At 71.7% G+C, this 57,094-nt stretch carries 49 protein-coding genes (2 of these 49 only partly in view); 33 read left to right on the top strand and 16 right to left on the bottom strand.

Translation table 11 applies throughout. From position 1 onward, the window contains the following. Positions 1 to 148: the beginning of an RNA polymerase sigma factor gene (locus WME76_RS43945; RefSeq protein WP_437958112.1), read on the bottom strand. Its footprint begins 494 nt before the window's first position; the window shows 148 of its 642 coding nt (coding positions 1–148); the start codon lies at positions 146 to 148; its stop codon lies beyond the left edge, outside the window. An 862-nt stretch (positions 149 to 1,010) separates the two neighbouring features. On the opposite strand from WME76_RS43945, the gene WME76_RS43940 reads away from it, so the two are divergent. The 3 genes from WME76_RS43940 (at position 1,011) to WME76_RS43930 (ending at position 3,680) form a co-directional block, all read left to right on the top strand. Next, the gene (locus WME76_RS43940) at positions 1,011 to 1,523 is read left to right on the top strand and encodes a ClpX C4-type zinc finger protein (RefSeq protein ID WP_437958111.1); all 513 of its coding nucleotides are present in this window, start codon (positions 1,011 to 1,013) and stop codon (positions 1,521 to 1,523) included. Positions 1,524 to 2,601: 1,078 nt separating this feature from the next. Further along, positions 2,602 to 3,252, top strand: a complete 651-nt coding sequence (locus WME76_RS43935) for a hypothetical protein (RefSeq protein ID WP_437958110.1) — start codon at positions 2,602 to 2,604, stop codon at positions 3,250 to 3,252. After that, positions 3,249 to 3,680 (top strand): hypothetical protein, encoded by a 432-nt coding sequence (locus tag WME76_RS43930; protein ID WP_437958109.1) that lies wholly within the window; start codon positions 3,249 to 3,251, stop codon positions 3,678 to 3,680. The genes WME76_RS43935 and WME76_RS43930 overlap by 4 nt, the downstream gene beginning before the upstream one ends. A gap of 162 nt (positions 3,681 to 3,842) precedes the next feature. Here the strand turns inward: WME76_RS43930 and WME76_RS43925 are convergent, their stop codons facing one another. Beyond that, positions 3,843 to 4,919 carry a hypothetical protein gene (locus WME76_RS43925; protein ID WP_437958108.1) on the bottom strand — a complete coding sequence of 359 codons (1,077 nt, stop codon included), beginning with the start codon at positions 4,917 to 4,919 and terminating at the stop codon, positions 3,843 to 3,845. A gap of 245 nt (positions 4,920 to 5,164) precedes the next feature. Further along, complete coding sequence (locus WME76_RS43920; RefSeq protein WP_437958107.1) at positions 5,165 to 5,938, bottom strand: phosphoenolpyruvate--protein phosphotransferase; 774 nt, start codon at positions 5,936 to 5,938, stop codon at positions 5,165 to 5,167. Between the two features lie 352 nt (positions 5,939 to 6,290). On the opposite strand from WME76_RS43920, the gene WME76_RS43915 reads away from it, so the two are divergent. After that, positions 6,291 to 6,905: a transposase gene (locus tag WME76_RS43915; protein ID WP_437962231.1), complete on the top strand. Its 615-nt coding sequence runs from the start codon at positions 6,291 to 6,293 to the stop codon at positions 6,903 to 6,905. Positions 6,906 to 7,170: 265 nt separating this feature from the next. Here the strand turns inward: WME76_RS43915 and WME76_RS43910 are convergent, their stop codons facing one another. Continuing rightward, positions 7,171 to 7,365: a sigma factor gene (locus WME76_RS43910; protein WP_437962230.1), complete on the bottom strand. Its 195-nt coding sequence runs from the start codon at positions 7,363 to 7,365 to the stop codon at positions 7,171 to 7,173. 9 nt (positions 7,366 to 7,374) lie between these two features. After that, complete coding sequence (locus tag WME76_RS43905; RefSeq protein ID WP_437958106.1) at positions 7,375 to 7,833, bottom strand: hypothetical protein; 459 nt, start codon at positions 7,831 to 7,833, stop codon at positions 7,375 to 7,377. 962 nt (positions 7,834 to 8,795) lie between these two features. Between WME76_RS43905 and WME76_RS43900 the strand changes: the two genes are divergently transcribed. The 3 genes from WME76_RS43900 to WME76_RS43890 all read left to right on the top strand — a co-directional run bounded on the left by WME76_RS43900 (position 8,796) and on the right by WME76_RS43890 (position 14,997). Then, positions 8,796 to 12,422: a hypothetical protein gene (locus tag WME76_RS43900; RefSeq protein WP_437958105.1), complete on the top strand. Its 3,627-nt coding sequence runs from the start codon at positions 8,796 to 8,798 to the stop codon at positions 12,420 to 12,422. A gap of 132 nt (positions 12,423 to 12,554) precedes the next feature. Next, complete coding sequence (locus WME76_RS43895) at positions 12,555 to 13,718, top strand: acyl-CoA dehydrogenase family protein (protein WP_437958104.1); 1,164 nt, start codon at positions 12,555 to 12,557, stop codon at positions 13,716 to 13,718. An 88-nt stretch (positions 13,719 to 13,806) separates the two neighbouring features. Continuing rightward, positions 13,807 to 14,997 carry a glycosyltransferase gene (locus WME76_RS43890; RefSeq protein ID WP_437958103.1) on the top strand — a complete coding sequence of 397 codons (1,191 nt, stop codon included), beginning with the start codon at positions 13,807 to 13,809 and terminating at the stop codon, positions 14,995 to 14,997. Positions 14,998 to 15,002: 5 nt separating this feature from the next. On the opposite strand, the gene chrA is transcribed toward WME76_RS43890, so the two are convergent. The 3 genes from chrA to WME76_RS43875 all read right to left on the bottom strand — a co-directional run bounded on the left by chrA (position 15,003) and on the right by WME76_RS43875 (position 18,945). Next, complete coding sequence (gene chrA, locus WME76_RS43885) at positions 15,003 to 16,214, bottom strand: chromate efflux transporter (protein WP_437958102.1); 1,212 nt, start codon at positions 16,212 to 16,214, stop codon at positions 15,003 to 15,005. A gap of 102 nt (positions 16,215 to 16,316) precedes the next feature. Next, positions 16,317 to 18,494: a VWA domain-containing protein gene (locus WME76_RS43880; protein ID WP_437958101.1), complete on the bottom strand. Its 2,178-nt coding sequence runs from the start codon at positions 18,492 to 18,494 to the stop codon at positions 16,317 to 16,319. Between the two features lie 247 nt (positions 18,495 to 18,741). Beyond that, complete coding sequence (locus WME76_RS43875; RefSeq protein WP_437958100.1) at positions 18,742 to 18,945, bottom strand: DUF5522 domain-containing protein; 204 nt, start codon at positions 18,943 to 18,945, stop codon at positions 18,742 to 18,744. A gap of 200 nt (positions 18,946 to 19,145) precedes the next feature. On the opposite strand from WME76_RS43875, the gene WME76_RS43870 reads away from it, so the two are divergent. Beyond that, the gene (locus WME76_RS43870) at positions 19,146 to 21,098 is read left to right on the top strand and encodes a hypothetical protein (RefSeq protein ID WP_437958099.1); all 1,953 of its coding nucleotides are present in this window, start codon (positions 19,146 to 19,148) and stop codon (positions 21,096 to 21,098) included. Positions 21,099 to 21,135: 37 nt separating this feature from the next. Here WME76_RS43870 and efp read toward each other — a convergent pair whose 3' ends face one another. Further along, positions 21,136 to 21,699: an elongation factor P gene (gene efp / locus WME76_RS43865; RefSeq protein WP_437958098.1), complete on the bottom strand. Its 564-nt coding sequence runs from the start codon at positions 21,697 to 21,699 to the stop codon at positions 21,136 to 21,138. Between the two features lie 183 nt (positions 21,700 to 21,882). Between efp and WME76_RS43860 the strand changes: the two genes are divergently transcribed. Continuing rightward, on the top strand, positions 21,883 to 22,743 hold the full coding sequence (locus WME76_RS43860; RefSeq protein WP_061607258.1) for a tetratricopeptide repeat protein: 861 nt from the start codon (positions 21,883 to 21,885) through the stop codon (positions 22,741 to 22,743). An 84-nt stretch (positions 22,744 to 22,827) separates the two neighbouring features. Here WME76_RS43860 and WME76_RS43855 read toward each other — a convergent pair whose 3' ends face one another. After that, on the bottom strand, positions 22,828 to 23,847 hold the full coding sequence (locus WME76_RS43855; protein ID WP_437958097.1) for a hypothetical protein: 1,020 nt from the start codon (positions 23,845 to 23,847) through the stop codon (positions 22,828 to 22,830). A gap of 79 nt (positions 23,848 to 23,926) precedes the next feature. Next, positions 23,927 to 25,924: a molecular chaperone HtpG gene (gene htpG / locus WME76_RS43850; RefSeq protein ID WP_437958096.1), complete on the bottom strand. Its 1,998-nt coding sequence runs from the start codon at positions 25,922 to 25,924 to the stop codon at positions 23,927 to 23,929. A 373-nt stretch (positions 25,925 to 26,297) separates the two neighbouring features. Between htpG and WME76_RS43845 the strand changes: the two genes are divergently transcribed. From WME76_RS43845 to hisN, 3 genes are all read left to right on the top strand, one after another. Beyond that, positions 26,298 to 27,365 carry a hypothetical protein gene (locus WME76_RS43845; RefSeq protein WP_437958095.1) on the top strand — a complete coding sequence of 356 codons (1,068 nt, stop codon included), beginning with the start codon at positions 26,298 to 26,300 and terminating at the stop codon, positions 27,363 to 27,365. A 113-nt stretch (positions 27,366 to 27,478) separates the two neighbouring features. Beyond that, the gene (locus WME76_RS43840) at positions 27,479 to 28,522 is read left to right on the top strand and encodes an alpha/beta hydrolase (protein ID WP_437958094.1); all 1,044 of its coding nucleotides are present in this window, start codon (positions 27,479 to 27,481) and stop codon (positions 28,520 to 28,522) included. A 90-nt stretch (positions 28,523 to 28,612) separates the two neighbouring features. Continuing rightward, entirely contained in the window at positions 28,613 to 29,410 is a 798-nt protein-coding gene (gene hisN, locus WME76_RS43835; protein WP_437958093.1) for a histidinol-phosphatase, read from the top strand. A 63-nt stretch (positions 29,411 to 29,473) separates the two neighbouring features. On the opposite strand, the gene WME76_RS43830 is transcribed toward hisN, so the two are convergent. Then, on the bottom strand, positions 29,474 to 30,163 hold the full coding sequence (locus tag WME76_RS43830; protein ID WP_437958092.1) for a TetR/AcrR family transcriptional regulator: 690 nt from the start codon (positions 30,161 to 30,163) through the stop codon (positions 29,474 to 29,476). Between the two features lie 116 nt (positions 30,164 to 30,279). Here WME76_RS43830 and WME76_RS43825 point away from each other — a divergent pair, with 116 nt between their 5' ends. From WME76_RS43825 to WME76_RS43730, 20 genes are all read left to right on the top strand, one after another. Beyond that, positions 30,280 to 30,888, top strand: coding sequence for a hypothetical protein (locus tag WME76_RS43825; protein WP_437958091.1), 609 nt, complete (start codon positions 30,280 to 30,282; stop codon positions 30,886 to 30,888). Positions 30,889 to 31,014: 126 nt separating this feature from the next. Further along, a complete protein-coding gene (locus WME76_RS43820; protein WP_437958090.1) occupies positions 31,015 to 31,398 on the top strand; it encodes a (2Fe-2S) ferredoxin domain-containing protein in 384 nt (127 codons plus the stop codon). Further along, positions 31,398 to 31,841 carry a hypothetical protein gene (locus WME76_RS43815; RefSeq protein WP_433932443.1) on the top strand — a complete coding sequence of 148 codons (444 nt, stop codon included), beginning with the start codon at positions 31,398 to 31,400 and terminating at the stop codon, positions 31,839 to 31,841. Before WME76_RS43820 ends, WME76_RS43815 begins: the two co-directional genes overlap by 1 nt. A gap of 5 nt (positions 31,842 to 31,846) precedes the next feature. Continuing rightward, the gene (locus tag WME76_RS43810) at positions 31,847 to 32,404 is read left to right on the top strand and encodes an isochorismatase family protein (protein WP_437958089.1); all 558 of its coding nucleotides are present in this window, start codon (positions 31,847 to 31,849) and stop codon (positions 32,402 to 32,404) included. Between the two features lie 164 nt (positions 32,405 to 32,568). Beyond that, complete coding sequence (locus WME76_RS43805; RefSeq protein WP_437288050.1) at positions 32,569 to 33,981, top strand: sigma-54-dependent transcriptional regulator; 1,413 nt, start codon at positions 32,569 to 32,571, stop codon at positions 33,979 to 33,981. A 208-nt stretch (positions 33,982 to 34,189) separates the two neighbouring features. Then, positions 34,190 to 35,176 (top strand): type II secretion system protein GspC, encoded by a 987-nt coding sequence (gene gspC / locus WME76_RS43800; protein ID WP_437958088.1) that lies wholly within the window; start codon positions 34,190 to 34,192, stop codon positions 35,174 to 35,176. A gap of 93 nt (positions 35,177 to 35,269) precedes the next feature. Next, positions 35,270 to 35,560: a hypothetical protein gene (locus WME76_RS43795; protein WP_437958087.1), complete on the top strand. Its 291-nt coding sequence runs from the start codon at positions 35,270 to 35,272 to the stop codon at positions 35,558 to 35,560. A gap of 52 nt (positions 35,561 to 35,612) precedes the next feature. Next, positions 35,613 to 38,246 (top strand): type II secretion system secretin GspD, encoded by a 2,634-nt coding sequence (gene gspD, locus WME76_RS43790; protein WP_437958086.1) that lies wholly within the window; start codon positions 35,613 to 35,615, stop codon positions 38,244 to 38,246. Beyond that, positions 38,243 to 40,015 (top strand): type II secretion system ATPase GspE, encoded by a 1,773-nt coding sequence (gspE, locus tag WME76_RS43785; RefSeq protein WP_437958085.1) that lies wholly within the window; start codon positions 38,243 to 38,245, stop codon positions 40,013 to 40,015. The genes gspD and gspE overlap by 4 nt, the downstream gene beginning before the upstream one ends. Before the next feature lie 8 nt (positions 40,016 to 40,023). Then, positions 40,024 to 41,250, top strand: coding sequence for a type II secretion system inner membrane protein GspF (gene gspF / locus WME76_RS43780; protein ID WP_437958084.1), 1,227 nt, complete (start codon positions 40,024 to 40,026; stop codon positions 41,248 to 41,250). Positions 41,251 to 41,257: 7 nt separating this feature from the next. Continuing rightward, positions 41,258 to 41,671, top strand: a complete 414-nt coding sequence (locus WME76_RS43775) for a type II secretion system protein GspG (protein ID WP_061615412.1) — start codon at positions 41,258 to 41,260, stop codon at positions 41,669 to 41,671. A gap of 3 nt (positions 41,672 to 41,674) precedes the next feature. After that, a complete protein-coding gene (locus WME76_RS43770; RefSeq protein WP_433932435.1) occupies positions 41,675 to 42,127 on the top strand; it encodes a type II secretion system protein in 453 nt (150 codons plus the stop codon). 25 nt (positions 42,128 to 42,152) lie between these two features. Continuing rightward, on the top strand, positions 42,153 to 42,851 hold the full coding sequence (locus WME76_RS43765; protein ID WP_437958083.1) for a pilus assembly FimT family protein: 699 nt from the start codon (positions 42,153 to 42,155) through the stop codon (positions 42,849 to 42,851). Then, entirely contained in the window at positions 42,851 to 43,510 is a 660-nt protein-coding gene (locus WME76_RS43760) for a type IV pilus modification PilV family protein (RefSeq protein ID WP_437958082.1), read from the top strand. The genes WME76_RS43765 and WME76_RS43760 overlap by 1 nt, the downstream gene beginning before the upstream one ends. Continuing rightward, a complete protein-coding gene (locus tag WME76_RS43755; RefSeq protein ID WP_437958081.1) occupies positions 43,507 to 44,232 on the top strand; it encodes a type II secretion system protein GspJ in 726 nt (241 codons plus the stop codon). The genes WME76_RS43760 and WME76_RS43755 overlap by 4 nt, the downstream gene beginning before the upstream one ends. After that, positions 44,229 to 45,707: a general secretion pathway protein GspK gene (locus tag WME76_RS43750; RefSeq protein WP_437958080.1), complete on the top strand. Its 1,479-nt coding sequence runs from the start codon at positions 44,229 to 44,231 to the stop codon at positions 45,705 to 45,707. The genes WME76_RS43755 and WME76_RS43750 overlap by 4 nt, the downstream gene beginning before the upstream one ends. A 27-nt stretch (positions 45,708 to 45,734) precedes the next feature. Beyond that, positions 45,735 to 47,252 (top strand): type IV pilus biogenesis protein PilM, encoded by a 1,518-nt coding sequence (pilM, locus tag WME76_RS43745; RefSeq protein ID WP_437958079.1) that lies wholly within the window; start codon positions 45,735 to 45,737, stop codon positions 47,250 to 47,252. Beyond that, positions 47,249 to 47,848 (top strand): hypothetical protein, encoded by a 600-nt coding sequence (locus WME76_RS43740; RefSeq protein WP_437958078.1) that lies wholly within the window; start codon positions 47,249 to 47,251, stop codon positions 47,846 to 47,848. The genes pilM and WME76_RS43740 overlap by 4 nt, the downstream gene beginning before the upstream one ends. After that, positions 47,845 to 49,143: a type II secretion system protein GspN gene (gspN, locus tag WME76_RS43735; protein ID WP_437958077.1), complete on the top strand. Its 1,299-nt coding sequence runs from the start codon at positions 47,845 to 47,847 to the stop codon at positions 49,141 to 49,143. The genes WME76_RS43740 and gspN overlap by 4 nt, the downstream gene beginning before the upstream one ends. 29 nt (positions 49,144 to 49,172) lie before the next feature. Beyond that, positions 49,173 to 51,014 carry an STAS domain-containing protein gene (locus tag WME76_RS43730; RefSeq protein ID WP_437958076.1) on the top strand — a complete coding sequence of 614 codons (1,842 nt, stop codon included), beginning with the start codon at positions 49,173 to 49,175 and terminating at the stop codon, positions 51,012 to 51,014. 45 nt (positions 51,015 to 51,059) lie between these two features. Here WME76_RS43730 and thrC read toward each other — a convergent pair whose 3' ends face one another. The 3 genes from thrC to WME76_RS43715 all read right to left on the bottom strand — a co-directional run bounded on the left by thrC (position 51,060) and on the right by WME76_RS43715 (position 54,949). Further along, positions 51,060 to 52,421: a threonine synthase gene (thrC, locus tag WME76_RS43725; RefSeq protein ID WP_437958075.1), complete on the bottom strand. Its 1,362-nt coding sequence runs from the start codon at positions 52,419 to 52,421 to the stop codon at positions 51,060 to 51,062. A gap of 52 nt (positions 52,422 to 52,473) precedes the next feature. Further along, entirely contained in the window at positions 52,474 to 53,559 is a 1,086-nt protein-coding gene (locus tag WME76_RS43720) for a serine/threonine-protein kinase (protein ID WP_061615872.1), read from the bottom strand. A gap of 91 nt (positions 53,560 to 53,650) precedes the next feature. Further along, a complete protein-coding gene (locus tag WME76_RS43715) occupies positions 53,651 to 54,949 on the bottom strand; it encodes an NAD(P)/FAD-dependent oxidoreductase (protein ID WP_437962229.1) in 1,299 nt (432 codons plus the stop codon). A 111-nt stretch (positions 54,950 to 55,060) separates the two neighbouring features. Between WME76_RS43715 and WME76_RS43710 the strand changes: the two genes are divergently transcribed. After that, positions 55,061 to 56,494: a hypothetical protein gene (locus WME76_RS43710; protein ID WP_437958074.1), complete on the top strand. Its 1,434-nt coding sequence runs from the start codon at positions 55,061 to 55,063 to the stop codon at positions 56,492 to 56,494. 30 nt (positions 56,495 to 56,524) lie between these two features. On the opposite strand, the gene WME76_RS43705 is transcribed toward WME76_RS43710, so the two are convergent. Next, a protein-coding gene (locus WME76_RS43705; RefSeq protein WP_437958073.1) for a GAF domain-containing protein crosses the window boundary here: on the bottom strand, positions 56,525 to 57,094 show its 3' portion. It continues 549 nt past the right edge of the window; the window shows 570 of its 1,119 coding nt (coding positions 550–1,119); its start codon lies beyond the right edge, outside the window — the gene reads right to left on this strand; the stop codon is at positions 56,525 to 56,527.

The raw sequence follows: 57,094 nt of genomic DNA, 5'->3' as shown, positions 1-57,094 counted from the left end.
ACGGTCGCTCGGTCCAGAGGGCCTCCATCGAGGGCGAGGCTACCGGGTGGAGCGCCTCGTTCGGCCTGATGCGGGCGCGGCGGCGCGCCCGGGAGCCCGGCGCATCGGAGGACAGGCGGCGTCCCTCCCGCCGGGGAGCGACGGGCATCGGGGTCTTCATCGGAGCGGCTTCCGGGACTGCCCCGCTTCTCGCTGCACAATCGACGGGCCCGCGTACCGGTGGGGCGCCAGAGCGCTCGTTCCGGCGGCAGGCCCGGAACGGGCGCGACGCGGGCGCGCACGTGAACGCGCTGCGGGCTGACCTCGACCCTCGCCGTCGTGTCGAGCGGTCGGTGTTAGGCCCGGAGCGCGGCCTCGTCGAGGGCTGTCGGCGTCGAGGTGAGCATGGGCGAACTCGCAATCGCGCCGGCGTCGAGGTCCACCCGGACGAGCGCGGCGCGGCCTGGCCGCTGTCCACAAAGGCGAACGTTGCGCGGCCCGCGTCGAAGCCCTGGGCAGCACGGCGCTCTTCCTGAGCTCGTCGACGTGCGCATCCCGATGCTCGACTACGCCGCGAACTCAATCGCTGAGACCGACCGCTCGCATCACAGTCAACTGCGTGTAGAGGAAACGATGCCGTGCATGGAGCTATGCCATGGGACCAAAAGGATTTCTGCCGACACGCTGGCATTTTGCGCTCGGATTTCTGGGCGCCATGGGAACAACGACAAAATTGATGGCCGAACCAGCGGATCACGCCACCCATCATGTTGACGCGCTCAGCGACAACAATTACAAATTTTTTGCGGACACAGCGATCGCGGAAGAACCGTATTCACCAGACGAGAACGACGCAAGCAACGAACCGATATCACCGAATGGACGAAGGCACAGTGCTACAAGGCATGGAAGCACAACATGAAATTATGTAACACATCGCCACCAAACCTGCGACCGGCGTGCTGGGCGGCCGGCTCAGCACTGCTTGCCGCTTGCCTCAAGACGGCGAAGTAGTTCAGGAAGTACGCGACATGACGCTCGACGACGAGATCACGGCGGTTGAAGATCTAGTCCAGGTTGCACAAACGGCAGTAACCGAGCATCTCGAACGCGCAACAAATGATCTGCATCTCGAACGCAAGACACTGAACCGCTACCAGGATTTCCTGAATTCCACAATTACCAGCGCAGAATCCACAATAAGACACTGTAGAGAGACGGCGTCGGCTCTGACCGCGTCGCCTGGTGCGTCCACAAACATCGGGCAATACATCCTCGCAGTAGCACGCGAGTCCATCAGATTGATGTACGCCGCAATGGCCGTCATCGAGGAACTTGCCGGAACCGGAGGCCACCTCAACGCACGGCGAGGTGGGATTGCACACGTATTGGAAACCGCGGTTCCCAGGTCGTGCTCGTTCTGCGGAAAGACCGACACAGATTCGAAGCTTGTGGCTGGGCCAGAAGCTAACATCTGCGCCTCCTGTACTCGCCTGGCCTGTGGAGTGCTAGGAGTAGAGTTGTCCGCGAGCGAGACCGAGTAGCGTCCGCTGGGAGCGGAACGCCCCCTCGCTTTGGGTGTTCCGTTCCGCGGTCGACCAAGCCGCGGGACCGCTCGCGGGCCTCGCTGGCCACGCGGCCGAACTCGACAACGACCCGCAGCTCGCGGCGCTGAGCACCGCCGCCCGGAGAACGGTCCCACGACCGAAACGGAGGCGATCGGCACGGCCAAGATCATCCGCTGCAAGAGACATGAGCACGGCGCCGACTGCATGACGCGGTGCACCGACGCAGGAATCTCTTGACCGGCCGGACGAAAACACCCGTACCAAGGCAATCTCGCTCGGGATCCCAGCCCCGGGCGCTCTGAACTCGCCGCCGCCTGCGCCGACCGACCCGACGCGGCCATTCGCATCTTGGTCCCACCCGATCCGGACGCGTCCGCGCGGGCGGGAACGTCGAGGGCGCGGAGCAGGTGGGCGATGAACGGCCGCTCGGCACCGAGGGCCTCGATCGAAACGAGACCACCGGGTGGAGCGCCTCTCTCGGCGCGACGCGCGCGGCGGCGCGTCCCGGGGTTCCGGTACATCGGAGGACACGCGGGAGACGGGCGCATGACGACGAGCGATCGGCAACGGGGTCTTCATCGGAGCGGTTTCCGGGACTGCGCCGCTTCTCGTTGCACAATCGACGGGCCCGCCTACGCATAGGGCGCCAGAGCGCTCGTTCTGGCGGCAGGCGGGAGACGGGCGCAGGACGGGGACAGCTCGGGCCCTCATGAACGGCGTCGCGGGCGGTCGCCTGTCGAAAGATGAGAAAAGCATCTAGGTCTTCGCAATACGATCCAACGGGGGTGGGCTACCCCGGGGTTGGTCTGGCGGCGCCCTGGGGTCCCCTGGTAACGTGGCCGCACTTACGGCGGCGCGCCGTCAATGGCGCCGCAGATCATGAGGAGCGGCGATGGCGACGCGGACGCGACGTTGGCAGCGTGGGATCGTGGCGATGTGCTGTGCGAGCACCCTCGGGCTCGGGATTGGGGTCGCTTCCGGCGGATGCGGGACGCCGACGTCGTACTTCTGCCCATGGGATGAGGACGAAGGACCCAAGGGAACGCCTTGTGAGGTGAACGAGCCCCCGGACGCCGGTGGAGCTGGCGGGTGCGGCGGCGGCGATGGCGGCGATGACTGCGCGGCAGAGGACGACATGGACGTCGCCGTCGCGCCCGATTTCGGCGGCCCGATCCCGACAGCAGAGGTCTGCACAGGCCAGTGCGTGCCGAAGGAGCCGCTCGGGTGGTCCGAGCCCGCGCTGCTCTGGATCGGCTCCCCCGACGGTGTACCGAGCTGCCCTGCGACCGCGCCGATCGTCGGCTACGAGGGCTACGCGGATTTCGCGGCTCCGACCCCGCACCAGTGCCCCGCCTGCGCGTGCGACCCGCCAGAGGCTACGTGCGAGGTGCCGACGGAATGGAGGGCCTACGCCAGCTTCCCGTGTGGCGGCCCCGAGGCTCCCGCGACCTCGTTCGCTGCCCCGGATGGATGGGACGGGACCTGCACCTCGGCGAATGCCGTCGAGGCCGGACGGACCTGCGATGGCGCCCCGTGCGTGCAGTCGCTCGCGATCCAGGCGCCTCGCGTCGTCTCCGCGGGTTGCGCGCCGAGGGTCGCGGACGCGCCGGAGAACTCCGACGAGCCCGCGACGGCGGGGATCTTCGCGATCATCGCCCGGGCGTGTACCGGAAACGCGTCCCCCCGTGCGCGGATCCGGGCATGACCTGCACGCCGGCACCGCCGATCGGCGACGCCGCGCCGCCGGAGGGGTTTCTCACCTGCATCCACCACGAGGGAGAACAGGACTGCCCGGCCACGTACCCGGACCGGCATGTCTTCTACGCCGGCGTGGAGGACACACGCCGCTGCGCGCCTTGCGGCTGCACCGAGCCCACCGGAGCGACGTGCAGCGTCCTGGCCTCCGCGTTCAGCGACGAAGGGTGCTCGCAGTTCGTCGCGGGCCAGGTGATCACCTCCGACGCGTCCGACTGCGGGACCGTCGCTTCCGGGACAGCGCTCGGAAGCAAGTCGGTGAGCGTCGTCAGCCTCGATCCCGGACAATGCGAACCGTTCGGCGGCGAGCTGCTCGGCAGCATCGCACCGACCGCGGCGGCGACGTTTTGCTGTCACCGTAGTGCTGTCCCGGCCTGAGTCGGCGGCTCATCCCGCATCGGGCGCAACAGCGGCCTCGCCAAAGGGTGGCGAGGCGCGAGGGACGCCCCCGCGGCGCCCACGCGCTGCACGCGCTCGCAGCCGCCTCATGGGAATAGCTCCCTCGGGCGCGTCCGATGCTTCGCGAAACCGCATGCAGGTTCAGAAAAGAGCGTTCAGGCGGAGCGCCACTGCCTGCGAGATGGGCGCCGTCTTCCACCCTGATCCATGGGGCGATCGATGGACCGGTCGAACCGTGTTGATCGAGAGATCGCCGGTGAGCTGCCCAGCCAGGCGCACCGAAAGCGGCACCTCCAGCCCCGCACGGAGCCCGAGCGCTGCGTAGGGCAGCGCGAACTCCCTGCCGGTGCTCGCCCTGATCTGCCAAAGCCCGCCTGCCGTGGCGAGGGCACAGCCGAAGAACCAATCCATATGGCCGCAGGAAACCAGCGAGCCGCTCAACCCCGACACCTCGACGATCCGACCGCGGTAGGGCTCGGCGTCGATCGGAAGATCCCCGCGGGCCTCCAGCGAGAGCGAGAACCTCTCCCAGCGGGCGCCGGCGAAACCCGAGAACCCGACCGCCACCGACGGCGCCACGCCGGCGCCGAGCAGCACCCCGGCGCCAAGCTGAAGGCGCGGGCGATCCGGCGGCGGCCTCGGGCGCGGAACAGGTCGGGCTGGCGCAGCGACCGGGTGGGGCGGCTTCACGGCCGGCGCCCTGGGCGGCGCGTCCGGCGGGACGGGTGTGGCGGCATGCTCTGGGGTCGACAGGGCCGGCGGCCCTGAGGGCGGCGAGGCTGGCGCGCTCCCCGGTGCGAGCGGTGGTGGCAGCAACGGGCGCATGACGGCGCTCAGGGAGAGGCCGATGTCCCCCACGAGCACGCCGCAGATCGGGCTCGAGAGCTCCTGGCGGCCGAGCTCCCGGCCATCGCGGTCGTGAAGCGCGATCTCTCCCCGGAACGCCGGCCCCCTGCGCTGGACGACCACCTCGACGTGCCACGCGCCGTCGCGCACGAACGGGTCGACCCCGCCGAGCTGGCTCGCGACGATCTCCCGGAGGCTCGGCTCCTCGGGGCACCCCTCGGTGCCAGGGCCCCGCGTGTAGGACAGGCGCGCGCCGCGCGGCGCGACCTGCGCGAGCGCCACGGGCGCTGCCAGGAAGAGCGAGGCGGCGAGCGGCAGCGCGGCGCGTTTCGTCCTCCAGATCCGGTCGCGGGCGAGGAGCGGGCCGGGCATGAGCGGAACTCCCGTCTCCGTCATCCGTACTATTCCGGGAAGGTCCACCGGATTGTTGCAAAATCGTGCGCCCGAGCCGAAAAAGAATGCACGAGGTGTACAGGCAAGGTTTCCCTCGAACCTGAGCGAGATGTCACCTGGGATCGGGACTGGAGCGGTGTCGCGAGGTGATCGGCGAACGGCGTCGTCCTCGCGCGGTGGGTGGGATGGCCGGTCGCCTGCCGGCGGGCATGCGGGGAGCGGCGCTATCCGATCGGCTCAGGCTCGCCCTGGGTCTTCTTCCTGGCGCTGGCGGCGCGGGCCCGCTGTTCGGCGCGCCGCGCTTCTTCCGCCGCGTCCTCGTACGGCGAGAGCAGCCGGTCACGGAGGAGCGCGTGCGTCTCGTCCTTGTCGTCGTCGTACTCGGCATGGACCTGGACCAGGAGCGTGCCATAGGCCTCGTGCCACGCCTCGACCGCCTTGACGGCCGGATCCGCGCCCTTCGCCTCGGTGACACCGAGCTTCTTGCCGTACAGCTCCGTCCAGCGCTGCAGTCGGCCTGCCTCGGCCGAGAGGCCGAGTCGCTCGACCGCCGCCTTCACGTCCTTGCCGCCGAGCGCCTTGACCATCGCGCTCATGCGCACCCACTGCTGGGAGTAGACGAGGCGGATGAAGTCGGTGCCCGACGACAGCACCTCCGAGCGCACCAGCAGCGCATCGCGACGGCGCGCCGCCTCGTCATCCGTCAGCGGCAGGATGTCGTCGTGATCGAACGCGCGCTCGACGGCGGCGAGCAGGCTGCTGAACGCTCCGATGCACCTGTCGGTGCCGCGATCGATCTCCACCATCGTGGCGTCGAGGCTCCCGAGCGCATTGAGTGCCTCGGTGGACGCGATGACGGACTGAACCGCTGCGTCGACCTTGGCAGCGAGCTTGATCTTCTTCGATTTCAGCGCCTCCCGGTGAGCGGCGAGCTTCGTACCTGCAACAATGCACCCGCTCGGCGTGAGCCGGCGGGCGAGTAATGCGGCTTTTCCCATCAGACCCGGCTATCGGGCGCACGATGACCCGGCAAGGCGGCAGCACGCCTTCGACGCACCGCGACATGCCGGCCGGCGTCCCCCCACGCGCCGCTGCACGCCGGCCGGCGTCCCCCCACGCGCCGCCGCACGCCGGCGGGCGTCCCCCCACGCGCCGCTGCACGCCGGCCGGCGTCCCCCCACGCGCCGCCGGGTGGGTGCCCGGCAGCGCTGGTCTCCGGGACACACGAGGCGCGGCCCCGTACCTCACCCGTGGTGGCGCCGCGTCGAGCTCCACCGAGGCTGAGCGCGCGCGCCGCGCTCCAGGGCACCGGGACCGACAGTCCAACTCACGCGTTCGTCAGGCTGATCTCTGGGAACCCGAGCCACTCCCCATCGAGCCACGAGAGCACGCGCCGGTGCGCACCATGCCGCGGCGAGGGAGGCGCTGTTACGCTACGTCCTGCGGCCCCCGATCGCAGAAGAGCGCGTCGCGATGCAACAGGACAGCTTGGCGCGGCTGTCGCTCAAGCGCGCCTTTGCCGACGGGACGCTCGCGGTCGACATGGATCCGCTCTCGCTCTTGTGCCGGCTCGTGACCAGCGTCCCAACGCCGCGCTTTCACACCGTCAAGTACGCGGGGGTGCTCGCATCGACAAGCCCATGGCGCAAGCTGATCGGACCGCGCCCTGCGAAGCCGCAAGAGCCCGCGAAGGCGGACGACGAGCCCGCTCCCAAACGCAAGCCGGGCGGCTATCGGCCGTGGGCCGAACTGCTGCGCCGCACGTTTGCGATCGATGTGCTCGAGTGCCCGACCTGCAAGGGCAGGATGAAGCTCGTCGCCATGCTCACCCAGCCCAGGAGCATCGCCCGCTTCCTCAGCGCGCTCGGTGAGCCCACCGACGTTCCAGCGCGCTCACACAACCGGGGGCCGCCGTACTGGAAGAGCACCGTCCTGCGCCGCAAGGCGCTCGGCGACGCCGCGTAGCCTACCGCAAGAACACCCCGGGCCAGTAGAAAAGCCTGGAGGGCGACTTGTGCCCGCGGCACGCCGATGCGCCGCTTTGCGCGCGCCGCACCGCGTCCGAACCACTCTCTTTCGCCCCATGAACGAGCCGCCGCGACGTTCGCGCTCCCGCCGCTTCGGTTCGCCGCGCCACACTTCATCGCGCAGCGAACCGGCTTCTTTTACCTACACGCTTCAAGGACGCATCCTGCTTCGGCGCCCTCGTCGACCGCTTCGCCCAGCACTGTCACACCAGACACGGCCTCGCCGCCTCACCCCGAGGCGGCGAGGCGGTCGGGTAGGCAGGATCGAACCGATCCAGGCTCTCGTAAGCCGCGAGCAGGACGTCCTGGGACAGATCGTCGAAGGTCGGGCTCGGCGACCCCAGGAGCCGGAGCGCGCGGGGGAGGACCTCCGTCGCGGCGTGGGGTCGCGTCGGCAGCTATGAGGGTTACGTCGGGCCCGTGTAGACCGTCGTGCACTTGAGGATGTCCTTGGCGACCGAATGGCAGGAACTGAGCCCTGGCAACACCGCGCCTGGGACCGCCATCCGCACGCACACCGATGGAGTTTCACTGGACACGTACACGTTACCGAGCTGCGTGCCCCCCGACAGCGTGCACGCCGACGGGCTTCCAGCGGGCGTGTAGACCGTCGTGCACTTGAGGATGTCCTTGGCGACCGAATGGCAGGAATCGAGCCCAGCCACCAGCGCGCCACTGACCTGTTTCCGCACGCACACCTGCGGATCCTCTGGAGTGACATCCACATTTCCGAGCTGTGTCCCCCCCGCCATCGTACATCCCTTCGGAATTGCCGTGGCGGGGTCGCTCGTCAACATCGCCGAGGCCAGCAGCGCAAACCCGAAAGCGCCTGCCAGAGCGGCGCCACCCTTGCGAACGGACGTCATACGCACCCTCCCGGGCTCAGCCAGCGTGCGGCGCATGGACGCCGCGTGCAGGGGCTCGACCGAGTCGCTTGTGTCCCCGCCTACGATCACACATAGGTTCGTTGGCTATCCAGCGCAAGCGACCGCACTGGAAACATCCGAGGCACCTTGACGCGGCCCCGCGTGGCCCCTTGGCGCAGGAGACGCGCTCGGCGCAGTCCACAACGTGCTGCCTTTTCCGGAGCCAACAAATATGAGGGAAACTGCACGATCGGAGCCCGGACGAGCCTCTGAATCCGAAGGACCAGCGGCACTACCGTGAGATCCGAGCGTCGCGTCGAAGCTCCGCCGACCCGGCGGCGGCCGAGCAGGGTCGACGGGACCGACCGCGCTCGCCGCAGGCGTCACGACGCGAGGGGCAGAAATCTGCAGATCGGGGTGGCAATCAACATCCCCCACGCGCCGCTGCACGCCGGCGGGCGTCCCCCCACGCGCCGCCGCACGCCGGCGGGCGTCCCCCCACGCGCCGCTGCACGCCGGCGGGCGTCCCCCCACGCGCCGCTGCACGCCGGCGGGCGTCCCCCCACGCGCCGCCGCACGCCGGCGGGCGTCCCCCCACCCGCCGCCGCACGCCGGCGGGCGTCCCCCACCGCCCGCCAGGAGGCCGGCCAGGGATCCTGGCGAGAGATTTCAACGCAAAGGCGCAAAGGCGCAAAAAGACAATTTTTGTGCATTTTCGCGCCGTTGCGCGCTTCGCGTGCTGGCGTTGACCCACGCTCCGCGCGCAGGGCAGATCCCCGGACGCGAGAACAACCAAAATTCCTTGTATTTTTGCGTCTTTGCGCCTTTGCGCCTTTGCGCCTTTGCGTTGAAATCTCTCTGCGCCCGCGAGGCAGATCGCTGACAGGATTTCTGCCCCGCGGTACTAGGCTCGGCCGCCGCCCCCGCCCGGCCGCGCCGCAAGGGGGCGACGCGTGCGAAGAATGCGACGTCCCCGAACCCCCCTCCCCGTGATCTCCGCGCTGCTCGTGCCGCTCGCCTGCGGCGCGGGCGCGTGCTCCGGCCGCCCGATGACGGCATCCCCCGCGCCCGCCAGCACGGCGGCGCGCGCCGCAGGCCGCGGGCCTGCCGCGGCCGCGACGGCTGCACCCCCGGTCGACGCGCTCACGGCGACGTCCGGCGGCGCGGCGCAGCCCGGGCGCACGCCGCTCGGCGCGCCGCTGGTGGAGCCGCTCCCGTTCGACATCGAGCCGTCGCTCGACGGCCGCTCGGTGATGTTCGTCGCCGGGACGTCGTCGGATCGGGTCGGCTGGGTGCGGCGCCTCGACGCCGCGACGGGCGAGCTCGGGCCGCCGCTCCAGCTCGTCGACGAGCACCTGGCCGGCGCGCTCTCGTCGGCCGGCGGGGGCACCACGCTGATCACCGCGCAGGGCGACGAGCTCTGCGCGACGGCGTTCCTGCCCGGCGAGACCTCGGCCGCGTCGCGCGCGTGCGCGAAGGTCCGCGCGCACGCGATGGCGGCCGTGGGCGAGCGCGTCGCGCTGCTCGAGCTCGAGGCCGTCGGCGGCACCGCGAAGCGCGACAAGGCCGCCGCGGCGAAGCCCGCCCGCAAGACGCCGGCGGCGAAGCGGGACGGGAAGGCCGCGGGGGCGCGCGACAAGGCGGCCGAGAAGAAGCGCGGCAAGGCGCTCGAGAAGAAGCGCGACAAGCGCGGCGCCGACCGCAAGCGCGACGGCCGGCCCCGGAAGAACGCTCGCCCGGCGCCGCGGCCGAAGCGGCCGGATCCGCTGCCCGAGGTCGAGGTGCGGGTCCGGTGGATCTCGCCGGGCGAAGGGATCGCGGCGACGTCGGCGCCCACCGGGCTGCGCTTCCGGCCGCCGCTCGACGGCATGGGGCTGATCGACGCCGGCGGGAGGCCGGGCGCGATCGACCTGCTCCACTACGCGGCGAGCTCGAAGAAGACGAGCACGTCGTGGCTCGGGAGCGCGCAGATCGCCTTCGCCTCCCTCGGGGAGGACGGCAAGCTCGATCCGGGCCGGCGCGCCGTCGTGGTCGAGGGAGATCTCGAGTACGGCGCGCTGCGCGGCCACCTGGATCCGCGCCTCGCGACCGCGAGCGCGGGCTCGGTGGTCGTCGACGTGACCGGCCGCAACGGGGCGTGCCAGGCGACGCGCGTGGCGCCGTCGCTCCAGCGGCTCGGCGCCGGCGGCGGTCCCAGGGCGGTCTGCGCCGTGGATCCGGCGCGCCTCGCGGACGCGACCCCGCTCGCGCCGGCCGAGATCGCCGCGCTCGAGCGCATCGCCGCGAGCGGCGCCCGGCGCGCGCCGGGGCAGCCGGCGTACGATCCGGGCCTCGCCGCGTGGGCGGGAGATCGCGCGTACTTCCAGGCGAGCGCCGGCGCGCTGTTCTCGGCCTCGCGCGCCGACGGGCAGCCGCGCCGCGAGCCGGACCCGTTCCCGGCGCGGCGCGCGCGCATCGCGTGGGGCGCGCTCACGACCGACGGCGAGGGGCTCGCGTTCGCCGCGGGGCAGCTCCACCGGATCGACGCGCGCGGGCAGCTCGCCGCGGCGCCGGCCGGCGCGCCGGAGGGCCTCGGCGCCGCGACGCCGGGAGCCCCCGGCGTCGCAACGTCGGGAGCCCCCGGCGTCGCAACGTCGGGAGCCCCCGGCGCCGCGACGCCGGGAGCCCTCGGCGCCGCGACGTCACGAGGCGCGCCGGGAACGCCGATCGACGCGCCGGACCGCGCCGCGGACAGGCGGCGCGCCGCGCGCATCGGCGCGTCCTGGTGGCTCGCGAGGACCGACGTGGTGCGGCTCCTGCCAGAGCCCCTCGCGGTGCCCGCGCTGCGGGGGCGCGCCCACGAAGGCGGCACGGCGCTCGTCGGCGGCCGCGAGCGGGGGCTCTTCCTCGAGGTGCTCGGCGACCGGCTCCAGATCACCGGGATCGACGCCTCGGGCGCGCTCATCGCGCCGGGCGCGCCGCGCCCGCTCGTCGCGCCGGGCGCGCTCGCGCAGGTCGCGCCCGGCGCCAGCGCCCCGGGCCGCGCGCCGCCCGCCGTCGCGATCGCATCGCCCGTGCGCGCGGGGTTCGACGCGTGCGAGCGCCGGGGCGGCGGGGCCATCGTGGCGGGCGTGAGCGCCGCGGATCCGACCCGGGTCGTGGCGCTGTCGATCGACGCGCTCGGCCGGCCCGGCGCGGCGCGCGCGACCTCGCTGCCGCTCGCCGAGGGCGACGTCGCGGTGCGGCTCGTCGCCCTGCCCGAGGGGGGCGCGCTGCTCAGCGACGCGGCCCGGCGCCACGTGGTGTGGCTCGACGACGACGGCGCGGAGCTCGCGTCGCAGCCGTGGCCGGCGGACGACACCGGCGCGCTCTGCGTCGACGGGCAGCCCGCGCGGCGCGCGGTCCCGGCCCCCTCGCCCGGGGCGTTCGTGACCGTCCCGGAGCTGGCGGCCCCCGGCGCCTGCGTGGTGGGCGACGCCGTCTGGACCGCCGACGGCAGCCTGCGGTGGTTCGGGAGCGCGGTGAGCGGCCTCGACGCGCAGGCCGAGGCGGGCGTCGCGCGCCCCGCGCTGACGGCGACCGCGGGCGGCGCGGGCGCGGCGGTGCGCCCGGCCGCGGCGGAGCCCGGCGAGGCGCCCGCCCCCGCGCCGCCGGGCGCGCCCGCGTGCCCCGCGGACATGGTCGCCGTCGACGGCGGCCGCTTCTGCGTCGATCGCTTCGAGGCGATGCTCGTCGACGGCGCCACCGGACAGGCGCTCTCGCCCGACTACCCGTCGACCCCGAACCTCCTCGAGCTCACGCTCGCCGAGTGGTCGACCGGCCGGCGGAGGCTCGGCGACGTCCACGCGCGCGCCTTCCCGCTGCCGCTGCTCCCCGGATGGCAGCGCGGCCGCGCGACCGCCGCCGTGGCCCGCTCCCGGCCCGGGGCGCGGCCGAGCGGCTACGTGACCGGCCTCGTGGCCGAGAGCGCCTGCGCCGCCGCCGGCAAGCGGCTGTGCTCGGTCGAGGAGTTCGTCACGGCGTGCCGCGGCGAGGACGACACGCTGTACCCGTACGGCGACACGTTCGAGGAGGGCGCGTGCAATGTCTTCCGGGCGGGGCACCCCGCGTCCGCGCTCCACGGCAACGCGTCGATCGGCCACCTGGATCCGCGGCTGAACCGCGTGCGCGTCGGCCGGGAGCCGCTCCTCCGGGAGACGGGCGAGAGCCCCCGGTGCAGGAGCCGCTGGGGCAGCGACGCTGTCTACGACCTCGTGGGCAACCTCGACGAGTGGGTGAACGAGCCGGGCGGCGCGTTCGCCGGCGGCTTCTACTCGCGCTCGACCCGCGCGGGCTGCGAGGCGCTCGTCACGTCCCACCCGCGGAGCTACCTCGACTACTCGACCGGCGTCCGCTGCTGTCAGGACGGGCCCTCGACGGCGGCGACAGGCATGGAGTCGCCGCCGGGCGCTCCCGCGGCGCCCGGCGGCTCAACCCCGCGGCCGCCCGGGGACCTGCCGGAGCATCCCGGCCAGGGCGAACACGGCGGAGATCACCAGGAGCACGTGGATCCAGGTGCTCCCGGGCAGGACACCGAACACGGAGAGCAGCCACATCAGCAGCGACACTAGGGCCACGCTCCAGAGCACCACATCGGTCCAGTGTTTCATTCGGCCCCTCTCGACAGGGTTCGTCCAGGGATGAAGCGAATCGCGTGCCACGCCGTCGCGGGCGCGCGCTTTCACGTGCTAGGTTGGGCGGTGATGAGCGCGTCATCCTCCGCCATGGAAAGCGATCTAGAAAACCCGACGGAAGAGCACCGGATGCTGCGGCAGATGGTGCGCGATTTCGCCCGCGAGGTCGTCGAGCCGCAGGCCGACGAGCACGACCGCACCGCCAGCCTCAACGTCCCCTTGATGCAGCGGCTGGGCGAGCTCGGCCTGCTCGGCGTGACCGTACCCGCGGAATACGGGGGCGCGGGCATGGACGCGCTCGCCGCCGTGATCGTCCACCACGAGCTCGCGAAGAGCGACCCCGGGTTCACGCTCGCGTACCTCGCGCACGCGATGCTGTTCGTGAACAACTTCTTCCACGCCGGCAACGACGAGCAGCGCGCGCGCTACCTGCCCAAGGTGCTCTCCGGCGAGTGGATCGGCGCGATGGGCATGACCGAGCCCTCGAGCGGGACAGACGTGCTCGGCATGAAGACGTTCGCCCGGCGCGACGGGGACCGGTACATCCTGAAAGGGCGCAAGGCGCTCATCACCAATGCCCCGGAGGCCAAGATCTTCCTCGTCTACGCGACGATCGAGGGCAGGATCACCACCTTCGTGGTGGAGCGGGAGTTCCCCGGGTTCTCGACCGACGAGAAGACCCCGAAGATGGGAATGCGGGCGAGCACGATGAGCGAGCTCATCTTCGACGATTGCGTCGTGCCCGCCCGGAACGTCCTTGGCCCGGAGGGCGGCGGGATCCGCAACATGATGAGGAACCTCGAGCTGGAGCGCCTCACCCTGGCCGCCATGAGCCTCGGGATCGCGGATCGCTGTCTGGACATCATGATCCAGTACGCCGGAGAGCGAAGGAGCTTCGGCAAGCCGATCGCGGAGCACGGGCAGATCCAGCGCTACATCGCGGAGAGCTACGCGAAGACCGAGGCGGCGCGCGCGCTCATCTACTCGGTGGCGCGCAACGTCAGCCCCGATCGGCGGAACCGGCTCGGGACGGACGCGGCGAAGCTCTTCGCGGCGCCGGTCGGCAAGGAGGTGGCCGACAACGCCATGCAGGTGCTCGGCGGCTGGGGATACTGCACCGAATACAAGGTGGAGCGGTTCTTCCGGGACGCCAAGCTGCTCGAGATCGGCGGCGGTACGCTCGAGTCCCATCAGAAGAACATCACCCGGGAGCTGATCGGCCGCATGAGCTGACGCTGTCACGCCTCGGTCGCGAAAAGGCAGCGCTGGGTTTGCGGTCCGGCCATCGAGACGCCACGCGTCTCCGTCAGCATCGCCATCCATGGATTGGGGAGATCTGGCGACGGTCGCGCCGACGGCGCTGTCATCCATCATCTATGCGACGCTTCAGGCCTCCTTCCAGTGGAGGCTCACGCGGCATCGCTTCAAGGCGCGCCGCGGCGCGCCGAGGCCGCTCGGCGCGACCCCGCTCGTCAGCATCCTCAAGCCGGTGGCCGGCATGGACGATGAGCTCGCCAGCAATATCGAGTCCTTCGCCCACCTCGATTATCCATGTTACGAGCTCGTCTTCGGCGTCGCCTCGCGCGAGGACCCGGCGGTGCCGGTGATCCAGGCCTTCATCGCGGCGCACCCCGAGGTGCGGGCGCGGCTCTGCCTGACGGACCCGAGCGAGGCGTTGAACCCGAAGGTGGCGCAGCTCCTCGAGCTCGAGCGCAGGGCGGAGGGCAGCGTCCTCGTCATCTCGGACGCCAACGTGCGTGTCCGCCCGGACTACCTCCAGTCGCTGCTGTCGATCTTGATGCGGCCCGGCGTGGGGCTCGTCTCGAGCGTGGTCGTGGGCACGGGGGAGCGCACGCTCGGCGCGGTGGTCGAGAACGCGCAGCTCGGGTCGTTCATCGCGCCCGGGGTCGTCGCGGCGGCCGAGCTCGCGGGGCGGGCGATCAGCGTGGGCAAATCGATGGCGATGCGGCGGGTCGATCTCGATCGGGTGGGAGGGTTCGAGGGCGTGGCCAGCGTGCTGGCGGAGGACGACGTGCTCGGGCAGCGCTTCAGCGCGTGCGGGTTCGTCGTCGAGCTCTGCCTGGATCCGATCGAGAACCGCAACACGAGCTGCTCGCTCATGCGCACGCTGGATCGGCACACCCGCTGGGCGAAGATGCGGCGCGCGCTCGCTCCGCGCTGCTTCGTGATGGAGCCGCTCAACTCGCCGCTGCTGATCGCCTGGCTGACCGTGCTGCTCAGCCCGACGCGCCTCGCGCTGGAGATCTGGCTGTTCGCCTGGATGTTGCAGAGCCTGGGGACGTTCCTGGCGCTGAGATCGCTGCGGCCGACGGGCTCCAACCTGGCGCTGGTGGCCGCGGAGCCGCTGCGGACGCTGTGCTGGTTCTTCTGCTGGCTGAACGCTTACTCGAACCGGCGGGTCGCCTGGCGGGGGAACGCGTTCACCATCGGGGCGGGGTCGGAGCTGGTGGCGGCGGAAGAGCCGGCTTCCTTGCGATCGCCGGCCAGGTAACGGGCTCAGAGGTGGACCGAGGCGATGCCGAGGGCGGCGCCGGCCACGATCAGCCAGAGCGAGCTCACGCGGCAACGGACCAGGAGGAGCGCCGCGAGGAGGGCAAGGGCGGCGGTGAGCCAGTCGACCACCGCGGCCCGGGCGAGGCGGTAGGAGACGACCGCCATCAACGCGAGCGACGCGGCGTTCACGCCGTCGAGGAAGGCCGAGGCCACGGCAGAACGACGCAGGCGGGGGATCAGCGGGCCGCTCAGCGCGACGAAGAAGAACGCCGGAAGGAAGATGCCCGCCGTGGCGACGACAGCGCCCGGAACCCCGCCGAGGAGATAGCCGATGAACGTCGCCGTGGTGAAGACGGGACCGGGCGTCACCTGGCCGACCGCGACCGCGTCGAGGAGCTGCGCCTCCGTCATCCACCGGTACCGCTCGACGAGATCGGCGCGGAGAAACGCGAGGAGCACGTAGCCGCTCCCGAAGAGGACCGAGCCGACCTTGAGAAAGAACAGGAACAGCGGCAGGAGCCCGAACGGCGCGCTCGCCACCGCGGCCGTCGCGGCGACCCCGCCGGCGAGCGGGACGGCGGCGCCGCCGGCGAGCGGGACGGCGGCCGCCGCGCCGGCAGAGGGGCCGGCGGAGCGCCCGGCGGCGAGCCGGTGCGCCACCGCGAGGGCGCCGGCGCCGGCCAGGACCGCGAGCTCGTGGACCCCGAGCAGGATGGCGCCAGCGCAGAGCGCCGCGAGGACGAGCGAGGGCGTCGAGCGCAAGCCGGCGCGGCCGAGACCCCAGAGCGCCTGGACCACCACGGCGATGATCACCGGCTTCACCCCGTAGAGGAGCGCTGACATCTCCGGCACCGCGCCGAACCGGACATAGCCCCACGCAAAGCCGAGCGTGATCAGCGCCGCCGGGATGATGAAGCAGCTCCCGGCCACGAGCAGCCCCGCCCATCCGGCCTGGCGGTGTCCGATGTGGATCGCGAGCTCGGTCGAGCTGGGCCCCGGGATCAGGTTCGTCGCGCCATAGAGATCGAGGAAGTCCTCGCGCGTCATCCAGCCGCGCCGGCGGACCACCTCGTCCTCCATCATCGCGACATGGGCGGCAGGGCCCCCGAAGGCCGTGGTCCCCAGCCGGAGAAAGAGCCACGCGAGCTCCCGGAGCGCCGCGCCGCGCGCCTGCCCGGACGCCCGGGCTCCGTCGCTGGCCAGGCCTTCACCCATGGGCCGTCTTTACCCGAAAACGGGCGCCGCCGCGCCTCCAGCGAGCCGCCGAGGGCGCGCCCTGGCGGCCTCCGGGCGCGGCCAGCGGCCGCCGCAGGCGCGTCAGTTGACCGGCGGCGGCGGGATCTCCGGCGGGACGAGGAAGAACACCTTGCGGGTGCTGAGCGTGGTCACGCCGTCGCCGGTGACGACGATGTTCGCCGTGAACATCTGCGGCTCCTCCGTGGGAGGCACCGAGACGTTGATCTTCGGGAGCACGTCGAAGCAGACCGTCGGCCCCGGGAAGACGTTGGTGAAGGTGTCCGCGACGGCGTCGAGGTTCTTGTCGATGACCCTGAGCCCGGAGGTGCAGGGCTCCGGGGCCAGGTTGTTGGCGATGATCCTGTCGACGAAGGCGCTCACGGCGTCGATCGTGTCGCTCTCGTCGTCCTCCGCCGCCGCCGAGATGTCGAGCGTGACGTAGGTCGTGAGCACCTTGATCGCCTGCACGACAGCCAGGTTCAGGCCGGTGCCGCTGCTGGAGACCACGAACACGAGCGGGCACTTGCCGTTCGTCGCCGCGACGCCCTTGCCGTTCTCGCCGGTGCAGCACTGGCCGACCGCGCACTGCGGCGGGCGCATGCCCTCCGGCCCCCACGCCGTCGGCGGAACCACCGAGCCGGTCGCGAGCGCGCCGGCCGTGAGGTCGGCCTTGGCCTGGCCCCCGTCGGAGGTGTTCGTCACCATGCCGATGACGCGGCCGCCCAGGCTGGTGATCGAGCTGAGCGCCTGCGTGTAGTTCGGCGATGAGAGCCTGGAGTAATTGTTGCCCGGTATCGTGCCGTTGTGGCTCGGCACGTCGGTGATCATCACCACGATGGGCAGCGAGCCGGTGCGGAAGCCGACGCCGCCGAGGGTCCCCACCGTCTCGCCCGCCGGGACCGTGCCAGGCGGCGCTGTCATCGGGTTGAACGCAGGCACCTCGGCGTCCCCCTCGGTCGTGCCCGTCCCGTGCGCGATCTGATAAAGGGCCTCCCAGCCGCTCTCCGGCAGATCATTGCCGCCGCTCGCCCTGAGCGAGTCCACCGCGTCCTGCACCGATGCCCGCCCCGCCGGCGTGAGCACGCTCATCACCCGGTGCTCCAGGAAGAACGGCTGATCGGAGGTATCCCCGTACGGAGAGATCGGGAAGTCCTTGTAATGGGTCACGCCGATGCCGATGCTCGGGATCTCCTCGGCGAGCTGATCGATCATCTCCTGGAGCGCGTGCTGCAGGTTCGAGATCGAGCCGCTCATCGAGCCGGTGGTGTCCATCGCGAACACCACGTCCGCCTGCGAGATGTTGGTCGAGAAGTCGAGCGTGTCCTGCGCCGGGGTCGGATCGTCGCGATACGGCACGACGAACACGAAATCCCCGTTGGCGTGGGGGTTGTCCAGATCGTCGTTCGGGTTCGTGCCGGCCGCGAGCTCGATGAGGTCGCCCACCCCGTCCTCATCCGTGTCCTCGCTCGCGGTGCTGGACTCTCCCGGGTCGAGCACGCCATCGCAATTGGTGTCCTCGAGCTGGTCGAGCAGGCCGTCGTTGTCGCTGTCCAGATCGAAGAAATCGCCCCCGCCGTCGAGGTCACTGTCGACCGGCGGCATGTCGGGATCACCGTCGCCCCGCTCGACCTCGTCGGGCCGGCAATCGTCGTCCGAGTCGAGGTCGCGGAACGCCGGGATCCCGTCGTTGTCGGCGTCGAGCTCTCGCTCGAAGCGATCCAGGAGGCCGTCGTTGTCGGAGTCGGTGTCGCGGAAGTCAGGCCGCCTGTCGTCGTCGGTGTTGATCGGATCGGACAGGTCCGCGCCGATCTCCAGCTTGTCAGAGAGGCCGTCGCCGTCGTCGTCGAGGTCCGCGTAATCGGGCAGACCATCGTCGTCGAGGTCGTCGTCGCCCTCCTCCCCGTCGGGGATCCCGTTCTCGTCGGAGTCCTCGTCCCGGAAATCGGGCACCCCGTCGTCGTCGCTGTCCGGCAGCGTCATTTGCCCTGGCCGGACAGCGCCCTCGACCTTGTCGGATATCCCGTCGTTGTCCGAGTCGGTGTCCTCGAAGTCCAGCTCGCCATCACCATCCGTGTCGATCGCGTCGATGCGCCCTTCGTCCTCGTCGGTGATGCCGTCCTCGTCCGTGTCCTCGACCTTCGGCGACGGCTCGCCGGTCGTCGTGGCCGGCGACGGCGGCTTGGTGTCCGACGCGGCGTTGCAGCCGAGCGGCACCGTGAGCAAGAGGCTGTAGAGAAGAGGGCGAAGACTGCGACGCATAGGAACTCCTGCGCGAATGTGGGTGCAAAATCCTAGACCCTTCGCTCAATCCGGATCAACCCACATTCCATGGCGAGCGTGCCCTCTCTGCCTTCGACAGCCCGGCGGATCGCCGCGGAGAGGTCACCGCGGACCGGCGGAACGCGCTTCTCCAGCAGCGGTCGAGATGGCGCCTGATGCGCTGGCAACGGAACGCAGGGCGCCTCCGCCGCAAGCGCTCGACCGCGACCTTACCGCCGCCTTTGCTTCAGAGAAGTTTCACGCGAGGCACCATGACGGTCACCGTCTCCCCCGCCGGCGCCGGCGCCTCTTCCCGGTAAGGGCAATGGCGGCACTTCGAGTTGCAACAGGTTCCGCGCTTCAGGTGATACGCCGCCTTGAAAACCACCCGGCCTCCCTCGAGGTAATAGTCCTCGCCCTCGATCGCCTTGGGAGGTTTCGGCCCGCGCATCTACCCTCGATCAAGCTACTCTGAAATGCGCACGCGCGCCATCGCGCGGACGGGCGCCATCGGGTCCTCCCGCCGTCCCCGTCCTCATCGTCAACCACCTCCTCGCGCGCGCTCGCGCCGGCGCCGCGACGTCCGCGCGCCTCCCGTGCTACGCCTGCGCCGCCCGCCGTACCTCGCCTTCAACGGCTGGTCCGCCTGCGATGCCCGATCGATCCTGCTCGAAGCTCCTCCGCGCCCTGCTCCCGCTCCTCGCCGCGACCGGCTGCGACGGCTGCCCGAGCTCCAGGCCGTACACGCCCTACACGCTCGGTTCGGCGACGCCCGCCGGCTCGCCGCCCCCGCTGAGCGGCGTGGCCCCCGGCGCGGCCGACGCCGGCCCCGAGGCCGACGCCGGCGACCAGGACGCCGCCGCCCCGCCCCGCTTCGCGGTCGTGCCCAGCGTCCCTGCGCCCGCGGGCGGCAAGCAGTGGCCGCTCGAGGGCGGCGCCGTGGTGGCCGCCCCGACCGGGCGCACCTTCGAGGCCGGGCTCCTCCTCGACGCCGACGGGGACGGCGCGCGCGACCTCGTCGCCTGGGCGCGGTCGCCCGACGGCCTGCGCGGCGAGCTCCTGTTCGCGCCCGCCGCGCGGCCGCAGGCGCTGCGCACGCTCGCCGCGCTCCCGGGCGACCTCGCCGCGCAGGGGTGCGCCCCGCGCGTCGGCCTGAGCCAGATCGGCCCGTCCGCGCTCACCTTCGATTTCGCCCCGCAGTGCGGCGATCAGCAGCGCGCCGCCAGCGCGGGCGCCACGCGCTGGATCGCGGTGCTCCGCCTCCCCGGCGCGGGCGCGCCGCCGGAGCTCGCCCTGGAGCTCCGCCTCCGGACCCCGCCGCCCGAGGAGGCGCTCTCCGCCTCCCTCGAGGTCGTCGACCGCGACGCGGACGGCCGCGACGACCTCGTGGTGTCGGTCGGCCTCGCGGGCGCGCTCCGCCCTTTCTCCGCCCCCCACCCCGCCTCCAAGGGCGCCGCCGCCGAGCTCCGCGTCCCGCTGGTCTTCCTCGATCGCCCCGCCGGCCTGTCGCGCGACGCGGCGCAGCCCGGCGAGGCGCTGCGCGGCCTCGCCGCCGCCCTGCTCCGCGACGCGCGCGGCAAGTCCACCGCGCCATCCGTGGCCGCCGCCGCACAGCGGCTGCGACGGCTCCACGCCGTCCTCTGCGCCGACGCCGCGGGCGGGGGCGGCGCGAGCGCCGGCCGCGACGCCGCGCGCGCGGGCGAGGCCCTCGTCTGGACGGGCGTCGGCCCCGTGCGCTGCGGGGAGCCAGGCCTCGCGGAGGCGATCGACCACGCCGAGGCGGTCGCCGCGTCCACGCGGGGCGCCCCGCTCGCGGCGATCGCGGCGCTCGACCGCGGCGGCGCCGAGCCACGCGCCAAGGAGGACGCCAGGCTCCTCGCGAAGCTCGCGCCGCCGGCGACGGCCGCCGCCGTGTACCGCACCGCCGCCGCGCCGCAGCCGGCCGGCCGCGGCGCCTTCGGCCCGCTCGCGTTCGAGGCGAGCGGCGCGCTGCTCGTCCGGACCGCGCAGGGCGTCGTGCGCGTCGATCCCGCGGCGTCCACCGAGTCGGCGACCGACGTCCCGCCCTGGCCCGCGGCGGTCCACGCCGGCCCGGCGCAGCTCGTCGCCGTCGAGCGGCGCTGCGACGCGCCCACGCTGCTCGCGCTGTTCCGCAGCGCCCCCGACGCCGTCGGCGAGATGGAGGTCCCGCTCCCGCTGCTCCGCGCCCAGGGCCCTCGCGCCCGCGCGGGCGCGGCCTCGCCCGAGCGCTGCGCCGGGACCGAGAAGCTGCCCTTCTCCCCGCTCGCCGCGTCCGAGCGCGGCTTCGACATCGCCCTCGGCGCCGCGCTCGTCTCGATCGACCTGCGCGCCGCCGCGCCGACGTCGGCCGCGCTGTCGTTCCCGCTCACCACGCCCGCCCCGCAGGGCGCGCCGCGGTCGCCCGACGGCGCCACGCTCGCGGTCCCCGCCGCCGGCGGGCTCCTCGTCGCGACGGCGGGCGGCGCCGCGCGCCTCTGGTCGGGCGGCGATCTCGCGCAGGCGACGGCGTGCGCGCCGGCCAACGGGGGTGCCCGCGTCGCGTGCGTCGTCGGCGCGGCTGCGGTGATCTTCGAGGCGAAGTGACCCCCGACGGCACGTCGCCCCCGGGGTCAGCCGAGGATCAGCCCTTGTTGACGCGCTCCAGGTACTTGCCGTCGGCCGTGTCGATCTTGATCCACTCGCCCTCCTTCACGAAGAGCGGGACGTTGACCGTCGCGCCGGTCGACACCGTGGCGGGCTTGGTGGCGCCGCTCGCCGTGTCGCCCTTCACGCCCGGCTCGCTGCTCACGATCTGGAGCACCACGTGAGGGGGCATGCTGACGCCGATCGGCTGCCCGTTGAACAGGGTCACGTCGATCGACATCCCGTCGCTCAGCCACTGGGAGTCCTCGCCGATCTTCTCGCCGGGGACGGTGAGCTGCTCGCCGGTGGCCGGGTCCATGAACACGAAGTCCGTGCCCTCGGGATAGATGTACTGGAGGCTGCGCTCTTCCACGTCCGCCGGCTCCAGCTTCTCACCCGATTTGTACGTCCGCTCCAGCACGGCGCCGGTCGCCATGTTCCGGATCTTGACGCGGGTGAACGCCTGCCCCTTTCCCGGCTTGACGAACTGGAAGTCGATGACCGAGTAGGGCTGGCCGTCGACCATCATCTTGAGGCCTTTTCGGATGTCGCTTGTGTCCATGGGCAGAGCTTCCTGGTAGCGTAAGGGCGGCCTGTCGGCGAGGCCGGGGACCGCGGGCGCGGCCCCCTGGCGCGGCTCGGGCGTCCGCGTTCGCGGCGTTCCGGGCGCGGTCGGGGTCCGCGTGCGCGGCCCCCTTAGCACGAGCGCGGCCCCCTGCACAGGGCGCGGTTTCAGGACCTGAAAATGCACGACTTCGACGACGAGCTCCGGGAGATCAAGCGTGAGATCGTGGAGTCCCGTGGGCTCATCATCAAGACGAACAACCTCACGAACGCCCTCGCCGCCGATCTGAAGAGCATCTCCAAGCGCCAGATGGCGTACGAGCGGCGCGCCTTCTGGAACAGCGCGAGCGCGAACCTGCTCTTCGTGATCGTGGTGATCGGCGTGGTCAAGCTCGCCTGGGACGCGCGCGTCGACGCCGTCCAGGCCGAGACCAAGGGCGCGCGTGACCGCATCGCGAAGCACGAGGCCGATCTCAAGGAAATGCAGCAGCGGAGCGACGCGCGCGCCAAGGCCGAGAGCGACGCCGCGGCGTTTTACGAGCTCATCCGCGCCGAGCGGCGGCAGGAGGTGATCGAGGGCTTCGAGGCGCTGCGGAAGGCGCCGCTCACCCGGGCCGAGCTCGCGTTCTTCACGGACGCTGTCGACAAGGCGCGGTCGGAGCTCTCGATCAAGTCGTACCAGACGGGCCTCGATCACATGCGGACGGGCCGCTGGCACGAGGCCGCGGTCGCCTTCGAGGACGCGATCCGCCAGAAGGAGACGGCGTCGCACACCCCCTCGGCCCGGCTCAACCTGGCGCGCGCCTACCGCAGGCTGAACCGGCAGCGCGACGCGATCCCGCTGCTCATGACGCTCTCCGAGGCGTCGCCCGACCGCGAGGTCATGGACGACGCGACCTTCCTCCTCGCCGAGTGCCTCCTCGACATCCAGGCCTGGAACGACGCGAAGACGACGCTGCGCTCGTTCATTCGCCGCTTCCCGGACAGCGCGTTCATCAACGACGCGCGCCTCGCGCTGGCCGACGTCTCGCTCCGGCACTGACGCGCGCCGCGCAGCGCGCATCGGGCGTTGGCCGGCGCCGGCCGGCGCCGCCCGGGCGCGCGGCGTGCGACGCGGGCGCCGGCTTCAGGACCGGGAGCGCACGTCGATCCGGCGCGGCTCGTCCTGCTTCTCGAACCAGCTCGACCGGAGCTGGCGGCGGAGGCCCGACGCGAACAGGCAATCGCGGAACGCGTTCTGCTCGAAGGTCACCGCGCTGTGCGCGATGGGGGCGTGGATGAAGATCGCGCGGCCGCTGAGGAGCTGCTTGCGCGTGAGCTCGCCCGGGCGGCGCTCGTGCAGGCACGAGACCCCCTGCGCCTCGAGCGCGCGCGCGAGCTCCAGGTTCAGCCGCCGCACGTCGCCCGCCACGAAGTGGCTGATCAGCTTGTGCCTGTCGCGCCCCGACCGGTCCTTCCGCTCGAGCACCCAGTCGCGGTACGCGTCGACCTCGCCGTACAGCGCGTCGAACAGGTACACCTCGTTCACCTCGCAGCCGCCGTGGCGGAGGCACGCGGCCGCGACGCGGTATCCGCCCGAGTGCGCCGACAGGCAGAGCATGCCGAGCCTCGCCTGCCGCGGGACGGCAGAGTCGCCGAGCGCCCGTCGCGCCGCGGGGCTCGAGAGCACCGCCGCGAGCTCGCCGCACAGCCGCCGGAGGCCGCCCTGCTGCCCCAGCTTGCCCGGGGGCGACTCGGCCGCGTTCACCGCGCCCTGCGGCACGACGAGCACCGCGTTCTGCTTGCTCTCGTGGAGCTGCTCGCGGAGCTTGTGCGCCGCGATGGCCCGCTCCGCGGTGGTGACGTGGCCGTGGAAGTGCATCACGAGATCGAGCTCACCGCTCTCCGGCGCGCGGTAGTGGGCCGGCACGAAGACCATCACCGTCTCGTCCCGGTACGGCGCCCCGTCGCAGGGGAACGGCGCTTGCGACAGCTCGAGCTTCAGCGTCACGCCGATCGCGGAGGTCTCTACCCCCTTCACCCTCGACGCCGCGGCGAGCGCCGGCGCCGGGTCCCAGAGCCCCGGCGCCGCCGCGGCGCCGCCCGCCACCCCGAGCGCCCGGAGGAACGCCCGGCGGCCGAGCGCGGGCGCTGCGAAGCGGGACAACCTGCCGTCCTCGTCCGATGCCACCCCGGCGCGCGTACTATGAGGCCCGGATCAGGGCCAAGAAACCGCCCGTGCGGGGCTACTGGCCGCCGACCGCCGCCGTGCTCACCTGCGCGAGCAGGTCCTGGATGCGCCGGACGAGCTTCGCCGGCTCCTGCACCACGCCCTCGACGAGGAGCGCCTGGTCGAGGAGCAGCTCGGACCACTGCTTCACCCGCTCCGAGTCGGGCTCGCGCCCCGCCAGGATGTTGAGGTTCTTCACGACCGGGTGCCCCGGGTTGAGCTCCAGGATCCGCTTCGACTCCTCGGTGTTCTGGTCGATGAGCTTCATGATCCGCTCGAGGTTCGCCCCTGGGTCGCCCTCGGCGGCGACGAGGCAGCTCGCGCTGTCGGTCAGGCGCCGCGAGACGCGCACGTCCTTCACGCGGTCGCCCAGCGCCGCCTTGACCGCCGCCACGGCCGCGTCCACCGACGCCTCGGGCTCGTCCTTCTTCTCCGGCTCGCCGCCGAGGTCGACGTCGCCGTGCGTCACGCTCTTGAGCCGGCGCTTGTCGAACTCGTTCAGCGCCTTCACGAACCACTCGTCGACCGGATCGACGAGGAACAGCACGTCGTAGCCGCGCTTCCGGAACGCCTCGAGGTGCGGGCTCTGCTCGACAGCGCGGCGGCCGAGCCCCGTCACGTAATAGATCTCCTTCTGCTCGTCCGGCATCTTCTCCACGTAGTCGCGCAGCGAGATCGCCTTGCCGGCCTCGGTGTTCATCGACTCGAACCGGCAGAGCTCGGCGATCGCGTCCTTGTTCTTCCAGTCGCTGGTCGCGCCTTCCTTGATGACCCGGCCGAACTCCTTCCAGAAGGTCGCGTACCGCTCGGGGTCCGACTCGGAGAGATCCTTCAGCGCCTTGAGCACCTGCTTGACGATCTGCTGCTCGATCTGCGAGAGCGTGCGGTTCTCCTGGAGCATCTCGCGCGAGACGTTCAGCGACAGATCCTCGGAGTCGACGACGCCGCGCAGGAAGCGCAGGTACATCGGCGTGAGCTTGTCGCAGTCCTCGACGATGAGGACGCGCTTCGCGTAGAGGCGGATCGCCCTGCGGTCCTTGTGGAACATGTCCGCCGGCGCCCTCTCGGGCACGTACAGCAGCGCGTGGAACTGCACCGGCGCGTCGATCGACAGGTGCACGGTCAGCAGCGGCTTTTCCCCCTCGTAGCCGCCGGTCACGTGCCGGAAGAACTCGGCGTGCTGCTCCTCGGTGATCTGCGACTTGGGCAGCGTCCAGAGGGCGGCCGAGCGGTTCGCGACCTCGTCGTTCACCTTGATGGGGAAGTGGACGAAGTCGGAGTACTTGCGGATGATCTCCTTGACGCGCCAGGCCTTCGTGTACTCGCGCGCGTCCTCCTTGAGGTGGAGGACGATCTTCGTGCCGGGGTGCTCGCGATCGCCGGAGGCCACGGTGAAGGAGCCCGCGCCGGACGACCGCCACAGGACGGGCTCGGCGCCCGGCAGCATCGAGCGGGTCTGCACGTCGACGCGCGAGGCGACCATGAACGCGGCGTAGAAGCCGACGCCGAACTGGCCGATGAGCTGCAGCTTGCCGCCGTCCTTCTTCTGCTTCGCGGCCTCGGCGTTGGCCTTCAGGAACTCCAGCGAGCCCGAGCGCGCGATGGTGCCGAGGTTCTCCACCACCTCGTCCCGGGTCATGCCGATGCCGTTGTCCTCGATGGTGAGGGTCCGGGCGGCGTCGTCGAGCGTGATGAGGATCGCGGGCTCGCCCGCCTGCTCGGCGACGCCCTCGCGCGTGAGGGCCAGGAAGCGCGCCTTGTCCAGGGCGTCCGACGCGTTCGAGATGAGCTCGCGCAGGAAGACCTCCTGGTTGGCGTAGAGCGAGTTGATGACCAGCGCGAGGACCTGCTGCACCTCGGCCTGGAAGGGGAGCTCGACGGCCCCGGCCGCCCTGGCCTCATCCGACGCGGGCGACGCGGGCGACGCGGGAGGGGGGGCGCCCGGCTCCGCGCCCGAAGGCTGGGCAGAGGGCGTGGGTCCGCTGGTTTCGGGGTTCTGGCTTTCCGTGTTCATCTCGGCGACCAAATGGATCCGATTTTCGAAAGGGCAATCCCCTGACGCGCCGTCGAGCGACGCCTCTACCGCGCCCCCGGGCCCCGCCCATCTCCGGGCTCGCCTGCCGCTTCGCTCCCCGGGCCCGGGTCGGGGCTCACCGGGTCACCCAGGTCGCGATCTGCGCCGAGGTCGGACGCTGCGCGCCTGGCCTCTCACGTCGAGGTCGCTGTCCCCGATCCCCGCATGTACGCTCGGCTTTTCTGGAGAGTTAGGGTTTCTTCGGGGGGGCAGGGGCGCTAGATTCACGGAGGTTGCACCCACGCCGTCGGGGAAATCTGTTGTGGTAGCACTTCTCCGTGCAGTATTCCGTCTTGTCCCGACAATCGGGATCTTGGCGCTCGCGGGGTGCGGCGACCGGGGCAAGGCGACGGCCGGTGCGGACGCGAAGCGCCCTCCCGCCTTGCTTCAGTTCGAGGGCCATCTCTACGTCCCCACGGAGACGAGCGACTTCAAGATCCTCGAGCGCGTGCGGGCGCAGACGCGCTCCCTGTTCACGGGGCTGCGGCGCTCCCGGGTGATGGTGAGCCGGCGCGAGGTCCAGGGCGCGACCACGGACCTCTTCGTCAAGGAAGCCGTCACCGTCGTGGACACGGCCACGGGGCAGCGCGACGTCGCGCTCCGCGTGCGGTACCGCTATGTAGCCCGGCCGGAGATCGCGAACGGCATCGACGATCGCACGGAGCTCGCGCTCGCGCTGCTGCACCGGGAGGACGACGCGGTCGCGGAGCGGGTGCTCCAGGAGTGCACGGCGAAGCCCGAGCTGACCAGGGGGGGTCACAGCGCCGTCGGCCTCGATTTCGATCCGTCCCTCCCGAGATGCAAGGCCGCGATCGACGCGGAGCAGGCGGCGATCGACGCCGCGCGCGCGAAGGTCCCCGAGCTCGCCGGCGCGCCGCCGGGGTCCGCCACGGACACCGTCACGGTCGAGGAGGTCCGGCGTGTGTACCTCCCGACCCGGGTGACGGTCGAGCTCCGCGACCGGAGGCCGGGCGAGGTCGCGCCGCGCTACATCCCGGTGGATCGCCCGGAGGAGATCGCGCGGGGCCCGGTGGTGGACCCTTCCGGCGCCGAGCTTCCCGAGGAGCTCGAGCCGGCGGCGGTGATCATCGACCCGGATGTCGCGACGCGCACGCCGGAGGAGAGGGCGATCGCCGAGGGCACGCTGCTGCCGAAGATGCCCGGGTCGGGCGGCACGACCGCCGAGATCGGCGGGAAGCGGCTACCCCAGGTCATGAGCCCCGCGGTCGCGGAGGCGCAGCAGCGCAAGGCGGCGGAGGCCCAGAACGATCGGTTCGAGATCCCGTTCGAGACGCTGGCCGACCCCAAGTTCCTGGTGGTGTGGCTGAGCCTCCTGATGGCTTACCCCATCCTCCGGGGCGACCCGCGGAAGCGGGGCTGACGTCGCCGCGCTCTCGATCCGGGGGGCGGCGACGTCGAGCTCGGCGCGGAGCATCGAGCGGATGCGCTCCGAGAGCGACGCGCCCGCGGGGAGCGCGCATTAAGGTTCTCGCCATGATGCTGCGTTTCATGGGGATATTCAGTCTCGCGTTCATGGAGACGGCCGTCGAGCGCGCCCGCCGGGGGCCCGCTCGCCCGAGCTGGGGCTTCGGCTTCGAGTGGGTTGTCCGGGCGCTCCGCCGCGACTTCATCGACATGCTCGGCTGGCCATATCCGAGGATGCGCGCCGACATGGACGCGCGCTTCTATCCCGAGAAGACCGTCCGGCGCGTCAAGCGAACGAGCGACACGTTGCGGGGCATCCCTGCGGTGTGGTTCGAGCCACCGGGCGCGATGGATCGAGGGGTCATCCTCTATTTTCATGGAGGCTCGTACCTGTTCGGCTCCACGAAGACCCACGCGGACATGATGGCGCGGCTCGCGCTGGCGAGCGGCGCGCGCGTGGTGGGGATCGATTACCGGCTCGGGCCGGAGCATCGCTATCCCGCCCAGCTCGACGACGCGCTCGCCGCCTTCGACGCGCTGGTCGAGCGGGGCCACGCGCCCGGGGAGATCGCGCTCGCGGGCGACTCCGCCGGGGGCAACCTCGCGCTCGTGGCCCAGCTCGCGCTGCGCGACCGGGGCGAGCAGGCGCGCTGCGCCGCGCTGATCTCTCCCTGGCTCGACCTCACCTCGAGCAGCGCCTCGACGCGCGCGAACGAGCCGACCGATTACGGGACCACGGAGGGCCTGTTGCGCCAGGCGCGCGACTTCGCGGGCGCGATCCCGCTCGACGACCCCCGGCTGTCTCCGCTGCACGCGCGGCTCGACGGCCTGGCGTCGCTGTTCATCCAGGTCGGCGACGCCGAGCGCCTCCATGACGAGGGCCTGGAGCTCGCGCGACGGGCCCGCGAGGCGCGTGTCGACGTCACGCTCGACGTGCTGCGCGACATGCCGCACAACGGACCGGTCCTTGCCGAGTACCACCCTGAAGGCGCCCGGGCGGCCGAGACGCTGGGATCGTACCTGCGAGCGTGCCTGTCGGGGGGCGCGCAGGCGCCGCATCCACGGGAGTCGTCGCTGCGCCCGTGTGATGGGGAGTCTGCGCGCCGGGCCTGAGCGCCGCGCCGGTTGCGGTGCGCGCGCGCCGCGCGTACTGGATCGCGCCCACGGGTTCGCCTCGTGGGGACCTCGAGGAGGACGGAGACGATGATCCCTTCCCAGGAACTTGTCGATCTGGCCCAGCGGCTGGCGGACGCGAGCGGCGCCGTGATCCGGCGCTATTTCCGCAAGGGCATCGAGGCCGACGACAAGGAGGACGCGAGCCCGGTGACGGTCGCGGACCGCGAGGCGGAGGCGGCCTTGCGGGAAATCCTCGCCGCGCGCGCGCCGGGCCACGGGATCGTGGGAGAGGAGCTCGGCCGCGAGAACGAGGGGGCGGAGCTCGTGTGGGTGCTCGATCCCATCGACGGGACGAAGGCGTTCATCACGGGCAAGCCGCTCTTCGGCACGCTCATCGCCCTGCTGCACCGGGGGCGGCCCGTGCTCGGCGTCATCGATCAGCCCGTGCTGGGGGAGCGCTGGCTCGGCGTGGTGGGCCGGGAGACGCTGTGGAACGGCGAGCCGGCGCGCGTCCGCGCCTGCGCGGGGCTCTCGGAGGTGCGCCTCTCCACGACCGGGCCGCAGTACTTCTCGCCGGCGGCGGCGCGCGCCTTCGGGGCGGTCGCGGCCCGGGCGAAGCTCGTGAGCTACGGGGGCGACTGTTACCAGTACGGCCTCGTGGCGAGCGGCTGCGTCGATGTCGTCGTCGAGCACGGCCTCAAGCTCCACGACTTCGCGGCGCTCGTCCCCGTGATCACCGGCGCCGGAGGGATCATGACCGACTGGGAAGGGCGCCCCCTCGACGCCGCGAGCGCCGGGGACGTGGTGGCCGCCGGCGACCCGCGCGCTCACGCCGAGGTGCTCGCCGCGCTCCGCGCCGGCCGTCCGGAGCGAGGCGATGGCTGAGGCGGGCTGAGGGCTGCGCGCCGGGGCCTTGCCAGCCGGACCGTCGCGCGCCCGGCCCATGGCTCATGCGCGGAGCCCTCGGTGCTGGAGCGCGAGGGCGTTCTTCAGCACCGGATCCAGCGCGGCGGTGAGCGTCACGAAGCCGCTGAGCCAGGAGAGGAGCGCCGCGAAGTACAGGGCAAAGATGTTGTGCGCTGCCGCGAGCGGGTCGATGTCGCTCCCGACCTCGCCGCGCACCTGGGCGTCGCGCACGAGGGCCGCGATGCGGTGCAGGAACGCGAACGTGAGGGCGTTCATCCGCTCTCCGTTCGGGCCTGACGCGCCCGGAAAGGCCTTCACGAACGCCTGCGACACGAGCGGCTGCTCGCCGTACATCGCGAACAGCCTCTGGAACACGTGGAGGAGCTGCGGGAGCAGGGGCTCCTTCCGCGGCAGCGCCTCGAACGCCGCGTCGACCGTGGCCGCGATCCGGTCGTGCATCACCATCATGAGCAGGTCGGCCTTGTCGCGCGCGTGCACGAACACCGTCCCCGTCGCGACCTCCGCGCGCTCCGCGACCGCCTTGGTCGTCGTGCCGTCGTAACCGAGCTCGGTGAAGAGCGCCCACGCGGCGTCCCGGATCCGCCGGCGGGTGTCGAGCTTCTGCTGGGCGCGCCCGCCGCGCCCGGGCGCCGGCGTGGACGGCGCATCCGGCGTGGCCGGCGTGGCAGCTCCCTTCCGGCGCTTCGCCGAGCCTTTACTGACCTTGCTCATCGTCCGGGGAATCTGTTTCCACGCACTCGATCGAGTCAACCCCCCTCCACGCTTGACAGGACGAGCGTTCATGGTGACCATGGTCAGTGACTGAAGTCATTGAATGAGGTGGTGCCATGGCTCTGGTCCATTACGACGAAGGCCTCACGATGCGGCAGGCGCGGGCGATCTACTTCGACGTGAACCGCTTCGGCGCGGACGGCGGGTACGGCGACGCGTGGGTCGACTTCAAGCTCGGCCCGCTCCCGGTCCCGTTTCCGAACACGCACGCGCGGGTGCGCGCGGTCCGCTACCACGACCTGCACCACGTGCTCACGGGCTACGACACGAACACGATCGGCGAGTTCGAGATCTCGGCCTGGGAGATCGGCGCCGGCTGCAAGGACTTCGTCGCCGCGTGGCAGCTCAACCTGGGCGGCCTCTTCGCCGGGTTGCTCTCGGCGCCCCGCCGCACGGTCCGCGCGTTCTTCCGCGGCCGCCGCAGCGAGACCCTGTATGGCCGCCCGTTCGAGGCGCTGCTCGACCGCACGGTGGGCGAGCTGCGCCGGGAGATGCGCGTGGATGCGCCCTCGTCCGGCCCGGCGGCGAGCGACGTGCTCTGGCTCGCGCTCGCGAGCCTCGCGGGCCTCGCGGTGGGCGTCCTCGGCTTCGCGTTCGTGCTCGTCGTGGCGCCGATCGGGATCGTGAACCTGGCGCTGCGCCGCCGGCGACAAGCAGCCGGCTGAGCCCGCGCGCGGCGTGTCCTCCCCCACCCCTCGGCCGCCGCGTCCTCTCTCCCCGCGCTGCGCGCGCCCCGCGCCCTCCCCCGCCCCAGCTTGACCTGGCGCCCGCCCCGCACGAGGATCCGCCCCGTGCCCCAGCGAAAGCGCTACCTCTTCGTCTGCGTCAACCGCCGCCCCGATGGCGTTCCGAAGGGCTCCTGCGCCCAGCGCGGCGCCGAGGGGATCCACGCGCAGCTCAAGGCCGCCCTCGCCGAGCGCGGCCTCGCCAGGGTCGAGGCGCGCGCCTGCACCTCGAGCTGCCTCGACGTCTGCTGGGCCGGCCCCGTCATCGCGGTGGAGCCGGACGGCTACTTCTACGGCCGCGTGACGGCCGCGGACGTCCCCGAGATCGTCGACGCCCTCGCCGCGGGCCGCCGCGTCGAGCGGCTCGTGCTCCCGCCCGAGGACTTCACGGAGGCGACGGCCGGCCCGCCGCTGCCGGCGCCGCCCCGCGGCGCCACGCCGGGGGCGTGATGCGCGGCTTCGAGTTCTGCGAGACCATGGCCGGGAGCTTCCACCTGGTCGACGCCCCCGCCGACGAGCGGCCCATGTCGTTCACGATCCGCGCGCGCTCGCGCGGCCTCCTCCACTTCCTGCGCAAGCCCGAGGTCGAGATCGAGGGCGAGATCGACGCCGAGGGGTTCGCCGACCACCGCTACCTGTCCGGGCGGCTCGGGCTCGACCTCGCGCGCACCGGCACCCTGCCCTACTCCTTCGAGTTCACCGCCAACGACGGCCGCCGCTGCGCGTTCGCCGGCCGCAAGACCGTCCGCCCCGGCGACCTCCTCGAGTCGATGACCGTCCTGCCCGGCGTCCTCGTCGGCGAGGGCGGCGCCGTGATCGGCGAGGCGCTCCTCCGCTTCGACCTGCGGAGCGACCTGCTCCGGTTCCTGAAGAGCTTCCGCGCCACGAGGTAGCCGCCATGCGAAGACTCGATCCCGCCGCGAGCGCGGTCATCATCATCGACGTCCAGGAGAAGCTCGCCGCCGCGATGCCGGCGCCCCAGATGGACGCGCTGACCCGCGCGGCGACGGTGCTCATCGAGGCGGCGCGGCGCCTCGGCGCGCCCGTCCTCGCGACCGAGCAGTACCCAGCGGGGCTCGGGCGGACCATCGCGCCCATCGCCGAGAAGCTCGCCCAGGCGGGCGCGCCGGTCCTCTCCAAGATGGAGTTCTCCGCCTGTGACGCCGTCGAGTTCGACCGCGCGCTCACCCAGCGCGCACCGCGCACCGCCGTCGTCGTCGGCCTGGAGGCGCACGTCTGCGTCTTCCAGACCGTGCGCGACCTCGCCGGCCGCGGCGTCGAGGTCCACGTGCCCCTCGACGGCGTCGCCTCGCGCCGCGACGACCACCGGCTCGCCGGCCTCGACCTCTGCCGCGCGGCCGGCGCCACGATCACGACCGCGGAGACCCTCGTCTTCGACTGGCTCCGGGTCGCCGGGACGGACGACTTCAAGCACCTCTCGAAGCTCATCCGCTGACCCCGGCGACGCCGGCCCGCGCCCCGTCGCGCCCCGGATCGCGCGCTTTCCCGGGCAGCGCATCCTGACAACGTCGGCGTGCCACTTTGTCAGACCGGCCGATCGGACTTTGTCAGACCCGTGCTCGGCTGGACACCGCGCTCGCACCTATGACATAGTGGCGCATGGCTGACGATCTGGCACAAGTCGGAGCACCGCCGAGCGCGCCTCCGCCCGCTGGCGCCGCGCCGCCGCCCGGCGCCCCCACGGTCCTCGTGGTCGACGACGAGCCGTCGAACGTCGCCTCCATCGAGAAGATCTTCCAGCGCGACGGCATGCGCGTCATCACGGCGGACAGCGCCAAGGCGGCGCTCGAGATCGTGCGCAGCCGCCGCGTCGAGGTCGTCCTCACCGACCTGATGATGCCGGGGGTCAGCGGCCTCGAGCTGCTCCGCGCGCTGAAGCAGATCGCGCCCGACACCGAGGTCGTGATGATGACCGCGTACGGGACCGTCGAGACCGCGGTCCAGGCCATGCGCGAGGGCGCCTACGACTTCGTCGAGAAGCCGCTCAAGCGGATGACGATCATCAAGAGCGTGCGCAAGGCGGCCGAGCGCCAGTCGCTCGTCGCCGAGAACCGCTCGCTTCGGCAGGAGATCAAGCTGCTCACGAAGCGCGAGATCGTCGGCTCGAGCCCGACGCTCCGCCGCGTGCTCGACATCGCCACCCAGGCGGCGCCCTCGAGCGCCACGGTGCTCGTGCTCGGCGAGAGCGGCACCGGCAAGGAGCTGCTCTCGCGCTTCATCCACGAGCGCAGCGCCCGATCGCGCGGGCCGTTCGTCGCGGTCAACTGCGCCGCCATCCCGGAGACCATCCTCGAGGCGGAGCTCTTCGGCCACGAGCGCGGGGCGTTCACCGGCGCCCTCGCCAAGCGCGAGGGCCGCTTCGCCAAGGCCGCCGGCGGCACGCTGTTCCTCGACGAGATCGGCGAGCTCTCGCCGGCCGTGCAGGTGAAGCTCCTCCGCGTGCTCCAGGAGGGCGAGTACGAGCCCGTCGGCGGCGACACCGTGCGCGCCGACGTGCGCCTCGTCGCGGCCACCAACAAGGACCTCCGCGCCGAGGTCGCCGCCGGCCGCTTCCGCGAGGACCTGTTCTATCGGCTCAACGTGATCGCGATCACGGCGCCCCCGCTCAGGACCCGGCGCGAGGACATCCCGCTCCTCGTCGACCACTTCCTCGGCGTCTACTGCACGAAGAACAACCGCCCCCGCCTGGAGGCGCCGCGCGACGTGCTCGCGCGCCTCACCGACTACACGTGGCCGGGCAACGTCCGCGAGCTCGAGAACGTGATCGAGCGCGCCGTGGTGCTCTGCCGCGGCGACCAGCTCTCGGTCGACGACCTGCCCGACTTCATCCGCGAGGCTGCCCCGGCCGAGCCGAGCTCGCTGACCTTCTCGGTCGGCACCCCCCTCGACGAGGTCGAGCGCAGGCTCATCCGCGAGACGCTCCGCCACGCCCGGGGCGACAAGTCGGTGGCCGCGCAGCTCCTCGGCATCTCCACGCGCACCATCTATCGAAAGCTCGGCGAGCTGGAGTGACGCGGCGCGCGCCCCCCGGCGGAGAGCGACCGCCCCGGCTTGCCGGCACCCCCATGAAAATCCATTTGTCACTTTGGCAAGGCGAGGCCGTCCGACGCGCTTCGGGTGCGTCACCTTGGCGGGGCAGCTTCCGTGATTCCGTGAAAATGGCGGCGAGCTGCCGAAGATTGACCACTGGCATGGAACTCGCCTAGAGGAGCATGGGCGCATGGGCATCGACGCGATCCTGAAGCGGTATTTTCCCTGGGTGCTGGGCGTGTTGATCGCGCTCGCCGCCTATTTCCAGGCGTCGGGCATGGGTCAGCTCGTGGCCTCCAGCGTCGCGGTCGACGCGCCGCCGCCGCCGCCGCCGAGCCCCCCGGCGCGCCCGGGGGCGTTCGGGTCAACTGCGAACAGCACCGACCACGCGACGAACGCCGGGCCGATCCTGTCGCGGAACCCGTTCGACTCGGTGACGGGGCCGCTCGACGGCAAGCCGGTCGAGCTCCCGAACGTCCAGCAGGAGATGGCCAACAAGGACCCGTACGCGGATCCGTCGTGCGACGGCACCCGCGTCCTGCTCATCACGCAGGCCGAGGATCCGGAGTGGTCGTTCGCGGCCATGGCCGGCTCGGACGGCAAGGCGATCTTGCGCCGGCAAGGGGATGAGATCGCCGGGCAGACCGTTTACTACGTGGGGTGGGATCGGGTCTGGCTGACCTCCGGCAGCGCGCGCTGCCAGGCCATCGTGGGCGGCACCAACGCCGGCGCGCGGGCCAGCTCCTCGCCGGCGCCCACGACGGCGCCGCCGCCCACGGCGTCGACGTCGAAGGCGGCCGCCCGCGGCGGCAAGAAGGTCCCGCCGGAGATCGCCTCGAAGATCCAGCGGGTGAGCGAGACGGAGTTCAACGTGGAGCGCAGCGCGGTCGACGCCATCCTGGAGAACCAGGGCGAGCTGATGCGCTCTGCGCGCATCGTCCCCGAGAAGGAGGGCGACAAGGTGGTCGGCATCCGTATGTTCGGAATTCGACCGGACTCGCTGCTCGGGACGCTCGGCCTGGAGAACGGAGATCGGCTGTCCAGCATCAACGGGTTTGAGATGAGCGATCCGCAAAAGGCCCTCGAGGCCTATGCGCGGCTCCGGACGGCGGACAGGCTCACGGTGACGATCAACCGCAAGGGAAAGCCGATGAACATCGACTTCAACATCAAGTGAGCGCTCCGGACTGAACCTCGGGGACCGAAGCAGGCGACACCGGACGAGACCAGACGAAACCAGGGTAGCGGCATGGCGCGATGGATAGGGAGATTGAACGAGGGGAGCCTGCTCCGACGGACGCTGTTGTATGTCGGCACGTTCGTCCTCGGCTCTCTCACGTTCGTCGGGATCATGAGCCTCCTCCTCGTGTCGGTCGCCAGGGCCGTCCTGCCGCCCCGCAACGCCGATGGATCCGCGGCGGAAGCGACGGAGGAGGCCGAGAGCGAGGCCACCTCCGCGACGAGCAAGACCGCCCTGGGCAAGACATCCCGCTCGAAGCGGCCGCGGCCCCCCTCGCCGGCCGAGCGCGAGAGCGCGCCGAGCGCGCCGAGCGCCGACTGAGCGGCGCCGCCTCCCCCCTTATCAACCCACGCAGAGAATATCGAGCCGACTGATGGTGATGACGACCCTCGAGCGACCCCGCTGCCTCCGGAGGAGGCTCCTCGCCGCGCCGGTGGCGGCGCTCGTGCTCGCCGCGGCGGCGCCGCCCGCCGCAGCGCAGCCCGCGAACCGCAACGCCCCCGTGCTGCGGACCCCTGGCCAGAGCGCGCCGGCCCCGGGCCGCCCCGGGATCCCCTCGGGCGCGGCCGCGGCGGGCGCCGCGGGCGCGGGCGCTGCAGCCACGGGCGCGCCGGGCGCGCCGGGCGCCGCCGGTGCGCCGGGCGCGGCAGGCGCCGCGGGCGCGCCGGGCGACGCCGGAGACGATCCGCTCGCCGGGGTGAAGCAAGGCGTCCAGGAGATCGAGTTCAAGCCGAAGCCCGGCGGCTACAAGGTCAGCTTCAACCTCGACGAGGCCGATCTCCCCGAGCTGGTGAAGGCGATCAGCAACATCACCGGACGCCGCTTCATCTACGGCGGCAAGCTCCGGCAGATCAAGGCCACGGTGTACGCGCCGGAGAAGGTGACCGTCGCCGAGGCGTACAGCGCGTTCCTGTCGATCCTCGCCTCGAACGACCTCACCGTCATCCCCCACGGGCGCTTCCTCAAGATCGTCGAGACGCCCGGCGCCGTGTCGGAGACGACCCCCGTGTTCGGCGCCGCCGCGCCCGTGCCCGCGGAGGACCGGTTCGTCACCCGCCTCTACCGGCTGTCCCATATCGACGCCAACGACGCGGGCGGCGTCCTGACCAAGTTCAAGTCGAAGGACGGCGACGTCACCGTCTACCCGCCCGGCAACCTGCTCATCATCACGGACACCGGATCGAACATCCAGCGCATGCTCCGCATCGTCGAGGAGATCGACGTCGGCGGCGCCGGCGATCAGCTCTGGGTGCAGCCGGTGCATTACGGCTCCGCGGCCGAGGTCGCGACGAAGCTGAACGAGATCGTGGACCCGAGGGCGGCGGGCGGCGCCGGCGGCAGGCCCGGCCGGGGCGGCGCCGGCGGCACCGGCGCCCGCATCATCGCGGACGACAGGACCAACTCGCTCGTCATCACCGCCTCCGAGCCGGACTACCTGCGCGTCCTCGGCATCCTGAAGCGCCTCGACGTGCCGCAGTCGGGCGAGGGGCAGGTCCACGTGCTCTCGCTCCAGCACGCCGGCTGCAAGGAGCTGTCGGCGACCCTGAACCAGGTGCTCGGCGGCGGCAGCGGCGGCGGCGGCGCGGCCGTGGGCGGCCGGGGGGCCGCGCGCAACGCCCCCGCGGTGCCCGGCTCGACCGACGACATCTTCGAGGGCCAGGTGAAGGTCACCTGCGACGAGGCGAGCAACAAGCTCCTCATCACCTCGTCCCCCCACGATTACGCCCAGCTCCGCGCCGTGATCGACCAGCTCGACGAGCCGCGCCGGCAGGTGTTCATCGAGGCCGTGATCATGGACGTGAACGTCAACCGCTCGCTCGATTTCGGCATCGGCTACCACGCTGGCGCGCCGTTCGACACCGAGCAGGGCCAGGGCCTCGTGTACGGCGGCAACAACGTCGTCCCCTCGGTCGGCGGCTTGCCGTCGCAGCTCGGCGCGCTCGCGCTCGGCGTCCGGGGCGCCGAGATCCCGGGCTCGAACAACATCTTCGGGACGGGCCTGTCGATCCCCGCGTTCGGCGTCGTCCTCCACGCGCTGGCCCAGGACGGCGACTCCAACGTCCTCGCGACGCCGCACATCCTCGCGACCGACAACGTGCCGGCCGAGATCTCGATCGGCCAGAACATCCCGCTCCAGACCAACGTGGGCGGCGGCGGGCTCAACCAGCTCGCGAGCCTGGCGGGCGGCGCGGGGGCCGCGGGCGGGCTCGGCGGGCTCGGCGGCCTGCTCGGCGGCCTCGGCGGCCTCGGCGGCGCCGCCGCGCGCCAGGACGTCGGCACGAAGATCAAGGTCATCCCCCACGTCAACGACTCGGACCAGGTGCGGCTGGAGCTCACCGAGGAGATCTCCGACGCCGGCGCCCCGCTCGAGGGCGCGCTCGGCGCGATCCCCATCAACAAGCGCACCGCGAGCACCACCCTCGTCGTCCGGGACCAGCAGACCGTGGTGATCGGCGGCCTCGTGCGCGACGGCACGACGACCTCGGAGACGAAGATCCCGGTGCTCGGCGACATCCCGGTGCTCGGGTTCCTGTTCCGGCAGCGGGTCAGGACCAAGACGAAGACGAACCTGCTCCTCGTGCTGACGCCCTACGTCATCCGCGACCAGGAGGACCTCCGCGCCATCTTCGAGCGCAAGATGCAGGAGCGGCAGGAGTTCATCGACCGCTACTTCGTCTTCAGCGACAGCGCCGCGTGGGAGCCGCCGCGCGACTTCGGCCGGTCGAACGGGCTCGTCGAGGACATCCGGCAGTCGATCCTGACCGAGGAGGAGCGCGCGCGGCTCGAGGAGGAGGCCCGGCCGAAGGTGCCGCGGGAGCACACGCCGGTGGAGCCGGTGGGGCTGCCGGTCTTCGGCGGCAAGAGCGCCGGCGGCGGGCCGATGCCCCCTGGTATGGTGGAGATGGACGGCGACGCGCCCCCGCCCCCGCCGCCGAACGGGGCCGCGCCGCCCCCGCGAACGCCGCGGCGACCGATCGGCGGGCGGCAGATGGAGCGGGTCGAATGAGCATGCAGCAGTATCTTGGCGAGATCCTGGTCCGCCGGGGCGTCGTCCCCGCGGAGCGGCTCGTGCCGCTCTACGACACCGTCCGCGAGCGCGGTCAGCCGCTCGCGGACCTCATCGTCTCCTCCAACATCGCCGACGAGGCGAGCATCGCGAAGGCGCTCGCGGAGGAGTGCGAGGTCGGCTTCCTCCAGCGCATCGACATCGACGCGGTGCCGCTCGAGCTCGCGAGCCGGGTGCCGATCACCTACGCCAAGCAGCACAAGATCCTGCCGCTCGCCGAGCACGATGGGGTCGTCTACTGCGCGACCGCCGACCCCCTCGACACGACCGCGATCGACGACGTGCGGGCGCTGTTCGGCAAGCCGGTCGAGATCGCCGTCGCGACGAGCGACACCGTGCTGAACGCGATCAACCGCATCTGGGAGAAGAAGGAGGACGGCGGGACGAAGCTCGAGGGCGAGGCGGCGCTCGAGGAGGACAACCTCGTCGACATCATCGACTCGGACGACGACGCCCCGATCATCGCCTGGGTCAACGGCCTCTTCGCGCAGGCCGTCCGCGAGCGCGCGAGCGACATCCACATCGAGCCCGAGGAGCGCGACGTCGTCGTCCGCTACCGGATCGACGGCGAGCTCTACGTCGCGAAGCGCGCCTCGAAGCAGTTCATGGCGCCGATCATCGCGCGCGTGAAGATCATGGCGTCGCTCAACATCGCCGAGAAGCGGCTCCCGCAGGACGGCCGCATCACGCTGAAGATCGCGGGCAAGAGCGTCGACATCCGCGTCTCCACGGTGCCGACGAGCCGCGGCTTCGAGCGGATCGTGATGCGTATCCTGCACAAGGCCTCGGTCCTGCTCGGGCTCGACGACCTCGGCTTCGCGCCGCGCGAGTACGCCCTGATGGACGGGCTCATCCAGCGGCCGGACGGCATCATCCTCGTCACCGGCCCGACCGGCAGCGGCAAGACGACCACGCTCTACGCCTGCCTCAACCGGATCAACGAGCCGAGCCGGAACATCCTCACGGCCGAGGACCCGGTCGAGTACGAGATCGGCGGCATTCACCAGATCCACGTCCACCCCGGGATCGGGCTCACCTTCGCCTCGGCGCTGCGCGCCTTCCTCCGGCAGGACCCGGACGTGATCATGGTCGGCGAGATCCGCGACAAGGAGACGGCCGAGATCGCGATCCACGCGTCGCTCACCGGCCACCTCGTGCTCTCGACCATCCACACGAACGACGCGGCCGGCGCCGTGACGCGCCTCGTCGAGATGGAGATCGAGCCGTTCCTCGTGCGGAGCAGCGTGATCGGCATCCTCGCCCAGCGCCTCGTGCGCCTGCTCTGCCCGACCTGCAAGGTCGCCTACCGCCCCTCCGACTACGAGCTCCAGCAGCTCGGCCTCGACCAGGACCGGCTCGCCTGGAAGGCCCGGCGGAAGCTGTCGAACCGGTACGGCGTGCACGGACAGAAATACGACTACATCGGGCAGGACATCGACCGGGCCGTGTTCTACAAACCCGGGGGCTGCGACGCCTGCAACCAGAAGGGCTTCATCGGCCGGCGGGGCATCTACGAGCTGATGATCATCGACGACGCGGTGGGCCCGCTCATCCTGAAGAGCGCGGACGCGCAGACCATCAAGCGGGTCGCCATTTCCCAGGGGATGGATACGCTCCGTGACGACGGGGCGCGCAAGGTGCTCCAGGGCACCACCACCGTCGAGGAGGTGCTCGCGGCGACCCAGGAAGACGTCATCGTCGACGAGTAGGGAAGGCCGTGGCGGTATTCGAATACAAAGGCATCCTCGTCGGCACCGGCAAGCCGGTCAAAGGGGTCCGCGACGCGGAGAACGCGAAGGCCCTGCGCGCCGCCCTGCGCAAGGACGGCATCATGCTCACCGGCGCGACCGAGGAGCAGGCCGCCAAGGCGAAGGCGAAGCGCGACATCAAGATCCTCGCCTTCGCGGGCCGCCCCTCGACGTCCGAGGTCGCCGTGATGACCCGCCAGCTCGCGACGCTCATCGGCGCCGGCATCCCGCTCTTCGAGTCGCTCAACGCGCTCATCGAGCAGGTCGAGAAGGAGTCGCTGAAGAAGGTCCTCACGCAGGTGCGCGAGCAGGTGCGCGAGGGCACGAGCTTCGCGAAGGCCCTGGAGGCGCACCCCTCCGTCTTCCCGCCCCTCTACGTGAGCATGGTGCGCGCCGGCGAGGCCTCCGGCACGCTCGAGGGCGTGCTGACCCGCCTGACCACCTTCATGGAGAACCAGGCGAAGCTCGTGGGCAAGGTGACCGCGGCGCTCGCCTACCCGGCGCTGATGGCGCTCATCGGCATCGGGCTCATCTCGGTGCTCATGATCGCGGTCGTGCCGAACGTGACGGGCATCTTCGCCTCGATGGACCAGGCGCTGCCCTGGTACACCGCGGCGCTCATCGGCACCTCGGCGTTCGCCGCGAGCTACTGGTGGCTCGTGCTGCTCGCGCTCGCCGGCGCGATCTACGGGTTCCGCCGCTGGGTGCGGACGCCGAAGGGGCGCCTCCGGTGGGACACGTTCGTGCTGCGGGCGCCGATCTTCGGCAAGCTCATCCAGATGCTCTCCATCGCGCGCTTCGCCCGGACGCTCGCGACGCTGCTCTCGTCGGGCGTCGCGCTCCTCAGCGCGATGGACATCGTGCGGAGCGTGCTCGGCAACGCCGCCCTGGAGAAGGTCGTCGTCGACGCCATCGCCTCGATCCGCGAGGGCCAGAGCATCGCCGAGCCGCTGAAGCGCAGCGGCCGGTTCCCGCCGATCGTCACCCACATGATCGCCATCGGTGAGAAGAGCGGGCAGCTCGAGTCGATGCTGGAGAACGTCGCCAACGCCTACGACTCCGCCGTGGAGACCCGCGTCCAGGTGCTCACCAGCCTGCTCGAGCCGCTCATGATCGTCATCATGGGCGGCGCGGTCGCGTTCATCGCGATCTCGATCCTCATGCCGCTCATCCAGATGTCGAGCTTCGTCGGGTAGGTGGCTCATGGGGCGCCGCAGGCAGCGAGAGAGCACGATCTTCTTCCCCTGGGAGCGCGGCGGCGGGCTCTTCCGGCGGAGCGGCGTGGCGCGCGCGAAGCCCTTCGCCGCCGGCATCGCGATGGCGGTCCTGCTGCTGCTGCTCGGCGCGCGCGAGCGGCGGCTGGTGGGAATTCGGTCGACCCGCGCCACGTTGTCCGTCGTCCACGGGGCGATCACGCTCTACCGCGCCGATCACGAGCGGCGGTGCCCGGGCTCCCTGGAAGAGCTGAAGCGCGAGGGATACCTCGCGATCGACCCGGTCGACGCGTGGGGCAGGCCGCTCCGGCTCACCTGCCCTGGCAGGAAGGATCCGGAGGGATACGATCTGATGAGCGACGGGCCGGACGGCGAAATCGGCGGACTTGACAGGGTGGAGTGAGAGATGGAGACGAACAGAGCAAGCAGCGCAAGAAGGATTCGACGGCTGGGCCGGAGGCTCTCGCGGGGCGTGACCCTGGTCGAGGTGCTGATCGTGGTGACGATCATGGCGATCATCGCCGGCGGCGCCACGCTCGTGGTGTGGCCGAAGCTCAAGCAGTCGCGCGTCAAGAGCGCCTATACCGGGGCGACGATCATCAAGAGCGCCGCGGAGCAGTACCAGCAGCTCGGCGCGGGCAGCGACGGGTGTCCGACCATCCAGACGCTGGTGAGCGCGAAGCAGATCGACGGCAACAAGACGGACGATCCCTGGGGCCAGCCGTACAAGATCAAGTGCGATGAGGCCACCAACGAGGTTCATGTCGTCTCGTCCGGCAACGACCGGAAAGAGAACACCCCGGACGACATCCGGGACGACATGAAGCAGTCGGAGCTCAACAAGATCGCGGAGATGTAACGCCGCGCTGGACGTAGGAGCGCCCATGACACGTCGTCGCACGAGGGGACTCACGCTGGTCGAGGTGCTGATCACCGTCACGGTGATCGCGCTCATCAGCGGCTCCGTCATGCTCGGCATGGGCGCGGTCACGAGCGCGCGGCTGAAGCGGAGCGCCGCGCTGCTCGCGGGCGCCGTCCGGGTCGCCTACGCGCACGCGAACGCGAAGTCGAAGCCGGTGCGGCTGGTCTTCGACTTCGAGGAGCGGATGATCGTGCTCGAGGAGTCCACGGGCGAGCTCCTCGTCGAGAAGAACGACAGGACCGGCGGCGCCGCCGCGGCCACCGAGGCCGAGCGGGCGGCGGTGGCGGAGGCCGAGGCGATCCTGAAGGGGCCGCGCGCGCCGCGGCCCTCGTTCGCGCCGGCGAAGGCGTACGGCTTCAACCCCGAGAAGGACAGCCCCGGCAAGGAGCTCTCGAGCGGCGTCCGCTTCCTCCAGGTGGAGACGGGGCACCAGGACGAGCCCGTGACGGAGGGGCGGGCCTACCTGTATTTCTGGCCCGGCGGTCAGACCGAGCGCGCCGCGATCCAGCTCAGCCTGGGCGGCGCGGAGACCGAGGACTCGGTGATGACGGTGCTCGTCTCGCCGCTGACCGGCAAGACGGAGCTCAAGAAGGGCAAGGCGAGCATGCCGAGGCCGCGCGACGACGCCGAGGAGTCGGAGCGCGAGGACACGGGGTTCTGATGCGCGCCCGCGGCTTCACCCTGCTCGAGGTCATGGTGGCGGTCGCCATCCTCGGCCTCGGGCTCACGGCGATCCTGTCGGCGCAGGCCGGCGCCTTCTCGGCCGCGGCGCACGCGAGGAGCATCAGCTTCGCGAACGGGCTCGCGCGCTGCAAGATGACCGAGATCGAGGAGCGGCTCGCCAGGGACGGCCTGCCGGCGCTCGACGAGATCGACAGCGGGCCGTGCTGCGAGGGCGACGAGTCGCCCAACGTGAAGTGCGACTGGCGCATCGAGAAGCCCGAGATGCCCGAGCCCAACTACGGCGACCTGGACCTCGACACCGGCCTGGAGGGGCTCGGGTTCAAGCCGGGCGAGTCGAGCGGCACCGCCCCGCCGAGCGGCGAGCTCGGCGATCTCGCGCAATCGTTTGCAGGCGGCGGCGCGGGGGGCGGCAGCTCGGCGGGCGGGGTCGCCGGGATCCTGCAGCCGTTCATCGACATGCTCGCGCCGACGCTCCAGCCCATCTTCGAGGCGAGCGCGCGGCGGGTGACGGTCCGGCTGACCTGGCAGCAAGGGGCGCGGGAGCACGCGCTCGAGCTCGTGCAGTGGGTCACGATCCCCCAGATGGGCCAGCCCGAGCAGGGCGCCGAGGGCAGCGGAGAGGGGGGAGGAACATGACGGCGCGACGCGCGAGCGCCCTCGCGGGGCGCCGGCGCCGCCGGCGCGCAGGCGGCATCACGCTCCTCGAGGTCCTCGTCTCGGTGGGCATCCTCGCCCTCATCGGGACGCTCATCTACGGCGCGTTCGACGGCATGAGCCGGGCGCGCTCGGGCATCTCCCGGATGAGCGACCGCTACCACCAGGGTCGCGGCGCGATTGCGCGCATCTCGCGCGAGCTCCAGACGGCCTTTCTGTCCCGGCACCAGCCGACCGACAAGAACATCGCGGTGCGGCTCACCGCCTTCACGGGCGAGGACTCGTCGCCCGCCGATCGCATCGATTTCACCGCGTTCGCGCACCGGAGGCTCCTCAGGAACACACACGAGTCGGACCAGTGCGAGATTGGCTATTTCGGATCGCGCGACCCCGAGCGTGACAAGCTCGATCTCGTCCGGCGCGAGGCGAAGACCATCGATGTCGAGCCCACGAGGGGCGGGATCGTCAACGTGCTCGCCGAGGACATCGAGAGCTTCAACATCCAGTACCTCGATCCCGTCACCGGGGAGTGGACCGACTCGTGGGACTCGACGCAGCCGGCGGCGCAGCTCGACCGGCTCCCCTCGCAGGTGTGGGTGACGCTGGTCCTGAACGGCGGGCCGGGCGGGGAGCCCATCAAGTTCGAGACGAAGGTGCCTATCCCGATGCAGGTGCCCATCGCCTTCGGGAACACGACGCCATGAGCCGCCCCGGGCGCCATCACGACGAGAAGCGCGCCCCCGCCGCGGCGGGTGGGCGCGCGCGCCGCCGCCTGCGAACGCGGGGTGACCAGCGGGGCGTGGCGCTGGTCATGGTGCTCGGCGCGATCACGGTGCTCACCGTGTTCCTGACCGAGCTCCAGGAGGAGACCTCCACCGAGCTCTCGGCGGCGCTCGCCGATCGCGACGCGCTCCGGGCCGAGTACTACGCGAAGAGCGCCGTGAACCTGTCGCGGATGCTGATCGCCGCCGAGCCGAGCGTGAGCACGGCGCTCGGTCCGATGCTCGGGATGATCGGCATGAAGAACGCCCAGGTGCCGGTCTGGAAGTTCACCGACATGTTCCTCGGCCCCTTCAACGCGCAGCTCGTCGAGCCCGGCGTGGAGCCGCCGCCGGCGCCCGCGGGCGAGGGCAGCGCGGCGGGCAAGAACCTGGGGCTCACCGGCGGCGGCCGCTTCGAGCTCAAGATCGTCGACGAGGACTCGAAGATCAACATCAACCGCGCCGCGGACGATGTGGCCATCTCGGACCAGCTCATCGTCGGAGGCCAGCTCGCCGGCCTCATGGCCCTCGAGCAGTACAATCCGCTCTTCGAGGAGCGCGACGGTGACGGCCAGTTCTCCGACCGCATGACCATCTGCAGCGCGCTCATCGACTGGGCCGATCCAGGCGACCAGACATTCAACTGCGACTTCAAGGGAGCGCCGGGCTCCACCGGGGCCGAGGACAGCTTCTACCAGACGGTCGGCCTCCCGTATCTGCGCAAGAACGCCCCGTACGACTCGGTCGAAGAGCTACGGCTCGTCCGGGGCATGAGCGACGACTTCTGGGCGACGTTCGTCGATCCGGATCCGAGCAACCCCGACAAGAGGGTCCTTACCGTCTGGGGGAGCCGTAAGCAAAAGACGAACGTGATCTCCGCGAGCGCGCAGACGCTCTGGGCGCTGACGTGCAGCGACAACGTGGTGGATCGTGCGGCCACGCCGCTCTGCACCGATCCGAACCAGATGGCGTCGTTCCTGACCGTGACGTCGCTCGTGCAGAGCCTGACCGGGGGGCTCCTCTTTCCCACCGTGAAAGAATTCGAGATCGCGATGACCCAGAAAGAGGACAAATCCTCGGTGCTCGGAACGATGATCGGGCAGCAGCTCAAGGCGATGGGCGTCGAGCCCGTCAAATTCAAGGCGAAGCCCTCGAGTTTTCTCGGCAACAGGAGCAGCTTCTTGAGCATCTACGCCGATGGCATCGTCCCGGGGAACAAGCGCGAGACGCGCGTGCGCATTCACGCCGTGGTCGATCTCACGGGGGCAGGGAAGCTCGAGGAGGTCACGCCGAACCCGAACGAGCCCAACAGTCCCAGCTCCGACGACAAGACCGGCTCCCCCGCGACGCCGGATGCGTACGAACAAAAGGTCCGATCGAACCCCGCCGGGACGATCGTCTACTATCGCATCGACTAGGACACCCCTCCGGGAAGAAGCGCGGATATGCACAGGCTGCTCGGGATAGATGCTGGGAAATCCGTGGTGCGGGCGGCGCTCATCCGCACCGCCTACAGGAGGGTCTTCGTCGAGGCGCTCGGCGAGGTGGCCGTGACGGACGCGGTCTCCGAGGCCGAGGCGATCCGCGCCGCCGTGGGGCTCCACCGCCCCGACGGCGCGGCGATCGCGCTCTCCGGCGAGCGATCGTTCTACCGCCGCCTCGATCTGCCCGCGGCCGCGCAGAAGGAGGTCGAGAACATCCTCGGCTTCGAGCTCGAGGCCACGGTGCCGTTCGAGATGGAGGACGCGGTCTTCGACTACCGCATGCTGAAGCGGCCGCCCGGCGTCGAGACGCTGCCCGTCTTCGCCGCGGTCGCGCGCGCGGACGACGTGCGCGAGCGCATCGCCGTCGTGAAGGAGGCGCTCGGCTTCGAGCCGGAGCGCGTCGCCCTCGGCGCGGTGGCGCTCGCCAACCTCGAGGCCGTCATGCCGGAGCTCACCGCGCCGACCAGCGCGGGCGCGAGCGCGCCCATCGCGATCCTCGACCTCGATCACCTCACCTCCGAGATCGTGATCCTCTCCGGCGGAGAGCCCGTCTTCGCCCGCACGCTGTCGCGGGGGACGGCCGGCCTCCCCGGGACGGCGCCGGCGCTCGCGCGCGAGCTCCGGCAGACCCTCGCGGCGTGGCGCAACCTCGGCGGCGAGCCGCTCGCGGGGATGTACCTCGTCGGCGGCGGCGCGACGGCGCAGGGCGCCGAGCTGTTCCTGTCGACCCAGCTCGGCCTCACCATCCTGCCGCTGCCGACGCCTCGCCTCGAAGGGCTCACGCCCGAGCAGGCCGCGGCGCTGCCCCGCTTCGCCAAGGCGCTCGGCCTCGCGCTCGGGCTCACGCCGAAGACCAAGGGGTTCAACCTCAGGAAGGGCGCGCTCGAGGCCGAGCGCAGCTACCCGTTCCTGCGCGAGAAGATCCCGATCCTCGCCGGCCTGGGCACCGTCATCGCGCTGAGCTTCGGGTTCTCCGTCGTGGCGGAGATGCGCACCCTCGACGCGGAGCGGGAGCTCCTGCTCGCCTCGCTCGCGAACGCGTCCCGCGACGTGCTCGGCGAGGAGACGAGCGACCCCGTGAAGGCCCGCGAGCTGCTCGACCAGGGGCCCGGCGCGGCCGACGAGGACCCCATGCCCCGCGTCGACGCCTTCGACGTCATGGTGCAGCTCTCGAAGGCGGTGCCGAAGGAGATCGTTCACGACGTCCTCGAGCTCGACGTGAACCGCGGCCACACGACCATCCAGGGCGTGGTCCCGTCGGTGTCCGACGCGCAGATCATCGCGGATCACATGAAGGAACACCGCTGCTTCCGCGACGTGAAGGTCGCGCGGACGAGCCAGTTCACCGAGGGCAGGCACAAGTACGTCCTCGAGCTGGATCTCAAGTGCGAGGACAAGAAGAAGAAGAAGCCCGGCGCCGCTGACGCGGCGGACAGCGCCGCCGCGGGCGCGGCGGACAAACCGGAGGGATCGCGATGACGCTCCGCGAGCGACTCGACAAGCTGGAGCCGCGCGAGCGCCGGCTCCTCACCATCCTCCTCGGCTTCCTGGCCGTGGGCGTGCTCCTGCTCGTGCCGATCGGGCTCGCGAGCGTCGCCTCCAGCAAGCGCACCGAGAACCAGGAGATGCGCGATCTGCTGCAGTCGATCTACGAGGCCTCCGGGAAGGTCAACGAGCGAAAGGCGCAGCGGGACGCGCTGCTCGCGCGCTACGCGCGGCCCGCGCCGCCCCTCGCCGGCTTCATCGAGGACGCGGCGAAGCAGCAGGGGCTCGCCGCGGCCGAGTCGCAGGATCGGCCCGACGTCCCGCACGGGAAGAAGTACACCGAGCGCGTCACGGTGGTGAAGATGCACCGGATCGGGATGCTCGGGCTCGCCAAGATGCTCGAGCGCGTCGAGAGCTCGGGCCACCCGGTCGCGGTGACGCGGCTGAACATCAAGCCGCGCGCCGGAGAGCCGGACTCCTACGAGGTGGAGCTCGGCATCTCCGCGTTCGACCGGAAGGGCGATCCCCAGCCGGCGAGCCCCGCGCCGGCCGCGGCCCCCGCCGGCGACGTCGAGGAGGAAGAGCTGTGAAAGAGCGCCTCCTCAAGATCGCGAAATGGGCCGTCTATCCGCTCTTCTACCTCTTCTGTCTGGGGCTCTTCGGCTACCTCACGTTCCCCTATGACCGGCTCAAGGACCGGCTGATCGCCGAGTTCGACCGCGCGCAGCAGAAGCGGGGCTCCGGCCCGGCGCAGCGCCTCGAGATCGACGAGCTCGACGCCTACTGGTTCACGGGGGTCGAGATGCGGGGCGTGCGCCTCATCATGCCCCCGAACGAGGTCGGATCGAGCAGCAGGGCGAGCGCCGCCGCGTTCACCTCGGGCGACGCCGCGAAGGACGGCGCGCCGAAGCCGAGCGTCATCGAGATCGACGAGGCGCACGCCCGGTTGAAGATCCTCCCCCTCCTGATCGGGCGGATGCGGGTCTCGTTCTGGGCGAGCGTGTTCGGCGGCGAGGTCGAAGGCGTGGTCCCGATGGGCAAATCGGGCGGCGACATGCACGTCGAGGTCTCGGACGTGGAGCTCGCCAAGGTGGGTCCGCTCGGGGACGTCCTCGGCCTGCCCATCGCCGGCACGCTGAGCGCGACCCTCGAGCTCGACGCGCCGGAGGGCAAGTTCAACAAGGCGAACGGCACGCTCGAGGTCTCGGCCAAGGAGGTCTCGGTCGGCGACGGCAAGACGAAGATCCAGGGGCTCATCGCGCTCCCGGAGGCCAAGCTGGGCGAGCTCGTCCTGTCGGCGGAGGCGAAGGAAGGCGTCCTCAAGATCACGAAGCTGACCGCGAACGGCTCGGACCTCGAGCTCGACGGCGACGGCAAGGTCAACATGCGCGAGCCGTGGAACAACTCCACGGCGGATCTCTACGTCCGCTTCAAGTTCACCGACGCGTACCGGTCGAAGAACGATCTCACGAAGTCGCTGCTCGGCGCCCCGGGCTCGAACATGGCCGGGCTGATCGAGATGCAGCAGCCCAAGATGAAGCGGTCGAAGCGCGCCGACGGCTTCTACGGCTGGCACATCCACGGCGCGCTGAAGCGGCCGCGGTTCGATCCGCACGCCGCGGACTCGCCCGCGGCGCGCGGCCGCAGCAAGCCGGGCGACGCGCCGGGGTCGAGCCCGATCACGACCGCGCGGAAGCCCGCCGGTCTGAACCAGCCGCCCGGCTCCGCGGAGCCCGCCGCGAGGGACAGCGACGACCAGGGGAGCCCTCCCCCGCCGCCGCCGGCCCAGCCCCCGCCGTCGACCGAGGACGAGTCGCCCGAGCCGCGACCGCGGCCGATGCCGTCTCCGCCCGCCGAGGGCGAGGGCGCGCCGCCGGTCGAGTAGCGCCTCACCTCACGATCCGAGGACTCGTCATGCGGGACCCCAGCCGGCAGCAGAACCGGCGCATTCTGCTGATCGACGACAACGCGGCAATCCACGAGGATTTCCGCAGGATACTCCGCTGCGACGCGGAGACATCGGCCTTCGATCGCCTCGAGTCGGCGCTGCTCCGCGAGCCGCCCGGCCGGGCGCCGGTGCGGTTCGAGCTCACGTCCGCGACCCAGGGGGCGGAGGGGCTGGAGAAGGTCCGGGAGGCGCTTCAGCGCGGCGCCCCGTACGCCCTCGTCTTCGTGGACGCGCGCATGCCGCCGGGGTGGGACGGCCTCGAGACGCTCTCCCGCATCTGGAAGGAAGACTGCGCCATCCAGGCCGTCATCTGCTCGGCGTACTCGGACTACTCGTGGGAGGAGATCTCCGCGCGGTTCGGCCACACGGACAACCTGCTCATCCTCGCGAAGCCGTTCGACCCGAGCGAGGTGCGGCAGATGGCCTTCGCGCTCACCGAGAAGTGGAACCAGCGCCGCGCCCTCGCCGAGGCCAACTACAAGGTGTCGGCGCAGTACACGGTGACCAGGATCCTCGTCGAGGCGACCACGCTGTCCGAGGGCGTCCTCGCCCTCCTCGGCGCGCTCGGGGAGACGCTCGGCTTCCGGTTCGGCGCCCTGTGGCTCGGCGACGACGAGAGCGACGGGCTGCGCTGCGAGCACACGTGGAGCGCCGCGCCCGACGACGCGGCCGCGCTCGAGGCGGCGACGCGGGGCGCCCGGTTCGCCCGCGACGCGGGGCTGCCCGGCCGCGCGCACGCGCAGGGTGAGCCGAGCTGGTTCGTCGACCTCGACGCCGTCGAGGACGACCCGCGCGCGCAGGCGGCGCGGGGCGCCGGCCTCCGCTTCGCCGTCGAGCTCCCCATCGCGGTCCGCGCCGACGGGCAGGTCGCGGCCGTGCTGGAGCTCATGGACGCGGAGCCGCGCGAGCCCGACCCGGGGCTGCTCGACGTGCTGCTCGCCGTCGCCGCCAAGGCCGGTCACTTCATCGGCAGCAAGCGCGTCGAGGCCGCCCTGCGCCGGAGCGAGGCGAACAACCGCGCGCTCCTCGACGCCATCCCGGACACGATCCTCCGGATCAGCAGCGACGGCATCTGCCTGGACTTCAAGGCGTCCAGGGAGTCGCGGCCGACGCTCCGCGCCGAGGACTTCGTGCACCGGCATGTCTCCGACGTGTTCCCTGCCCGCGTGGCCGAGCAGATCAGCGAGCGCGTGGCGCGCGCGCTCACCGACGAGGCGACGCACGTCTTCGAGTACCAGGAGCAGCAGCGCGACGGCACGCGCGAGTACGAGGTCCGGATCGCCGGCAGGGACCAGGCCGAGGCGGTCGTGATCGTGCGCGACATCACCGAGCGCAAGCGCGCCGAGGCGGAGGCCGAGGCGCGGCGCGCCCGGGAGGAGGCCCTCCGGGCGCAGAACGAGATCCTCGCGGCGCTGTCGACCCCGCTCATCCCCATCAGCGACGACATCGTCGTGATGCCGCTCGTCGGCGCGCTCGACGCGCAGCGGGTGCGCCGGGTGCAGGAGACGCTGGTCCGCGGCGTCGCGTCCCGCCGCGCGCACGCCGCGATCCTCGACATCACCGGGGTGCCGCAGATCGACGGCCAGTGCGCCGACGAGCTCCTGCGCGCCGCCGTCGCGGTGCGCCTGCTCGGCTCGGAGGTGATCATCACGGGCCTGCGCCCCGACGTCGCCAGGACGCTCGTCGAGCTCGGCGTCGACATGAGCGGGATCGTCACGCACAACACCCTGCAAAACGGCATCGCCTCCGCGATGACCTCCGCGGCCGCCCGCGGGAAGCGCAGGCGGCGCCGCGCGAGGCGCAGGTAGCGGCGGCCGGCGCGGGGGCGATCGAGCGATCGCGCGCGCGAGCGCTCAGCGACCCTTGACGGCTTGCGCGGCGTGCGCGGCGTGCGCGGCGTGCCGATCGAGGGCGGCGAGGACGCGGTCGTAGTCGGGCGGCAGCTCGACCGGCGGGTTGGCGTGCCGGCTCGTCACGTCCGCGAGCGCGCGCTCGTGGTATTTCACCTTGAATTCCGTGAACTTGAGGCCGTTCGCCGTCGAGACCACGACGACCCGCTGGCGCTTCTCCACGAGGCCCTTCTTCACGAGCTTCTCCAGCGCGGCGAGGGCGACCGCCGTGTGCGGGCAGGTGTACATCCCGGTGCGGTCGGCGCGCGCCGCCGCGTCGCAGAGCTCGTCCTCGGTCACCTCCTCCGCGACGCCGTTCATCGCCTGGAGCGCCATCATCGCCCGCGGCGCGCTCACCGGGTTGCCGATCTGGATCGCGCTCGCCAGCGTCTCTCCCGCCTTCATCGGCACGACCTCGCTCCGCCCCTCGGACCACGCCCGGTAGAGCGGGTTGGCCTGCGCCGCCTGCGCCACGCACAGGCGCGGGAAGCGCGTCGTCAGGCCGAGGTCCTTCAGCATCTTGAAGCCCGCGTAGAGGGCGTAGGCGTTGCCGAGGTTGCCGCTCGGCAGGACGACCCAGTCGGGCAGCGTCCAGTCGAACTGCTGCACGATCTCGATGGCCACGGTCTTCTGGCCCTCGAGGCGCAGCGCGTTCATCGAGTTCGCCAGGTAGACCACGCCGTCGGCCGAGAGGCGCTGCACGATGGCCATGCAGCCGTCGAAGTCGGTGTCGAGCGACAGGACCAGCGCCCCCGACGCGATCGGCTGGACGAGCTGCGCCATCGACACCTTGCCCCGCGGCAGCAGCACGACGACGGGCAGCCCGGCCGCGGCGCCGTACGCCGCGAGCGACGCCGAGGTGTCCCCGGTCGACGCGCACGCGATCGCCCGCACCTCGAGGCCCTCGCGGATCGCCTTGTTCACCACCGAGACGAGCACCGTCATCCCGAGGTCCTTGAACGACCCCGTATGGCTGTTGCCGCAGAGCTTGACCCAGACCTCATCCAGCCCGAGCGAGCGGCCGTAGCGGTCCGCCCAGAACAGGTTGGTGCCGCCCTCGTCCATCGACACGATCGCCTCGTCCGGCACCTCGGGCGCGACCCACTCCCGCTTGCCCCACACCCCGGAGCCGTAGGGCCACACCGTGCGCTTGTAGCGCTCGTCGAAGAGCTTCATCCACGTGGCGGGGCTCCGGTCCCGGAGCGCGTCGATGTCGTGGGCGACGTCGAGCAGGCCGCCGCAGGTGGGGCATCGATAGAGGGGCTGCGTCAGCGGGTAGCTCCCGGGACAGCCGGTCAGACATCGGAATGCAGCAGTGTAGGCCATGGCAATACGGATCTCCTGGGTGGCGGGAAGCGCCCGCGGGAGGTGGTGTTGATCAGTCGAAGCGTGGGGCTTCCATGCCGAGCCGCCTATAGAAGTAGATCGCCGCGTTCCTGGCAAACGATCCCTGCGGAACATAGACGTCATCCGGCTCCGGGAGCGGCTCTTCCGCCGAGAGCGGCCCGTCGCGGTCGCCGGCCAGCCGCTCGAGGTCCTCGAGGAACGCCTCCATCGAGGGATAGCGGTTCTCGGGGTGCTTCCGGATCGCCTTCAGGATCACGGCCTCGAGCGGCGGGTCGATGCCGCGGCGCTTCTCCGAGGGGCGGGGCGGCGGGGTCACGAGCTGCCGGGCGAGGAGCTCCGCCTGCTCCGAGCGCGGGAACGGGAGCTCGCCGGTGAAGGTCCGGAACATGACCACGCCGAGCCCGTAGACGTCGGTGCGGGCGTCGGGCCGATCGCTCACGACCTGCTCGGGGGCCATGTACTCGAGGGTGCCCACCGCGGTGCCTGTCGCGGTGATGTGGTCCGCGGCCTGCATCTTCGCCAGGCCGAAGTCGAGCACCTTGACCGCGTACGGGTCGCCCTGCGCGCCCACGAGGTAGATGTTGTCCGGCTTCACGTCGCGGTGGATGATCCCGGCGCGGTGCGCGGCGGCGAGCCCGGACGCGGCCTGCGACAGCACCGGGATGGCGAGGTCGGCGTCCATGCGGCGCTCGCGCCGGAGCCAGTCGCCGAGCGACTCGCCGAAGAGGTACTCCATGACGAGGTAGGGGGCGCCGTCGACGTCGCGCGTGCCGGCGTCGAGCACCCGGACGATGTTCGGGTGCCCGATGATGGCGGCGCTCTGCGCCTCGCGCACGAACCGCTCGCGCGTCCGCTCCGCCCGGGCGGCGAACGCCTCCAGGACCTTGATCGCGACGGGCTGCCCGGTCTCGAGCTCCACGGCGAGGTAGACGCGCGCCATCGCCCCCTTGCCGAGGTAGCCGCGCACCTCGTAGCGCTCCCCGAGGACGGTGCCCCGCAGCCGGGTCGGCTTGAACCGGAACAGCTCGATGCGCCGCGCCTCGGCGAGCTCCGCGCCGTCGTAGGGGCAGAACCGATGGCCCGCGTCGTACTCCCGGTGGCAGCGCGCGCAGAACATGGCCTCGCATCGAATAGCGCCCCGCGCGCTGGCCACGCAAGCCCGCTCGCTCGGCGCGGGCTGCCGCGCCGCGCCGCCGCGCGCCCCGCGCTCACCCCACCCGGCGCGGCGAGCGCCCCGTCAGCTTCGTGTACGCGTGATAGCCGAGCCAGCGGATCGGCTCGGGCGGGACGCCCCCGAGGCGGGCCATGTAGAAGGGCAGCTCCCGCCACCGGGCGTGGTCGCCCGCGTAGAGGTCGCAGAGCACGCGGCCCGCGAGGTTGGCCAGGGTCACGCCGTGGCCGCTGTACCCGAGGGCGTAGTAGACGTTCCGGTGCTCGCCGCGCACCCCCATGCTGCAGAGGCGGCTCATGGTGATGCCGAGCGTCCCCGTCCAGCGGTGCGCGATCCGCAGCCGCTCGGCGGCCGGGAAATAGCCGATCATCCGGCGCCGGATCGCCTCGAACGCCGGCCCCGCCGAGCCGGGTGAGCCCGGGTAGGAGGTCCGATTCCCGTAGAGATAGGCGTACGCCGCGTTGCTGCCCCCGCCGAACACGATCTCGCCGGCGGGGGTCATGCTGGCGTACGCGATCCGGTCGTGATCGTCGCTGAAGCCGGCGACCTGCCCCCAGCCGAGCGCGGCGCGCGCCTCGGCGTCGAGCGGCTCGGTCGCGATCACGTGGGAGTGCAGCGGGAAGACGCCGGTCTTGAAGTAGCCGAGCCGCGGCGTGTAGCCGTTCGTCGCGAGCACGATGGCCGCGGCCCGGACGACCCCGCCCGGCGTGGTCAGCTCGATCGTGCGCCCCTCGCGGATCCGGAGCACCGGCGTGTCCTCGTGGAGGGCGACCCCCCTGGCCAGGAGCAGCGGCCGCAGGCTGCGCAGCAGGTCGACCCCGTTGAGCTGCCCCTCGGTCGCGTCCAGCACGGCCCCGGCCGCCCCGCGGATGCCGAGCCGCTGCGCCAGCGCCGCGCTGTCCAGGTACTGTAGCGGAATGCCCCAGCCGGCGAGCTGCTCCACCCGCGCGTGGGCCAGCTCGGCCCGCCGCGCGTCGGTGAGCACCTCCATGCAGCCGTCGCGGCGGTAGCGCACCGGGAGGCCGTGCTCCTGGATCAGCCCGACGATCCCGTCGATCCCCTCGCGCGTCGTCTCGTGGACGCGGCGCGTGAGCTCTGGATCGCGGTAACTCACCCCGTTGATCCAGTTCAGCATCATCCCCCCGTTGCGGCCGCTCGCACCATTGGCGAGGTGACGCGCCTCGAGGATCATGACGCGGAGGCTCGGAAATCTACGGATTAGATGGTATGCCGTGGAGACTCCGGTGAACCCGCCCCCGATGATGGCCACATCCGCCACGGCGTCCTCGCGCAGCGGCGGGACGGGCTCATAGGCCGGGGCCGCGTCGCTCCACACCGAGCGAGCGGAATCGATGTCCGTACGCGTGTCGACGAGCGCTTCGCGAGCCACGATGATTACCTATCAGATGAACGCTCCGTCTGACATCACGGACCCCGGGAGCCATCCTTGAAGAAGCGCGTCCGGCTCTGCATGAAGGATCTCTTCCACCAGGACGTGGTGGAGATGATCGAGCGCGAAACCCGCAAATACCAGATCTGGTCCATCGAGGACCCTTCCGACCCGGACTTCGACGCGGCGTATCAGATCCTCTGGGACAGCTTCGGTCCTCATGGCGAGATGGAGCGCAAGGAGGCCATCGAGGCCTTCCTGCGCGACGACCCGTACACGCCCGAGCCGTCGGGCACATACATGCGCTACTTCCTGCTCGTCGCGCGGGACTCGGACGGGAGGGTGCGCGGCGTCCGCGACGGCACCGTGCTCGTCAATCCGGCGTACGCCCCGGATCTCTGCGTCATCTACCTCGCCCATATCTTCATGATCCCGGAGGCGCGCGGTACGGTGCTGTCGTACTGGCTGCGCATCGCGCCGGTCGAGCTCGCCATGCAGTACCTGGCCGACCTCCACGCGATGGGGAAGATCACGCTCCCCGCGCCGGCGGCGCCGGGCAAGTACTTCGGGATGAACATGGATCTGGCGGCCGAGGTCGAGTTCTTCACGCCGGAAGAGCGCCTGTCGTGGCAGCGCATCCTGTTCTACGGCCGCGGCGGCTTCGACGCGATCAACCCGCGCCACTTCCCTTACCGCCAGCCGGACTTCCGCGACCCGGAGGAGATCCGCGCGACGGGCAACCAGCCCTCGCCGTTCATGGTCCTCGTCCGGCGCATGGGCCGCGAGCGGCAGGCGCAGCTCCCGATCGACGAGGCGAGGGCGCTCATGCGGCTGCTCTACGACGATTTCGCGGATCACTGCGCGCCGCACCTGCTGGAGAACAGCCTCCAGCTCGTCCTCGACCGGCTGGAGGAGCGGGCGAAGCGGAAGAGCTTCGTCGAGCTCCTGCCCCTGCCGAGCGGCCCGAGGGACCTGCACCGGCTGAAGCCGCTCTTCCGGTACAACGTGTACACGAAGTACTACCCGGATAGCCCCGACATCCGCGGCTACCTGAACAGCGGCATCCGCGAGCGGCTCGCGAACCCGCGCTACCTCGACGAGGAGCTCGCCCGCATCGCGCGGGAGCTGGAGACCCGGCCGCCGTTCGTCTACGGGAGCCGGGACAAGAGCGCGACCTGGGAGGGCACGCCGGTGACGCCCGGGTCGGAGCCGCCGCCGCCAGAGGGGACGGACGCGGGCGAGATCACCCGCGAGCTGCCCGCGACGCCGTCGGCCGCGACGGCCGCGACGCCGCCGTCGGCCGGGACCACCGCGACGCCGCCGTCAGCCGCGACGCCGTCGGCCGCGACGCCGTCGGCCACGACACCGCCGTCGGCCGCGATGCCGCCGTCGGCCGCGATGCCGCCGTCGACCGTGACCACCGCGACGCCGCCGTCAGCCGCGACACCGCCGTCGGCCGCGACGCCGCCGTCGACCGCGACGTCGCGGTGATCACGACGCTCCGGGCGGCGCGGCGGTGGCTCACGGCGCCGGGGCGCCGCTGGAGCCGCTCGTCGCGGCCCGTACGCGCAGGGCGCTCGCGCGGATCTCGCCCACCGCCGCGGAGGCGGCCTCGTGCGCGTCGAGCGCGCCGCGCAGCACGAGCGCCCTCCCCCGATCGGCGGCGACTTCATCGAGCGTCCCCTCGAGCACGCCCTCCGCCAGGCGAACGAGCGGGGCGACCTCGGCCAGGCCTCGCGCGAGCACCCGGGCCGCCGCGACGAGCCCGGACGCCGCGGGGGTGGAGCTCGCGACGGCCGCGGCCTCCTCGCACAGCTCCTCCGCGACGGAGCCCACGTCGCGCCAGCACCCGACCGCCGCGCGCAGGCCGGCGAGCGTCACCAGCGTCGAGGGGGTCGCGTGCATCGCCTCGACCGGCGGCGCGTGCGCCCGGACAGCCGCCGCGCTCCGCGCCGCGGCGATGACCGGCGCGAGGGCCAGGAGCGCGCGCTCCAGCACGCGCGTGGCCTGCTCGACGCGGACGAGGCGCTCCTGCACGTCGGCGCTGCCGAGCGGCGCGTCGCGCTCGACGAGCGCGGAGAGCCGGTCGGC

It is taken from the genome of Sorangium sp. So ce119, from assembly GCF_051524405.1.
Lineage (GTDB): Bacteria > Myxococcota_A > Polyangia > Polyangiales > Polyangiaceae > Sorangium > Sorangium cellulosum_G.
This window is presented reverse-complemented; position numbering and strand designations above follow the sequence as displayed.

Excerpts from the sequence above, each read along its gene's own strand:
- WME76_RS43940 (WP_437958111.1), top strand. The coding sequence starts at position 1,011 with ATGACGCTCGACGACGAGATCACGGCGGTTGAAGATCTAGTCCAGGTT.
- WME76_RS43930 (WP_437958109.1), top strand. The coding sequence starts at position 3,249 with ATGACCTGCACGCCGGCACCGCCGATCGGCGACGCCGCGCCGCCGGAG.
- WME76_RS43925 (WP_437958108.1), bottom strand. The coding sequence starts at position 4,919 with ATGCCCGGCCCGCTCCTCGCCCGCGACCGGATCTGGAGGACGAAACGC.
- WME76_RS43920 (WP_437958107.1), bottom strand. The coding sequence starts at position 5,938 with ATGGGAAAAGCCGCATTACTCGCCCGCCGGCTCACGCCGAGCGGGTGC.
- WME76_RS43905 (WP_437958106.1), bottom strand. The coding sequence starts at position 7,833 with ATGACGTCCGTTCGCAAGGGTGGCGCCGCTCTGGCAGGCGCTTTCGGG.
- WME76_RS43900 (WP_437958105.1), top strand. The coding sequence starts at position 8,796 with ATGCGACGTCCCCGAACCCCCCTCCCCGTGATCTCCGCGCTGCTCGTG.
- WME76_RS43895 (WP_437958104.1), top strand. The coding sequence starts at position 12,555 with ATGAGCGCGTCATCCTCCGCCATGGAAAGCGATCTAGAAAACCCGACG.
- WME76_RS43890 (WP_437958103.1), top strand. The coding sequence starts at position 13,807 with ATGGATTGGGGAGATCTGGCGACGGTCGCGCCGACGGCGCTGTCATCC.
- chrA (WP_437958102.1), bottom strand. The coding sequence starts at position 16,214 with ATGGGTGAAGGCCTGGCCAGCGACGGAGCCCGGGCGTCCGGGCAGGCG.
- WME76_RS43880 (WP_437958101.1), bottom strand. The coding sequence starts at position 18,494 with ATGCGTCGCAGTCTTCGCCCTCTTCTCTACAGCCTCTTGCTCACGGTG.
- WME76_RS43875 (WP_437958100.1), bottom strand. The coding sequence starts at position 18,945 with ATGCGCGGGCCGAAACCTCCCAAGGCGATCGAGGGCGAGGACTATTAC.
- WME76_RS43870 (WP_437958099.1), top strand. The coding sequence starts at position 19,146 with ATGCCCGATCGATCCTGCTCGAAGCTCCTCCGCGCCCTGCTCCCGCTC.
- efp (WP_437958098.1), bottom strand. The coding sequence starts at position 21,699 with ATGGACACAAGCGACATCCGAAAAGGCCTCAAGATGATGGTCGACGGC.
- WME76_RS43860 (WP_061607258.1), top strand. The coding sequence starts at position 21,883 with ATGCACGACTTCGACGACGAGCTCCGGGAGATCAAGCGTGAGATCGTG.
- htpG (WP_437958096.1), bottom strand. The coding sequence starts at position 25,924 with ATGAACACGGAAAGCCAGAACCCCGAAACCAGCGGACCCACGCCCTCT.
- WME76_RS43840 (WP_437958094.1), top strand. The coding sequence starts at position 27,479 with ATGATGCTGCGTTTCATGGGGATATTCAGTCTCGCGTTCATGGAGACG.
- hisN (WP_437958093.1), top strand. The coding sequence starts at position 28,613 with ATGATCCCTTCCCAGGAACTTGTCGATCTGGCCCAGCGGCTGGCGGAC.
- WME76_RS43830 (WP_437958092.1), bottom strand. The coding sequence starts at position 30,163 with ATGAGCAAGGTCAGTAAAGGCTCGGCGAAGCGCCGGAAGGGAGCTGCC.
- WME76_RS43825 (WP_437958091.1), top strand. The coding sequence starts at position 30,280 with ATGGCTCTGGTCCATTACGACGAAGGCCTCACGATGCGGCAGGCGCGG.
- WME76_RS43815 (WP_433932443.1), top strand. The coding sequence starts at position 31,398 with ATGCGCGGCTTCGAGTTCTGCGAGACCATGGCCGGGAGCTTCCACCTG.
- WME76_RS43810 (WP_437958089.1), top strand. The coding sequence starts at position 31,847 with ATGCGAAGACTCGATCCCGCCGCGAGCGCGGTCATCATCATCGACGTC.
- WME76_RS43805 (WP_437288050.1), top strand. The coding sequence starts at position 32,569 with ATGGCTGACGATCTGGCACAAGTCGGAGCACCGCCGAGCGCGCCTCCG.
- gspC (WP_437958088.1), top strand. The coding sequence starts at position 34,190 with ATGGGCATCGACGCGATCCTGAAGCGGTATTTTCCCTGGGTGCTGGGC.
- gspD (WP_437958086.1), top strand. The coding sequence starts at position 35,613 with ATGGTGATGACGACCCTCGAGCGACCCCGCTGCCTCCGGAGGAGGCTC.
- gspE (WP_437958085.1), top strand. The coding sequence starts at position 38,243 with ATGAGCATGCAGCAGTATCTTGGCGAGATCCTGGTCCGCCGGGGCGTC.
- WME76_RS43775 (WP_061615412.1), top strand. The coding sequence starts at position 41,258 with ATGGGGCGCCGCAGGCAGCGAGAGAGCACGATCTTCTTCCCCTGGGAG.
- WME76_RS43770 (WP_433932435.1), top strand. The coding sequence starts at position 41,675 with ATGGAGACGAACAGAGCAAGCAGCGCAAGAAGGATTCGACGGCTGGGC.
- WME76_RS43765 (WP_437958083.1), top strand. The coding sequence starts at position 42,153 with ATGACACGTCGTCGCACGAGGGGACTCACGCTGGTCGAGGTGCTGATC.
- WME76_RS43760 (WP_437958082.1), top strand. The coding sequence starts at position 42,851 with ATGCGCGCCCGCGGCTTCACCCTGCTCGAGGTCATGGTGGCGGTCGCC.
- WME76_RS43755 (WP_437958081.1), top strand. The coding sequence starts at position 43,507 with ATGACGGCGCGACGCGCGAGCGCCCTCGCGGGGCGCCGGCGCCGCCGG.
- WME76_RS43750 (WP_437958080.1), top strand. The coding sequence starts at position 44,229 with ATGAGCCGCCCCGGGCGCCATCACGACGAGAAGCGCGCCCCCGCCGCG.
- pilM (WP_437958079.1), top strand. The coding sequence starts at position 45,735 with ATGCACAGGCTGCTCGGGATAGATGCTGGGAAATCCGTGGTGCGGGCG.
- WME76_RS43740 (WP_437958078.1), top strand. The coding sequence starts at position 47,249 with ATGACGCTCCGCGAGCGACTCGACAAGCTGGAGCCGCGCGAGCGCCGG.
- WME76_RS43730 (WP_437958076.1), top strand. The coding sequence starts at position 49,173 with ATGCGGGACCCCAGCCGGCAGCAGAACCGGCGCATTCTGCTGATCGAC.
- thrC (WP_437958075.1), bottom strand. The coding sequence starts at position 52,421 with ATGGCCTACACTGCTGCATTCCGATGTCTGACCGGCTGTCCCGGGAGC.
- WME76_RS43720 (WP_061615872.1), bottom strand. The coding sequence starts at position 53,559 with ATGTTCTGCGCGCGCTGCCACCGGGAGTACGACGCGGGCCATCGGTTC.